The 53,915-nt window shown below is 69.6% G+C and carries 57 protein-coding genes (1 of these 57 running past the window's edge); 32 read left to right on the top strand and 25 right to left on the bottom strand.

Annotated features, from left to right (window positions below):
* Positions 1-1,901, top strand: the 3' portion of a protein-coding gene (locus tag J2X20_RS12850; RefSeq protein WP_310265294.1) for an OPT family oligopeptide transporter. 76 nt of this gene lie to the left of the window's left edge; only the last 1,901 of its 1,977 coding nucleotides appear in the window; the start codon falls outside the window, past its left edge; it ends in the stop codon at positions 1,899-1,901.
* Positions 1,902-1,984: 83 nt separating this feature from the next.
* Here J2X20_RS12850 and J2X20_RS12845 read toward each other — a convergent pair whose 3' ends face one another.
* The gene (locus J2X20_RS12845) at positions 1,985-2,662 is read right to left on the bottom strand and encodes a Bax inhibitor-1/YccA family protein (protein WP_310265292.1); all 678 of its coding nucleotides are present in this window, start codon (positions 2,660-2,662) and stop codon (positions 1,985-1,987) included.
* A 108-nt stretch (positions 2,663-2,770) separates the two neighbouring features.
* Between J2X20_RS12845 and J2X20_RS12840 the strand changes: the two genes are divergently transcribed.
* From J2X20_RS12840 to J2X20_RS12815, 6 genes are all read left to right on the top strand, one after another.
* Positions 2,771-3,655: a LysR family transcriptional regulator gene (locus J2X20_RS12840; RefSeq protein WP_310265290.1), complete on the top strand. Its 885-nt coding sequence runs from the start codon at positions 2,771-2,773 to the stop codon at positions 3,653-3,655.
* 82 nt (positions 3,656-3,737) lie between these two features.
* Positions 3,738-4,916, top strand: coding sequence for an isovaleryl-CoA dehydrogenase (locus J2X20_RS12835; RefSeq protein ID WP_310265288.1), 1,179 nt, complete (start codon positions 3,738-3,740; stop codon positions 4,914-4,916).
* Between the two features lie 23 nt (positions 4,917-4,939).
* Positions 4,940-5,617: a carbonate dehydratase gene (can, locus tag J2X20_RS12830; RefSeq protein ID WP_310265286.1), complete on the top strand. Its 678-nt coding sequence runs from the start codon at positions 4,940-4,942 to the stop codon at positions 5,615-5,617.
* 14 nt (positions 5,618-5,631) lie between these two features.
* Positions 5,632-7,383: a bifunctional isocitrate dehydrogenase kinase/phosphatase gene (aceK, locus tag J2X20_RS12825; RefSeq protein ID WP_310265284.1), complete on the top strand. Its 1,752-nt coding sequence runs from the start codon at positions 5,632-5,634 to the stop codon at positions 7,381-7,383.
* Positions 7,384-7,458: 75 nt separating this feature from the next.
* Positions 7,459-8,043 (top strand): hemerythrin domain-containing protein, encoded by a 585-nt coding sequence (locus J2X20_RS12820; protein WP_310265282.1) that lies wholly within the window; start codon positions 7,459-7,461, stop codon positions 8,041-8,043.
* Positions 8,044-8,157: 114 nt separating this feature from the next.
* The gene (locus J2X20_RS12815) at positions 8,158-8,901 is read left to right on the top strand and encodes a transporter substrate-binding domain-containing protein (protein WP_310267820.1); all 744 of its coding nucleotides are present in this window, start codon (positions 8,158-8,160) and stop codon (positions 8,899-8,901) included.
* 3 nt (positions 8,902-8,904) lie between these two features.
* Here the strand turns inward: J2X20_RS12815 and J2X20_RS12810 are convergent, their stop codons facing one another.
* The 3 genes from J2X20_RS12810 to J2X20_RS12800 form a co-directional block, all read right to left on the bottom strand.
* Complete coding sequence (locus J2X20_RS12810) at positions 8,905-9,273, bottom strand: VOC family protein (RefSeq protein ID WP_310265279.1); 369 nt, start codon at positions 9,271-9,273, stop codon at positions 8,905-8,907.
* A gap of 88 nt (positions 9,274-9,361) precedes the next feature.
* A complete protein-coding gene (locus J2X20_RS12805) occupies positions 9,362-10,795 on the bottom strand; it encodes a M16 family metallopeptidase (protein ID WP_310265278.1) in 1,434 nt (477 codons plus the stop codon).
* 13 nt (positions 10,796-10,808) lie between these two features.
* Positions 10,809-12,242 (bottom strand): M16 family metallopeptidase, encoded by a 1,434-nt coding sequence (locus J2X20_RS12800; protein ID WP_310265276.1) that lies wholly within the window; start codon positions 12,240-12,242, stop codon positions 10,809-10,811.
* 208 nt (positions 12,243-12,450) lie between these two features.
* On the opposite strand from J2X20_RS12800, the gene J2X20_RS12795 reads away from it, so the two are divergent.
* Positions 12,451-13,074, top strand: coding sequence for a hypothetical protein (locus J2X20_RS12795; RefSeq protein WP_310265274.1), 624 nt, complete (start codon positions 12,451-12,453; stop codon positions 13,072-13,074).
* Between the two features lie 36 nt (positions 13,075-13,110).
* On the opposite strand, the gene J2X20_RS12790 is transcribed toward J2X20_RS12795, so the two are convergent.
* From J2X20_RS12790 to J2X20_RS12775, 4 genes are all read right to left on the bottom strand, one after another.
* Complete coding sequence (locus J2X20_RS12790) at positions 13,111-13,284, bottom strand: hypothetical protein (protein ID WP_310265272.1); 174 nt, start codon at positions 13,282-13,284, stop codon at positions 13,111-13,113.
* Between the two features lie 68 nt (positions 13,285-13,352).
* Entirely contained in the window at positions 13,353-13,643 is a 291-nt protein-coding gene (locus J2X20_RS12785; RefSeq protein WP_310265270.1) for a hypothetical protein, read from the bottom strand.
* 11 nt (positions 13,644-13,654) lie between these two features.
* The gene (locus tag J2X20_RS12780; protein ID WP_310265268.1) at positions 13,655-16,192 is read right to left on the bottom strand and encodes a protein kinase domain-containing protein; all 2,538 of its coding nucleotides are present in this window, start codon (positions 16,190-16,192) and stop codon (positions 13,655-13,657) included.
* Entirely contained in the window at positions 16,189-16,725 is a 537-nt protein-coding gene (locus J2X20_RS12775) for an ECF-type sigma factor (RefSeq protein ID WP_310265266.1), read from the bottom strand. Before J2X20_RS12775 ends, J2X20_RS12780 begins: the two co-directional genes overlap by 4 nt.
* Positions 16,726-16,812: 87 nt before the next feature.
* Here J2X20_RS12775 and J2X20_RS12770 point away from each other — a divergent pair, with 87 nt between their 5' ends.
* Positions 16,813-17,058: a DUF3297 family protein gene (locus tag J2X20_RS12770; protein WP_310265263.1), complete on the top strand. Its 246-nt coding sequence runs from the start codon at positions 16,813-16,815 to the stop codon at positions 17,056-17,058.
* On the opposite strand, the gene J2X20_RS12765 is transcribed toward J2X20_RS12770, so the two are convergent.
* Both J2X20_RS12765 and J2X20_RS12760 read right to left on the bottom strand, forming a co-directional pair.
* Positions 17,049-17,435: a hypothetical protein gene (locus J2X20_RS12765; protein WP_310265262.1), complete on the bottom strand. Its 387-nt coding sequence runs from the start codon at positions 17,433-17,435 to the stop codon at positions 17,049-17,051. The two genes, J2X20_RS12770 and J2X20_RS12765, sit on opposite strands and share 10 nt — an antisense overlap.
* Complete coding sequence (locus tag J2X20_RS12760; RefSeq protein ID WP_310265260.1) at positions 17,432-18,784, bottom strand: cytochrome P450; 1,353 nt, start codon at positions 18,782-18,784, stop codon at positions 17,432-17,434. The genes J2X20_RS12765 and J2X20_RS12760 overlap by 4 nt, the downstream gene beginning before the upstream one ends.
* A gap of 59 nt (positions 18,785-18,843) precedes the next feature.
* Here J2X20_RS12760 and J2X20_RS12755 point away from each other — a divergent pair, with 59 nt between their 5' ends.
* The 8 genes from J2X20_RS12755 to J2X20_RS12720 all read left to right on the top strand — a co-directional run bounded on the left by J2X20_RS12755 (position 18,844) and on the right by J2X20_RS12720 (position 25,277).
* Entirely contained in the window at positions 18,844-19,692 is an 849-nt protein-coding gene (locus tag J2X20_RS12755; RefSeq protein ID WP_310265258.1) for a helix-turn-helix domain-containing protein, read from the top strand.
* A 14-nt stretch (positions 19,693-19,706) separates the two neighbouring features.
* A complete protein-coding gene (locus tag J2X20_RS12750; protein WP_310265256.1) occupies positions 19,707-20,510 on the top strand; it encodes a hypothetical protein in 804 nt (267 codons plus the stop codon).
* A 52-nt stretch (positions 20,511-20,562) separates the two neighbouring features.
* Positions 20,563-21,366, top strand: coding sequence for a hypothetical protein (locus tag J2X20_RS12745; RefSeq protein WP_310265254.1), 804 nt, complete (start codon positions 20,563-20,565; stop codon positions 21,364-21,366).
* A gap of 101 nt (positions 21,367-21,467) precedes the next feature.
* On the top strand, positions 21,468-22,655 hold the full coding sequence (locus tag J2X20_RS12740) for an acetyl-CoA C-acyltransferase (RefSeq protein ID WP_310265252.1): 1,188 nt from the start codon (positions 21,468-21,470) through the stop codon (positions 22,653-22,655).
* Between the two features lie 43 nt (positions 22,656-22,698).
* Complete coding sequence (locus tag J2X20_RS12735; RefSeq protein WP_310265251.1) at positions 22,699-23,307, top strand: hypothetical protein; 609 nt, start codon at positions 22,699-22,701, stop codon at positions 23,305-23,307.
* Positions 23,308-23,364: 57 nt separating this feature from the next.
* On the top strand, positions 23,365-23,994 hold the full coding sequence (locus J2X20_RS12730; protein WP_310265249.1) for a LysE family translocator: 630 nt from the start codon (positions 23,365-23,367) through the stop codon (positions 23,992-23,994).
* On the top strand, positions 23,991-24,656 hold the full coding sequence (locus J2X20_RS12725) for an SDR family oxidoreductase (RefSeq protein WP_310265246.1): 666 nt from the start codon (positions 23,991-23,993) through the stop codon (positions 24,654-24,656). Before J2X20_RS12730 ends, J2X20_RS12725 begins: the two co-directional genes overlap by 4 nt.
* Before the next feature lie 150 nt (positions 24,657-24,806).
* Positions 24,807-25,277, top strand: coding sequence for a MaoC family dehydratase (locus tag J2X20_RS12720; RefSeq protein WP_310265243.1), 471 nt, complete (start codon positions 24,807-24,809; stop codon positions 25,275-25,277).
* Here the strand turns inward: J2X20_RS12720 and J2X20_RS12715 are convergent.
* The 3 genes from J2X20_RS12715 to J2X20_RS12705 form a co-directional block, all read right to left on the bottom strand.
* On the bottom strand, positions 25,258-25,626 hold the full coding sequence (locus J2X20_RS12715; protein ID WP_310265240.1) for a response regulator: 369 nt from the start codon (positions 25,624-25,626) through the stop codon (positions 25,258-25,260). The two genes, J2X20_RS12720 and J2X20_RS12715, sit on opposite strands and share 20 nt — an antisense overlap.
* On the bottom strand, positions 25,623-27,434 hold the full coding sequence (locus J2X20_RS12710; protein ID WP_310265238.1) for a sensor histidine kinase: 1,812 nt from the start codon (positions 27,432-27,434) through the stop codon (positions 25,623-25,625). The genes J2X20_RS12715 and J2X20_RS12710 overlap by 4 nt, the downstream gene beginning before the upstream one ends.
* Before the next feature lie 94 nt (positions 27,435-27,528).
* On the bottom strand, positions 27,529-30,600 hold the full coding sequence (locus J2X20_RS12705) for a VIT domain-containing protein (protein ID WP_310265237.1): 3,072 nt from the start codon (positions 30,598-30,600) through the stop codon (positions 27,529-27,531).
* Positions 30,601-30,724: 124 nt separating this feature from the next.
* Here J2X20_RS12705 and J2X20_RS12700 point away from each other — a divergent pair, with 124 nt between their 5' ends.
* The 3 genes from J2X20_RS12700 to J2X20_RS12690 all read left to right on the top strand — a co-directional run bounded on the left by J2X20_RS12700 (position 30,725) and on the right by J2X20_RS12690 (position 34,210).
* On the top strand, positions 30,725-31,855 hold the full coding sequence (locus J2X20_RS12700) for an acyl-CoA dehydrogenase family protein (RefSeq protein WP_310265235.1): 1,131 nt from the start codon (positions 30,725-30,727) through the stop codon (positions 31,853-31,855).
* Positions 31,856-31,984: 129 nt separating this feature from the next.
* Positions 31,985-32,911: an ABC transporter ATP-binding protein gene (locus tag J2X20_RS12695; RefSeq protein WP_310265234.1), complete on the top strand. Its 927-nt coding sequence runs from the start codon at positions 31,985-31,987 to the stop codon at positions 32,909-32,911.
* 3 nt (positions 32,912-32,914) lie between these two features.
* Entirely contained in the window at positions 32,915-34,210 is a 1,296-nt protein-coding gene (locus tag J2X20_RS12690; protein ID WP_310265232.1) for an ABC transporter permease, read from the top strand.
* A gap of 3 nt (positions 34,211-34,213) precedes the next feature.
* Here J2X20_RS12690 and J2X20_RS12685 read toward each other — a convergent pair whose 3' ends face one another.
* Complete coding sequence (locus tag J2X20_RS12685; RefSeq protein ID WP_310265229.1) at positions 34,214-34,546, bottom strand: hypothetical protein; 333 nt, start codon at positions 34,544-34,546, stop codon at positions 34,214-34,216.
* Positions 34,547-34,730: 184 nt separating this feature from the next.
* On the opposite strand from J2X20_RS12685, the gene J2X20_RS12680 reads away from it, so the two are divergent.
* Complete coding sequence (locus J2X20_RS12680; RefSeq protein WP_310265227.1) at positions 34,731-35,711, top strand: NADPH:quinone reductase; 981 nt, start codon at positions 34,731-34,733, stop codon at positions 35,709-35,711.
* Here the strand turns inward: J2X20_RS12680 and lepB are convergent, their stop codons facing one another.
* Positions 35,712-36,398, bottom strand: a complete 687-nt coding sequence (gene lepB, locus J2X20_RS12675; protein ID WP_310265224.1) for a signal peptidase I — start codon at positions 36,396-36,398, stop codon at positions 35,712-35,714.
* A gap of 110 nt (positions 36,399-36,508) precedes the next feature.
* Here lepB and J2X20_RS12670 point away from each other — a divergent pair, with 110 nt between their 5' ends.
* Complete coding sequence (locus J2X20_RS12670) at positions 36,509-37,012, top strand: GNAT family N-acetyltransferase (protein WP_310265222.1); 504 nt, start codon at positions 36,509-36,511, stop codon at positions 37,010-37,012.
* Positions 37,013-37,059: 47 nt separating this feature from the next.
* On the opposite strand, the gene J2X20_RS12665 is transcribed toward J2X20_RS12670, so the two are convergent.
* The 3 genes from J2X20_RS12665 to J2X20_RS12655 form a co-directional block, all read right to left on the bottom strand.
* Positions 37,060-37,233: a hypothetical protein gene (locus J2X20_RS12665; protein WP_310265221.1), complete on the bottom strand. Its 174-nt coding sequence runs from the start codon at positions 37,231-37,233 to the stop codon at positions 37,060-37,062.
* A 124-nt stretch (positions 37,234-37,357) separates the two neighbouring features.
* Complete coding sequence (locus tag J2X20_RS12660; RefSeq protein ID WP_310265220.1) at positions 37,358-37,804, bottom strand: thioesterase family protein; 447 nt, start codon at positions 37,802-37,804, stop codon at positions 37,358-37,360.
* A gap of 3 nt (positions 37,805-37,807) precedes the next feature.
* On the bottom strand, positions 37,808-38,110 hold the full coding sequence (locus J2X20_RS12655; protein ID WP_310265217.1) for a putative quinol monooxygenase: 303 nt from the start codon (positions 38,108-38,110) through the stop codon (positions 37,808-37,810).
* Positions 38,111-38,223: 113 nt separating this feature from the next.
* On the opposite strand from J2X20_RS12655, the gene J2X20_RS12650 reads away from it, so the two are divergent.
* Positions 38,224-39,180, top strand: a complete 957-nt coding sequence (locus J2X20_RS12650; RefSeq protein ID WP_310265215.1) for a GlxA family transcriptional regulator — start codon at positions 38,224-38,226, stop codon at positions 39,178-39,180.
* A gap of 16 nt (positions 39,181-39,196) precedes the next feature.
* Positions 39,197-39,622: an SET domain-containing protein-lysine N-methyltransferase gene (locus tag J2X20_RS12645; RefSeq protein ID WP_310265213.1), complete on the top strand. Its 426-nt coding sequence runs from the start codon at positions 39,197-39,199 to the stop codon at positions 39,620-39,622.
* A 2-nt stretch (positions 39,623-39,624) separates the two neighbouring features.
* On the opposite strand, the gene dacB is transcribed toward J2X20_RS12645, so the two are convergent.
* Positions 39,625-40,968: a D-alanyl-D-alanine carboxypeptidase/D-alanyl-D-alanine endopeptidase gene (dacB, locus tag J2X20_RS12640; RefSeq protein WP_310265210.1), complete on the bottom strand. Its 1,344-nt coding sequence runs from the start codon at positions 40,966-40,968 to the stop codon at positions 39,625-39,627.
* Between the two features lie 65 nt (positions 40,969-41,033).
* Between dacB and tsaB the strand changes: the two genes are divergently transcribed.
* The 7 genes from tsaB (at position 41,034) to J2X20_RS12605 (ending at position 47,925) form a co-directional block, all read left to right on the top strand.
* On the top strand, positions 41,034-41,726 hold the full coding sequence (gene tsaB, locus J2X20_RS12635; RefSeq protein WP_310265206.1) for a tRNA (adenosine(37)-N6)-threonylcarbamoyltransferase complex dimerization subunit type 1 TsaB: 693 nt from the start codon (positions 41,034-41,036) through the stop codon (positions 41,724-41,726).
* Positions 41,723-42,205, top strand: a complete 483-nt coding sequence (rimI, locus tag J2X20_RS12630; RefSeq protein ID WP_310265204.1) for a ribosomal protein S18-alanine N-acetyltransferase — start codon at positions 41,723-41,725, stop codon at positions 42,203-42,205. The genes tsaB and rimI overlap by 4 nt, the downstream gene beginning before the upstream one ends.
* Positions 42,202-42,951: a uracil-DNA glycosylase gene (locus J2X20_RS12625; protein WP_310265201.1), complete on the top strand. Its 750-nt coding sequence runs from the start codon at positions 42,202-42,204 to the stop codon at positions 42,949-42,951. Before rimI ends, J2X20_RS12625 begins: the two co-directional genes overlap by 4 nt.
* Positions 42,948-45,017 (top strand): putative bifunctional diguanylate cyclase/phosphodiesterase, encoded by a 2,070-nt coding sequence (locus J2X20_RS12620; RefSeq protein ID WP_310265198.1) that lies wholly within the window; start codon positions 42,948-42,950, stop codon positions 45,015-45,017. Before J2X20_RS12625 ends, J2X20_RS12620 begins: the two co-directional genes overlap by 4 nt.
* 160 nt (positions 45,018-45,177) lie before the next feature.
* Positions 45,178-46,269 (top strand): class I SAM-dependent methyltransferase, encoded by a 1,092-nt coding sequence (locus tag J2X20_RS12615; RefSeq protein WP_310265196.1) that lies wholly within the window; start codon positions 45,178-45,180, stop codon positions 46,267-46,269.
* Between the two features lie 88 nt (positions 46,270-46,357).
* Complete coding sequence (locus tag J2X20_RS12610) at positions 46,358-46,663, top strand: c-type cytochrome (RefSeq protein WP_310265194.1); 306 nt, start codon at positions 46,358-46,360, stop codon at positions 46,661-46,663.
* Positions 46,660-47,925, top strand: a complete 1,266-nt coding sequence (locus tag J2X20_RS12605; RefSeq protein ID WP_310265191.1) for an NAD(P)/FAD-dependent oxidoreductase — start codon at positions 46,660-46,662, stop codon at positions 47,923-47,925. The genes J2X20_RS12610 and J2X20_RS12605 overlap by 4 nt, the downstream gene beginning before the upstream one ends.
* Here J2X20_RS12605 and J2X20_RS12600 read toward each other — a convergent pair.
* From J2X20_RS12600 to J2X20_RS12585, 4 genes are all read right to left on the bottom strand, one after another.
* Positions 47,914-50,475 (bottom strand): serine/threonine-protein kinase, encoded by a 2,562-nt coding sequence (locus tag J2X20_RS12600; RefSeq protein ID WP_310265188.1) that lies wholly within the window; start codon positions 50,473-50,475, stop codon positions 47,914-47,916. The genes J2X20_RS12605 and J2X20_RS12600 overlap by 12 nt on opposite strands.
* Positions 50,476-50,490: 15 nt before the next feature.
* Positions 50,491-50,910 carry a VOC family protein gene (locus J2X20_RS12595; RefSeq protein ID WP_310265187.1) on the bottom strand — a complete coding sequence of 140 codons (420 nt, stop codon included), beginning with the start codon at positions 50,908-50,910 and terminating at the stop codon, positions 50,491-50,493.
* Positions 50,911-51,545: 635 nt separating this feature from the next.
* On the bottom strand, positions 51,546-51,815 hold the full coding sequence (locus J2X20_RS12590) for a hypothetical protein (RefSeq protein ID WP_310265184.1): 270 nt from the start codon (positions 51,813-51,815) through the stop codon (positions 51,546-51,548).
* On the bottom strand, positions 51,812-52,288 hold the full coding sequence (locus J2X20_RS12585) for a hypothetical protein (RefSeq protein WP_310265182.1): 477 nt from the start codon (positions 52,286-52,288) through the stop codon (positions 51,812-51,814). The genes J2X20_RS12590 and J2X20_RS12585 overlap by 4 nt, the downstream gene beginning before the upstream one ends.
* Before the next feature lie 168 nt (positions 52,289-52,456).
* Between J2X20_RS12585 and J2X20_RS12580 the strand changes: the two genes are divergently transcribed.
* A complete protein-coding gene (locus J2X20_RS12580; RefSeq protein ID WP_310265179.1) occupies positions 52,457-52,813 on the top strand; it encodes a helix-turn-helix domain-containing protein in 357 nt (118 codons plus the stop codon).
* Between the two features lie 296 nt (positions 52,814-53,109).
* On the opposite strand, the gene J2X20_RS12575 is transcribed toward J2X20_RS12580, so the two are convergent.
* On the bottom strand, positions 53,110-53,376 hold the full coding sequence (locus J2X20_RS12575; RefSeq protein WP_310265178.1) for a helix-turn-helix domain-containing protein: 267 nt from the start codon (positions 53,374-53,376) through the stop codon (positions 53,110-53,112).
* A gap of 320 nt (positions 53,377-53,696) precedes the next feature.
* Positions 53,697-53,915, bottom strand: a 219-nt coding sequence (locus J2X20_RS12570) for a hypothetical protein (protein ID WP_310265174.1), incomplete at its 5' end; no start/stop codon positions are given.

Here is a 53,915-nt window from a genome sequence, read left to right as displayed (position 1 = left end):
TCACCCTGGTCTTCACGGCCGCCAACGTCTATTTCGGCCTCAAGGCCGGCCTGACCTTCGCGACCTCCATCCCGGCCGCCGTCATCTCCATGGCCCTGCTGCGCCGCGCGGCGGGCAATTCCATCGGCGAGACCAATATCGTGCAGACCATCGCCTCGTCGGCCGGCACGCTGTCCTCCATCATCTTCGTGCTGCCCGGCCTGGTCATGATCGGCTGGTGGACGGGCTTCCCGTACTGGATGTCGATGACGCTGTGCGCCCTGGGCGGCATCCTGGGCGTCATGTATTCCATCCCGCTGCGCCGGGCCCTGGTGACCAACTCGCCCCTGCCCTATCCGGAAGGCGTGGCCTGCGCCGAGGTGCTCAAGGTCGGCCATGCCGCCGACAGCGGCGAGGCCAACCGCCAGGGCCTCGCGGCCATCATCGCCGGCAGCGTCGTGTCGGCGGGCTTCAGCATCGTCATTGCGACCCAGATCTTTGCCGGCAACCTGGCCCAGTACTTCCGCCTGCCTGGCGGCGAGAAGAGCGGCACGACGGGCTACGACCTCAATTTCAGCTTTGCGCTGCTGGCGGTCGGTCACCTGGTCGGCCTGTGGGTCGGCATCGCCATCCTGGTGGGAGCCTGCATCGCCTGGCTGGGCGGCGTGCCCTATCTGACCTCGGGCGTCGACGGCGCCGCCGAGGCGGTGGCCCTGTTCGCCTGGAGCAAGAAGGTGCGCTTCATCGGCGCCGGCTGCATTGCCGTCGCCGCCATCTGGACGCTGGTCAAGCTGGCAAAACCCGTCGTCGCCGGCCTGCACTCGGCGGCCATGTCGGCGCGCGTGCGCAAGGCCGGCCGGGCCGACACCCTCCCGCGCAACGAGCAGGACATCCCCATCGGCACCGTCGGCCTCATCACGCTGGCCTGCATGCTGCCCATCGGCTTGATGCTGTCCAGCTTCGCCTCGACTGCCGGCCTGGGTGAGCAGCTCGGCCTGCTCGTGGTCGGCGGCGTCGTCTACGTCGTCCTGATGAGCTTCTTCGTCGCGGCCGTCTGCGGCTATATGGCCGGCCTGATCGGCTCGTCCAACAGCCCGCTGTCGGGGGTCGGCATCCTGGTCGTCATCGGCGTGTCGCTGCTGCTGGCCCTGGTCGTCAAACCCATGCTGCCGGCTTCCACGGGCCAGGCCCTGGTCGCCTTCGCGCTGTTCGTCACGGCCGTCGTGTTCGCCGTCGCGACCATCTCCAACGACAACCTGCAGGATCTGAAGACCGGCCAGCTCGTCGACGCCACGCCCTGGCGCCAGCAGGTGGCCCTGATCATCGGCGTCGTCGCCGGCGCCATCGTCATCCCGCCGGTGCTGGACCTGTTGAACCAGGCTTACGGCTTTGCCGGCGCACCGGGCGCCGATGCCAAAAAGGCGCTGGCGGCGCCGCAAGCCGCACTGATCTCGGCGCTGGCCAAGGGCGTCATCCAGGGCGATCTGAACTGGAACCTGATCGGCATCGGCGCGCTGATCGGCGTGGCCACCATCGTCGTGGACGAGGTCCTGAAGCGCGCGACCGGCGGCAAGGCCCACTGCGCACCGCTGGCGGTGGGCCTGGGCATCTATCTGCCCATGAACAGCACGCTGATGATCGTCGTCGGCGCCGTGGCCGGCTGGTGGTTCGAGAAGCGCGCCTCCTACAAGCGCGACCCCGAAGCCACCAAGCAGCTCGGCGTGCTGCTGGCCTCCGGCCTCATCGTCGGCGAGAGCCTGCTGGGCGTCATCCTGGCGGCCATCGTCGTGTTCTCCGGCAACGGCGCGCCGCTGGCCCTGGTGGGCGACAGCTTCGCGACCGCCGGCCAGGTGCTGGGGCTGCTGGCTTTTGCCGGTATCGGTATAGCGTTGTATCGCTGGCTGCTCAGCAAGCAGCCCTGAGCATCCTCATGCCAGCTGCCCTGCATGGCAGCCGGCCTTCGGCAGGCGTCGGACAGCGCGCAGGCGCTGTCCTCGGTCCTGCCTCAGTCATCCGATCCGGCGAAGCCGAACAGGTGCAGCAGGCTCGTGAACAGATTGAAGATGGACACGAACAGGCTGACGGTGGCGAGCACATAGTTGGTCTCGCCGCCGTTCACGATCTGCTGGGTCTCGAACAGGATCAGACCTGCCGACAGCAGGGCCACGACGGCCGAGACCGTCAGGGCCAGGGCCGGGATCTGGAAGAAGATCGCCGCCAGGCCGGCCAGGACGGCGATCACCATGCCGGCGAACAGGAAGCCGCCCAGCCACGACAGGTCGCGCTTGGTCGTCGTCGCATAGGCCGACAGGGCCAGGAAGACGGCGCCGGTGGCGACCAGGGCCAGAGTGACGGCCTGGCCGCCGGCCGGCAGGGCCAGGGTGCGCGTCAGCAGCGGGCCCAGCGTCCAGCCCATGAAACCGGTCAGCGCGAACACGAGGCCGACGGCGGCGCCGCGGTTCTTCAGCTTGTGGATGCCGAACAGCAGGCCGAAATACGCCACCAGCGTCAGGATGATGCCGGGCGCCGGCAGGTTGAAGGCGACGGCGGCGGCGGCGACGGCGGCGCTGAACAGCAGCGTCATCGACAGCAGGGCATAGGTGTTGCGCAGCACGCGATGGGCGGTGCCGCGGTCGACGCTGCCGACATAGGGCATGGCGACAGCAATGGGGCGGGTTTGCATGGCAGACCTCCGGTTGAGAGAAGAACCCCCGCAGGGTAGATAGCCAAGACACCAAATAAAAGCAGAGAATCGCGAAGCATTGCTTCTGGATAACTTGTTCAATCAACCATGAGCCTGAATTACAGCTATCGCCATCTCTACTACTTCTGGGCGGTCGCCAAGGAGGGCGGCCTGACGCGGGCCGCCGAGAAGCTGGGCCTGTCGGTGCAGACGGTGTCGACCCAGGTGCGTGAGTTGGAGCAGGACCTGGGCGCGGCGCTGCTCAAGCCGGCCGGCCGGGGCCTGACGCTGACCGAGGCGGGGCGCGCGGCGCTGGACGTGGCCGACCAGATCTTTTCCCTCGGCGAGACCCTGTCCGAGCGCGTGCGCGAGGCCGTCGACGTGCCGACCGTGCGTCTGGCCGTCGGCATCTCGGACGGCCTGCCCAAGCTCGTTGCCCAGCGCCTGCTCGCGCCCATCCTGGACACGCCGCAGCTGCGCCTGCTCTGCCACGAGGACGAATTCGACGACCTGCTCGGCGACCTGGCCCTGCACCGACTGGACGTCGTGCTGGCCGACCGTCCGGCGCCGCCCAACCCGAATCTGCGCGTCTACAGCCATTCCCTGGGCAGCTCGCCCATCGCCTGGTATGCCCACCCGCGCTGGGCCAAGGCCGCGGCACGCGACTTCCCCGCCTCGCTGGCCGACGTGCCGCTGCTGCTGCCCACCTCGCATGCCGCGCTGCGCCCGCGCCTGGACCAATGGCTGAACGAAGAGGGCGTGCGAGTCCGTGTCACCGGCGAGTTCGAGGACAGCGCCCTGCTCGCCACCTTCGGCAGCGAGGGCCTGGGCGTCTTCCCGGCCGCGACGGCGGTGGACGATGCGCTGACCGGCCGCTACGGCGTCGTCAATGTCGGCCTGGCCGAGGGATTGGCGGAACAGTTCTACGCCGTGGGCACGGACAAGAAGATCAGCCACCCGCTGGTGCGCAAGCTGCTGCCGCAACCGGGCTGAGTCAGGCGCCTTGCTACAGTTGACGTTTACGTCAATCAAGAAGGCTCGGCGGCCTTGAAGCCGGGCCGACAGGAGACTCCCCATGAATCTGCCCGGCCTGAACTTCCAACTCGGCGAAGACATCGACGCGCTGCGCGACGCGGTGCGCGCCTTTGCCGACGAGGAGATCGCCCCGCGCGCGGCCGAGATCGACCACAGTGACCAGTTCCCAATGGATCTGTGGCGCAAGATGGGCGAGCTGGGCGTGCTGGGCATCACCGTGCCCGAGGAGTACGGCGGCGCCAATATGGGCTATCTGGCCCATATGGTGGCCATGGAGGAGATCAGCCGCGCCAGCGCCTCGGTGGGCCTCAGCTACGGCGCGCACAGCAATCTGTGCGTGAACCAGATCAAGCGCAACGGCAACGATGCCCAGCGCAGGAAGTACCTGCCCAAGCTGATCAGCGGCGAGCATGTCGGTGCGCTGGCGATGAGCGAGCCGGGCGCCGGCTCCGACGTCATCAGCATGAAGCTCAAGGCCGAGGACAAGGGCGGTTACTACCTGCTGAACGGCACCAAGATGTGGATCACCAACGGCCCCGACGCCGACACCCTGGTGGTCTATGCCAAGACCGAGCCGGAGCTGGGTGCGCGCGGCGTGACGGCCTTCCTCATCGAGAAGGGCATGAAGGGCTTTTCCATCGCCCAGAAGCTCGACAAGCTCGGCATGCGCGGCTCGCACACCGGCGAACTGGTATTCCAGAACGTCGAGGTGCCGGCCGAGAACGTGCTGGGCGCTGTGAACGGTGGCGCCAAGGTGCTGATGTCGGGCCTGGACTACGAGCGCGCCGTGCTGACGGGTGGGCCGCTCGGGATCATGCAGAGCGTGATGGACAACATCGTCCCCTACATCCACGACCGCAAGCAGTTCGGCCAGAGCATCGGCGAGTTCCAGCTCATCCAGGGCAAGGTCGCCGACATGTACACCGTGCTGCAGGCCGCGCGCAGCTTCGCCTATACGGTGGCCAAGAACCTCGACATGCTGGGCGCCGAGCATGTGCGCCAGGTGCGCAAGGACTGCGCCTCCGTCATCCTGTGGACGGCCGAGAAGGCCACCTGGATGGCCGGCGAAGGCATCCAGATCTTCGGCGGCAATGGCTATATCAACGAGTACCCGCTGGGCCGCCTCTGGCGTGACGCGAAGCTCTACGAAATCGGCGCGGGCACTTCGGAGATTCGCCGCATGCTGATCGGGCGCGAGTTGTTTGCGGAGACGATGTAACTCGCCATTGCGACAATGCCGTCATGACGACGACCACGAACCACGAACTCCAGGACCTGCTCGACAACAACAAGCGCTGGGCCGCCGAGACCGAGGCCCGCGAGCCGGGCTTCTTCTCGCGCCTGCTCAAGCAGCAGGAGCCGCAATACCTGTGGATAGGCTGCGCCGACAGCCGCGTGCCGGCCAATGAGCTGGTCGACCTGCTGCCGGGCGAGCTCTTCGTGCACCGCAACGTCGCCAATGTCGTCGTGCACTCCGACCTGAACTGCCTGTCCGTCATGCAGTTCGCGGTGGATCACCTGAAGGTGCGCCACATCATCGTCGTCGGCCACAGCAACTGCGGCGGCGTGCGCGCGGCGCTGTACGACCTGCGCGTGGGTCTGGTGGAGAACTGGATCCGCCATGTGCAGGACGTGCGGCATATGCACAGCGAATGGCTGAACGGCGTACCCGAGCCCCAGCGCGTCAATGCGCTGTGCGAGCTCAATGTGCTGGAGCAGGCCCGCAACGCCTGCCACACCACCGTCGTGCAGGACGCCTGGGAGCGTGGCCAGGAGGTCGTCGTGCACGGCTGGGTCTATGGCCTGCACAACGGCCTGCTGGAGGACCTGGCGCTGACGGCCGGCCGGCCCGAGGACGTGGACCCGGCCTACCGCCGCGCCCTGGCCAACGTCAAGGCACGCTACGCCACAGCGGCCTGAGTAGAGTCGCGCGGGTGTTCCCCACCCAGCTCACCGACTCCCGTGCCTTCGACATCGCCCAGGCCCTGCTGGGTGGCTTCGACAGGCACTACAAGCTGTTCCGCGCCACGTCCGCCGAGGCCAAGGCGCGCTTCGAGCGCGGCGACTGGGCCGGCCAGCAGCGCGCCCAGGCCCTGCGCATCGAGTTCTACGACACGCGGGTGGCCGAGGCCACGGCCTTGCTCGAGGAGCGCTTCGCGGCGTCCACGCTGCCCATGGAAGTCTGGCAGCAGGTCAAGCTGCACTTCATCGGCCTGCTGACCAACCACCACCAGCCCGAGCTGGCCGAGACCTTCTTCAACTCGGTGTGCACGCGCATCCTGCACCACGCCTATTTCCACAACGACTTCATCTTCGTGCGGCCGGCCATCTCGACCGAGTACATCGAGAACGACGAGCCCGGCGCCCTGCCGACCTACCGCGCCTACTACCCGGCACCCGACAAGCTGCGCGACACCGTCAAGCGCGTCATCACCAACTTCCAGCTGAGCGGCGAGTTCATCGACCTGCAGCGCGACGTCGACTGCGTGCTGGACGCCGTGCTGCAGCGCCTCGGCGAGTTCCGCCGCCGCGCCAACTTCCAGCTGCAGGTGCTGTCCAGCCTGTTCTACCGCAACAAGGGCGCCTATGTGGTCGGCAAGATCATCAACGGCTTCAGCGAGACGCCCTTCGCCCTGCCCATCCTGCGCGATGACGCCAGCGGTCGCTTCTTCATCGACGCGGCCCTGTTCGGCGAGGACGATCTGCTGGTGCTGTTCAGTTTTGCGCGCGCCTATTTCCTCGTCGACATGGAGGTGCCGAGCGCCTATGTGCAGTTTCTGCGCTCCCTGATGCCGCGCAAGCCGCGCTCCGAGATCTATTCGGCCCTCGGCCTGCAGAAGCAAGGCAAGAACCTCTTCTACCGCGACTTCCTCTATCACCTGCGCCATTCATCGGACAGGTTCCGTATCGCTCCCGGCATCAAGGGCATGGTCATGCTGGTGTTCGATCTGCCGAGCTGGCCCTTCGTCTTCAAGGTCATCAAGGACTTCTACCCGCCGGCCAAGGACACGACGCGCGAGCTCATCCAGAGCAAATACCTGCTGGTGAAGAGCCACGACCGTGTCGGCCGCATGGCCGACACGCTGGAGTACACGCGGGTGGCCTTCCCGCGCCACCGCTTCGAGGACGAGCTCATCGCCGAGCTGAAGCACTACTGCGCCAGCCTCATCGAGGAGAGTGGCGACGATCTCGTGCTGAAGCACGTCTATATCGAGCGTCGCATGGTGCCGCTCAACATCTATCTGCAGGACGCCACGCCCGAGCAGGTGGAGCGCGCCGTCATCGAGTACGGCAATGCCATCAAGGACCTCGTGGCTGCCAACATCTTCCCTGGCGACATGCTGTGGAAGAACTTCGGCGTGACCCGCCACGGCAAGGTCGTGTTCTACGACTACGACGAGATCGAATACCTGAGCGACTGCAACTTCCGCCGCGTGCCCGCGCCGCGCAACGAGGAGGAGGAGATGTCAGGCGAGGTCTGGTACGCCGTCGCGCCACGCGACGTCTTCCCCGAGACCTTCGCGCCCTTCCTGCTCGGCAACCCGCAGGTGCGCGAGGTGTTCATGCGGCATCACGCAGACCTGCTGGACGCGGCCTTCTGGCAGAGTCACAAGGAACGCATCCTGGCGGGCCATGTGCATGATGTGTTTCCCTACGACCCGGCCAGGCGCTTCGCCGCGGGTTGAGCCGAAGCGGCTCCGTCCGACAGACGTGTGACGGGCCGGCCACCAACAATGCGTCGGCACACTGGAGGAAGCCAGATGATCTTCGACGCCATCCGCGAAAGCCACGACCTGCAACGCGACCTGTGCCGCAAGCTCACGGCGTCGCGCGGTGACATGGCCACCCGCCAGCTGCTGTTCCTGCAACTGAAGGTCGAGTTGATGGCGCATGCGGCGGCCGAGGAGCGCCATCTCTATGTGCCGCTGCTGATGGAAGACGGGGGTCTTGACGCCTCGCGGCATGCGCTGCACGAGCATCATCAGGTGGACGAACTGCTCGAGGACCTGTCGGTGCGCAACAAGGCCCAGGATGGCTGGATCGCGACCGCGAAGACGCTCAGCTTCAAGGTGCGCCATCACCTCAAGGAAGAAGAATCCAAGTTCTTCCACGTCGCCGGCCGGCTGCTGTCCGAGACGAAAAAGCAGCAGCTCGCCGGCAAATACAAGCGCGAGATCGTGCGCATGCGCAAGCATTACGCGGCCGAGTACCAGACCGTGGCGGTTTCCGTGGCGACCGGCCGGGTCAAACCCGCCCAGCCCGCGGCCGACAAGCCGGCGACGCGCGGCAATGCCGGCGCAGGCGCCCAGTTGCGGGGCAAGGGCAAGCCGCGGCGCACGCGCTGACGCCGCGGCGATCACGGTTGAACCGGGCAAGCCGGGGTAGGCTAGAGCGCCATGAGAACAGCTTCGAACGCCTGGCTGCTGCTGATGCTGGTCTTTCTCACTGCCTGCACCACCATGCCCACACCTTCCGCTGAAGCCATTGCCGATCTGGCCCCCACCGGGCGGTTGCGCGCCGTCATCAATCTGGGCAACCCCATCCTCGCCAACAGCGATGCGGCCACGGCCGAGCCCGTCGGCGTTTCGGTCGACCTGGCGCGCGAACTGGCGCGGGAACTGGGTGTGCAGGCGGACCTGCTGGTCGTGAAGACGGCCGGCGAGGCGGTGGACGCGCTGGCCACGGGGCGCGTGGACGTGGGTTTTTTCGCCATCGATCCCGCGCGGGCCGCCACCACGGCCTATTCGGCGGCCTATGTGCAGATCGAGGGTGCCTACCTCGTGCGCAACGAGTCTCCACTGCAGTCCAACGATGAGGTGGACCGCGCCGGCACCCGCGTCGCCGTCGGTGCCCGCAGCGCCTACGACCTCTACCTCAGCCGCGAACTCAAGGCCGCCACGATAGAGCGTGCGCCGACATCACCCGAGGTCGTGAGCTACTTCCTGGCCCGGCAGCTCGATGTGGCGGCGGGTGTGAAGCAGCAGCTCGAGGCGGACGCGCGAAGCAAGCCCGGCTTGCGCCTGCTGCCGGGGCGCTTCATGGTCATCAACCAAGCCATGGGCATGGCCAAAGGCAAGGTGGCCGGCGCCCAGGCACTGGCGGACTTCGTGGAGCAGGCCAAGGCCTCGGGCTTTGTCGCCCGGGCCCTCGAGCGCCACGGCATTGCGGGCGCCGCGGTGGCGCCGCCAGCCGCGCCGCGCTGAAGCTCAGCCCTGCGTCGGCCGGAACACCCGCACCCGGTGGCCATCCGGATCGGCCGTCACGGCCGTGAAGCCGAAGTCCATGGCCGTGGGCGATTGCAGCACCGGCCAGCCGGAAGCCTTCCAGGCAGCGACGGCAGCATGCACTTCGTTGTCGGTGCCGACCGTGATGCCGATCTCGCTGCCGCCGCCGCGGTGCAGGCCCGCGGGCTGCACGTCGTGGGCGGCCCAGAGGCCGAGCATGGTCTTGTCGTTGAGCATGAACATCGCGAAGTTCGGGCTCTGTTCGACGGGCTCGCGGCCCAGCAGCGAGCGATAGAAGAGCACGCTCTCGGCGGGGCTGTGCACGTAGAGGATGAGGCAGTCGGGTTGCATGGCAGTCTCCCTGGTGATGGAAGACGCCATGCTCGGCGCGGGCGCTGACAGGGGTTGTCAGCAGCCCGCCTCACCCCCTTGCTTGACCCTAGGGCTTGAGGGTCGTGAACTCTCCGAAGCCCTTCAGTTGCTCGGCGATCTTGCCCGGGTCGCCGACGACGACCCAGCTCTGCTCGTCCGGGTTGAAGTACTTCTTGCCCACGGCCTGCACTTCGGCCGCCGTGACCTTCTGCAGGGCCGGCACGAACTTGCCGAGGAAGTCGGCCGGCAGGCCGATCAGCCAGTTGTTGGCCAACTGGCGGCCCAGCGATCCCTGCAGCTGGGTGCTGACGAGATAGCTGCCGGCCATATAGCGCTTGTTCATGGCCAGCTCGTCCTCGGGCACGGCCTCGGCGCCCAGGCGCCGGTACTCCTTGACGTACTCGGTCATGGCCGCCGCCGTCACCTCGTTGCGCACGTCGGCGCCGCCGGTGATGGCCCCGCCCACGCGCGAGGACTGGCCGCCGGCGCGGGCGCCGTAGGTGTAGCCCTTCTCCTCGCGCAGGTTCTGGTTCAGACGGCTGGAGAAGCCCGTGCCGATGACGGTGCTGGCCAGGCGCAGGGCCACCTGTTCGTCACCGCTGGCGGCCATGCCGGGGCGGCCCAGGCGCAGCGTGGCCTGCACGCTGCCGGGACGCTCCAGCAGCAGGCGCTGCACCGGGGCGGTGGCGGCGGGGGCGGGCAGGTCGGGCACGGCCTCGCCGCTGGCCTTCCAGTCGCCGAAGGCCGCCTGCGCCAGCTTCATCGCCTGGGCCGCGTCGATGCGGCCGGTGATGACGAGCAGGGCGCGGTCGGGGCGGAAGCGGCGCAGATGCTCGGCGCGCAGGCCTTCAGCGGTCACGCTCTTGATGGCGGCTTCGGTCTCCTGGGTGCGGCCGTAGGCGTGGTCGCCGTATATGGCGCCGTCCAGGGCCTTGGCGGCGCGAAAGCCCGGCTGGGTGCTGGCAGCCTTCAGGCCCTGCAGCGCGTTGACCTTGGCGAGCTGCACCTCGCCGTCCGGGAAGGACGGCTGGCGGGCCACCTCGGCCAGCAGGCGGGCCATGGCGTCGGCGTGCGAGGTCAGCGCATTGGCGACGAGGCTGATGCCATCGTTGCTGGCCGAGGCGCCGATGGAGCCGCCCATGGCCTGGGCGGCCTCGGCGATCTGCTTGGAGCTGCGCTGGGTGGTGCCTTCGGACAGCAGGCCGGCCAGCAGCTTGGCGCGGCCGGGGGCTTCCGGCCCGTCGGCACCGAAGCCGGCGCCGCGCACCGCCAGCACATAGTCGACGCGCGGGATGCCGTTGCGCGGCACGACCCAGACCTGCAGGCCGTTGGCCAGGGTCTGCTGGCTGATCTTGGGCACGGCCAGCGGCTTGTCCTTGCCGAAGGCCGGCAGTTCGGCGGGCAGTTGGGTGTCGGCGGCCTGGGCCGTACCGGCCAAGGCCAGGGCGGCGGCGATCACGCCGAGGCGGAAGCAGGAGAGGGTGGTGTTCTTCATCATCATCACGACCTCGGCATCAGGGTTGGGAGGCCGGCTTGGCGGCGGACGCTGCGGGCGCGGGCGCGGCCAGCATGGTGGCGGGCTTGCGGTCGATGACCGAGCGGTTGGCCTGGGTCAGATAGGCGGCGGCGACGCGCTGCACGTCGGCGGACGTGACGCCTTCGATCCAGCCCGGTACCTTGTTGACGACATGGGCGTCGCCCCACAGGGCCTGCAGCTTGGCCAGGCGGTCGGCGCGGCGCAGGAACATCTCCAGGTCGTTGTACCAGTCGGCGAGCAGGGCGGTCTTGAGGTTCTTTAGCGTCACCTCGTCCACGCCGTCCTTGACGATGCGGGCGACCTCTTCGTCGATGCCGGCCAGCAGCGCGTCGGCGTTGGTCGTTGGCTTGTAGAGGGCGAAGACGGTGAACAGGCTGGGGCCGTCGTATTCCCAGACGCCGGTCAGGCCGTAAAGCGAGTTCACGTTGAGAGCCAGCTCGCGGCCCTTGACCAGGCCCTGGTAGAGGCGCGAGGCATCGCCGCCGGCCAGCAGCTGGCCCAGCACGGCAAAGGGGGCCTGGTCCTTGCTGCCGCGGTCGGGCAGCTTCCAGGCCGCGGCGATGGCCGGTACCTGGGCCAGCTTGTCGGGTTGGGTCAGGCGGCGCTCGGCGGTGTTCAGGCCTTCGCGGAAATCGCTGGGCTTGGGCGTAGCGCGCGCGGCGATCTTGCCGAAGTACTTCTCGGCCAGCGCAAAACCCTGGGCCGGCGTCACGTCGCCGGCGATGGACAGCACCGCGTTGTTGGGGCCGTAGAAGTCGCGGTGGAAGGCGCGCACGTCGTCCAGGTTGGCGTTCTCCAGGTCGACGAAGCTGCCGTAGCCGTCATGCTTGTTCTCCCACTTGTCGAAAGCGAGAGCGGAGATGTCCAGCCACATGAAGCCGCCATAGGGCTGGTTCTGCACATTGACGCGGATCTCCTCCTTCACGACGTCCTGCTGGTTCTTCAGCGTCGTCGGGTTGAAGTCCAGCGTCGTCATGCGGTCGGCTTCCAGCCACAGCATGGACTCCAGCGCCGAGGACGGCGCGGTCTCGATGTAGTTGGTGAAGTCGGGGCGGGTCGAGCCGTTGTTGTTGCCGCCGCCCGAGGTGATGACCTTGTCGAACACGCCCTTGGGTGCCTTGGGCGTGCCCTGGAACATCAGGTGCTCGAAGAGGTGGGCGAAGCCGGTGCGGTTCTGCGGCTCCAGCCGCATGCCGACCTTGTAGACGACGCTGATGCCCACGGTGGGGCTGCTGGCGTCGGGCGAGACGATGACGGTCAGGCCGTTGGCCAGCTTCTTGGTATGGACGGGGATCTGCCAGCGGTCGGCCTGGGGCCCATCCTTGGGCGCGGCCACGGTCGGGCCGGCGGTGAGTGCAAGTGCCGCGGCGCTGATGGCGCCCAGCACGGCACGGCGGGTGGTCTTCAACATGGGGACTCCTGTGCGGGAACGGCGGGCAGTGTCCACGCCTTTGGCAGGGATGCCGCAGGGCATGTCGGGAAAACCCGGCGGGGACGCTTGGCGGGGTTGGGGCGACGGTAGTTTTCACCCGCTGCCGCGTGATCCCTGGCGGGCCGTGCTTGCGTCCTTGATGGGGAGTGCGGCGTGTTGCTGCGCTTGCAACCCATTGGAGACCATCATGGCCGCATTGCCCGTCACCATCGCCCTGAAGAACATCAAGTGCAAGATCGAGACCGACGAGGTCGGCTCGGACGAGCCCTATGTTCTCGTCACCGCCGTCGACCTGGGCAACCCGCTGCTGCCCAATGCCGAGGTCACGCTTTACGGCCCCTGGAGCGACGTCGACGAGGGCGAGACCCACGGCACCCAGCCGCTGCAACCCGGCATCAACCCGAGCGATATGCCCTTCATCGTCTGGCGCAAGAACGCCTGGGGGCCTTCGGGCAGCGCCAAGGCCATTCCCAACCTGGGCAATGCCGTCATCCTCGTGTCCATGATGGAGCACGACGACGGCAAGCCGGGCACGGCGCGCGAGCTGGTCAAGGGCGCCGTCGTCAGCTCCCTGGCTGCGTCCGCCGGCATGACACGGGCCCAGCGCGTCACCAAGCTGAAGGCCGACATCAATGGGGCGCTGGGCATCCCGACCGGCTTCCCCAACTTCGATGATCGCGTCGGCACCACGCAGGAGCTGGCCCTCAGCGCCAACCTGCTCGACGTGGCCGCCGGCCCCAAGACCAAGACGCTGACCATCGTCGGCGACGGCGGCAAGTACGAGGTCACGTTCGTGGTGACCAAGGGCTGAAAGTGGCGGCGGCTGAGGGCTCAGTCGCCGCGCCTCTCATTTGGGTTTCTTGGGCTTGACCTGCTCCGCCGTGTTGTCACCCGAAGCGACGCCACCACCGAGAGCTTCGGCGAGGGCGGACGTGAGCCCACGTTGAGGTGCGGCGTTTGCCGCAGTCGTGACGAAGGCAATGGCGGCGCAGGCGAGCAGGGCTCTCAAGGACTTGGACATGCGGACTCCATCGACAAGGCGATCCGCATCTTCTGGCTGTCCCTCTTCGCCAGCGAACCCCTACGGCACTATTTACCGACGACCTTCTCGGCCGGGCAGGCGGTAGAGGCCGGATCGGGGCACTTGGGCTTCTTGGGGCCGACCTGCGTGCTCAAGTTGCTGCCGTTGGTGCTGACGCTGCCCCCATTGCCACCGGCCGCAGGCGCTGCGCCGCCGGGCTTGGAGGTGGTGGTCTTCGCGGCCGGCGCGCTGGCAGCGGTCGTGGCGGCGGGTTTGGCGGCCGCGCTGCCTTCGGCGGCTTGCGACGGCATTGCGACGCCCACGAGCGCCAAGGTCAAGGTACACAAAGCGGTTTTCATCAGCGTCTCCTTCAGTAGTCCAGCAAAGCCAGCCCCGGTGGCAGCGGGCTGGAGGGGGGCGTGCGCCACGTCGTCAGACGCGCGCGTATCGCGCTGGCGTCGGCACGTTCGGCCAGCGCATCAGCGTAGTTGGCAAGAGCCGCGAATACGTCGCGGCCTTCGCCCAGTGCGACCAGCGCCCGCAGGCGCGCGAGGTCCGGGTGCCCCGCCGGCAATCCGGCAAGGCCCAGGGCCAGTGCTTCGCGGTAGGCGGTGCTGGCCGGTCCGGCATGCCCTGCGGCTTCGTGGGCCAGCCCCGACAGTGCCAGCGTAAGCCAACGGTCGGCATCCCGTTCCCCCAGCCGCGCGCGCAGGGTCCGGTCGGCCTGCTCCAGCAGCACGAGGGCGCCGGCTGCGTCACCGCGACGCAGCGCAGCTTCGCCCAGCAGCGTGCGCGCGCGCTCCGCAGCCGTGACGTCGCTGGTCTGCAGTTCGGCCAGCAAGGCGCTCAAACGTGTCTGCGCGCCGGCGACATCGCCGCGGCGCAACTGCAACCGTGCCGCCACCAAGCCGATCTGGGCAGCGGCGTCGGCATCGCCGCTGCCTTGAGCAAGTTTCAAGGCGGCCAGGGCTTCGCGCTCGGCTTCATCCGCCAGCCCATGGTGGAAGAGGGCGTTGGCCAGCCAGGTACGGGTGTAGAGCGTGTTGAGGTTGGCAGGCCCCAGCACCTCGCTCAACTCCTTCACGCTGGCCCTGAGCAGCCCAACGGCGACGGCATAGCGCCCCAGCTCCACTTCCATCGTCGCTTGTGCCATGCGGGCCTGCGCACCGACCATCCGCCCCGAGTTGGCGCTGGCCGAGACAACCGCCGCCGTCCAGCGGCGCACATCGTCCCAGCGGCCTTGCGCGCGGGCCAGGCTGGCCTGGGCATCGGCCACTCTGGCGTAGCGTTCGTGTGTAGGGCCGAAGCGCGCACGGGCGCCGCGTTCGGCGCGTTGAAGCATCAGCTGCGCCTCCTCCAGCCGGCCGGCCTCCAGGGCCATTTCGCCGAGCTGCGTCAACGCCGACACGGCGACCGGGTCGTCGTCGTGACCCACCAATAGCGGCGTCAGCAATTGCCGGGCGGTCTCGCCGTGGCCCAGCCGGCGCTGTGCATGGGCCAGTTCCAAGGCGACCGTGCGGCCGTCCTCCCCGCGACCTTGCATTTGCGCGTGAGACAGCGCCAGCGCTTCAGCGGCCAACGTCATGTCACCGCTTTGCGCCAACAGCAACCCCAGCGGCCTCGCCACCTCCGCCAGCAACGCCGGGTCATCTTCCAGCCGCCGCTTCGCCTCAGCCCAGCTGCGCCTGAGCAACTCAATCATCGGCACCGTCGCACTGCCTGAGGCATCGGGGCTCAGCCCGCTCAGCAACTGCGTCAATACGCTCTGCACACGCCGCGTGCGCTCCGCCTCCCTCGTGGCTTCGTGCCATTGCCAGGCTGTGGCGACCATGCCGGCCAGCAGGCTCGCGAGCACCAGGCTGAGCGCGACGAGCTGCAACCGATAGCGCCGCGCGAACTTGGCGCTGCGATAGGCCAGGGAGTCGGGCCTGGCGAGGATGGGGCGGTGCTCGAGATGCCGGCGCACGTCGTCGGCCAGGGCACTGGCGCCGGCATAGCGTTCGTCGGGGCGCTCCTTCAGTGAGCGGCCGACGATCAGCGCCAGATCGCCATGCAACTCAGGACCGGGTTCGCGCTGACGGGTCAACAGCAGGCAGAGCAGGCGGCCGAGGGCAAACACGTCGGTGGCTGTGCTGACCGGCTCGCCCCGCAATTGCTCGGGGGCGGCGTATTCCGGTGTCAGGCCGGCAGGGACTTGAGCCGTCAGCTCCGCGCCGGTGTCGCCCTCCAGCAGCTTGGCAACGCCGAAGTCCAGCAGCTTCACCTGGCCGTCGGCCGTGACGAGGATATTGCCGGGCTTGAGGTCACGGTGCACGACGAGGCGGGCATGCGCATGGGCCACGGCGTCGCAGACTTGCAGGAAGAGCTGCAGGCGTGCGGCCACGTCCAGGTTGCGAACCTCGCACCAGCGATCGATGCGCTCGCCGTCCACCAGCTCCAGCACCAGGTAGCGCGTGCGCGTGGCACCGATCAGCGTTTCGCCAATGTCCAGCAAGCGGGCGATATGCGGATGGGTCAGCCTTGCCAGCAGCTCGCCCTCCCGGCGAAAGCGCGCCTGGGCCGCCTCGCCGCGCCAGGGGCTGTGCAGCAGCTTGATGGCGGCCTCGCCCTGGTGGGCGCCGTCGCTGCGCCTTGCCCGCCAGACCTCGCCCATGCCGCCGCTGCCCAGCGGCGCGACCAGGGTCCAGGCACCGAGCACCTGGCCGGCCAGCTCGGGGGTGTTGGGCAGTGGGGCGGGCTGTTCCAGAAAGCCGCCCGCTTCGGCGGCGCGGTCGGCGTTGATGAGAGCCTCCAGCCGCTCGCGCTGTGCAGGCGGCAGCTCCGACAGCAGGGCCTCGCGCTCCGGTGGGCTGGCGTCCTGCCAGGCGTCAAAGGCGGCCAGCGCGCCGGCCCGATCGGAGGTGTTCACGTTTGCAAGGCGTCGAACAAGAAGGCGCGCGCCTTGCGCCAGTCGCGCTTGATGGTGGGCACCGACACGCCCAGCAGCTCGGCGATCTCTTCGAGCTCCAGCCCGCCGAAGAAGCGCATCTCGACGACCTGGTGGGCGCGGTCGTCGGCGCGCGCCAGCATCTGCATGACGTCGTCGAGCTTGAGCACGTCGGGCGGCGCCAACTGCTCCAGCGCCGTGGTCGACAGCGTCACCTGGGCACCCGCGCCGCGCTTGTCGGCGTGGCGTTCGCGCAGATGGTCGATGATGACGCTGCGCATGACCTTGCTGGCGTGGGCGAAGAACTGGGCGCGGTGCAGGGCCGCTTCGCGGCCGGCGCTCTTCAGCCAGACCTCATGGATCAGCGCCGCCGGCTCCAGCGTCATCGGTGCATGGCCGGCCAGGTGGCTGCGCGCCAGGCGCTTGAGTTCGGGGTAGAGCAGGGTGTAGAGCCTGTCCCTGGCCTCGGCCTGGCCCGAGGCCAGGGCCGTCAGCAGCTGGGTGATCTCCGTCATGGCGCGATGCTGGCCCCAAGCGGCACTGCGCGGAACCCCCAGCTTGGCGCGCGAGAATGCTGGTTTGACCTAGCACCCACCCATTCCATGTCCGAAGCCACCCGCCCCGAACTGCCCGACCACCTCAGCGTCGACCCGCGCAGCCCCCATCACGTCGCTGCCGTCTTCGAACATGACATCGGCATCCGCTTCAACGGCAAGGACCGCCACGATGTCGAGGAATACTGCATCAGCGAAGGCTGGATCAAGGTGCCCGCCGGCAAGACCCTGGACCGCAAGGGCCGGCCGCTGTGCATCAAGCTCAAGGGCCAGGTCGAGGCCTTCTACCGATAGGACATCAGCACCAGCGCTGCTGCCGCCAGCAGCGCAATCCAGGCCGGGTGCCGGCCGCGGTTGCTGAGCAGCACCAGGCCGCTGCTGACCGCCAGCGCCGCCGCGATGGCGGCCTCGACGACACCGCTCGACAGCGCCCGCACGGCCGGCTGGGCCAGCCACAGCAGCACGACCGCCAGCGCCCAGGCCAGGGCCGTCACGACATGCCAGCTCGCCCACAGGATGCGGGTCTGGAATTCGCGCAGACCCGGCTGGCCGCCGCTCGGCACCAGTCCGCCCTTGCGCAGATGGTGGAACACCATGCGCTCGCCGAGCACGGAGTGCACGAGGCCGATGAGGAAGACCAGGGCCGCGGCGGCCACGAGCCAGGGGTTCATGCCCGCCTCCTCAAGTTCAGGCGCAGTCCCCCATCCGGCCGCAGCGTGACGGCCATGCGCGGCTTGGGTGCCGCCTGGCCGACCGGGTTCAACTCGAAGCGCTGCAGCACCAGGGCCGCGATCAGCGTCATCTCCAGCACCGCGAAATGCTGGCCCAGGCAGACCCGTGGCCCCAGGCCGAAGGGGATGTAGGCGCCGCGCGGGATCTCATGCGCAGCCCCGGGCAGGAAACGCTCGGGCTTGAACGCCAGCGGCGCGTCCGGCCACCAGCGCGGGTCGCGGTGCAGCAGCCAGGGCGTCACGCGCACCAGGGTGCGCGCCGGCAGGCGCACGCCGCCCAGCGTGATCTCGCGCGTCAGCCGCCGCGTCAGGATGCCGGCCACCGGTGGATACAGGCGCATGGCCTCCTTCAGCGTCGCCGACAGAAAAGGCAGGGCGCTGGCGTCGTCGGACGTCGGCACGCGGCCGGCCAGCACGGCGTCGACCTCGGCCCTCGCCCGTGCCTGGGCCTCGGGGTGGGCGGCCAGCAGCCAGCTCCACCACAGCAGGGCGGTGGCGCTGGTCTCATGGCCGGCCTGGAAGCTGACCATGCATTGGTCATACACCTCCTGGGCCGACAAAGCCTCGCCGGTGGCTTCGTCACGCAGGGCCATCAGCATGCCGAGCAGGTCGGACTTGTTCTCGCTGGAGGCGCGCCGCGCGTTGACGTGGCTGCCCAGCAGGCCATGCATCAGCTTGTTGGCGCGCCGCTTGGCCGCCTTGCCGGGCAGGGGCAGCCAGTCGGGCAGGGTGAAGGGCCAGAACATCTCGGCCAGCGCCGTTTCGCTGAGCACCTGCACGGCATGGGCGGCTGCGGCGGTGTCGCCGCCTATGGGCGTGCTGAACAGCGTGCGCGAGATGACGTCCATGGTCAGATGGCTGAACAGCTCGTCCATCGCGACCTCGCCATCGCGCACGGCATCCAGGCCCGCCACGGCGGCCTCGGTCATCAGTGCCGCATAGCCGGCGACCCGCTTGGGCGTGAAGGCCTGCATCAGCATGCGGCGCTGGCGCTGCCAGGTCGGCCCTTCGGTGACGAGGACGGACTGCCCCATCAGCTCGGCGAACACCTCGGGCCCGCGCGCCCAGCGGATCAGCGCATCCGCATGGTCCACCATGACGGCGCGCACCAGCTCGGGGTCGAAAACATCGACGCCGCGTTCGCCGAGGATGCGCTGGGCCACCAGGTCGCCCAGGGGCCGCTGGGCGGAGATCACCGCGAGGTAGTCGCGCCGCATCGCCATCAGCACGGGGAAGCCCCACCAGCGGGTGGGGTGGGCAGGGAGATCGTTCCAGGTCAGTGAAGTCATGGGCCGCATGGTGCGCCGGGAGCCGTTCCAGGGTCTTGAACGAATGCGACACTGATCGCATGAACGACGCTGGCACCCGCCTCTGGCTGCCGCCGCTGGCCCTGGCCGGCTGCGTGCGTGGCGTCATGCTGCGCGACACCCGCGGCCGCCAGCTCGATGCGGTGCAGCGCGAAAACTACTTCCCCGCCACGCCGCTGGTGCAGCTGTTCTGGTGGGCCGAGGGCAGCAGCGAATGGCTGGCGACGCCGGGCTTCTCGACACCGCCGCCCGAGCGCCGCCACGCGCCCGCGCTGTTCGGCGGCCCCTTCACGCTGCCCACGCACACGCGCAACCCCGGCGACATGTGGGCTTTCAAGCTGTTGATGCTGCCCGATGCCTTCGCGGCGCTGACCGGCATCGCCTTGGAGCGCCACGTCAACCGTGTCGTTGATGTGCGTGAAGCACTGCCACAAGATTGGCTGGCGTGGGCCCGGCTTATGTCCGACGCCGTGGACGACGAGGCGCGGCTGCGGCTGCTCGAGGAATTCCTGCTGCCGCGCTGGCAGGCCCTGGGCACCCAGCGTCCCGGCCACCGCTACGCGGCCTGGACCGAGGCCCTGGCGGTGCGCGCTGCCACCAGTTCGGCCGGCCGCAGCCTGCGCCAGCTGGAACGCCGCATCAAGGCCTGGGCCGGCCTGCCGATGCGCGAATTGCGCGCGGTCTCGCGGGCCGAGAACGCCTTCTACGCGGTGGCCGCCGCCGAGGGCGGAGGGGGTGTGAACTGGGCCGACATCGCCGCCGACAACGATTACGCCGACCAGAGCCATCTCTGCCGCGAGACGCGCCGCCTGACCGGTTTCAGCCCCGAGGACCTGCGCCGGCGCATCCAGGTCGAGGAAGCGTTCTGGGCCTATCGCCTGTGGCGCTGAGGCAAACTCGCGCGATGCCGCGCCGCCTGCCCGTCCTCTGCGCCGTGGTGCTGGGTGGGCTCGCGTGGCAGGCCGTTGCGGCGACCTGCCCCCAGCCCCTGCGCATAGGCTTCAGCGACGCCGCCTCGCCACCCGGCCTGCTGGGCTCGGGGCCGACGTTTCCCGAACCGCCCGGCTGGGAGGTCGTCGCCGTGCGCGAGGCGCTCAAGCGGCTGGGCTGCCAGGCCGAACTGCTGCGCCTGCCCAACCGGCGCCTGTCGGCCTCCCTGGCCCAGGGCAGCGTCGACATCGGCCTGCTGTTCGGCACCACGCCGGAGCGGCTGCGCAATTTCAGCTTCCCCCTCGACGCCCAGGGCAAGCCCGACCTGACCTGGGCGCCGGTGTTCGGCCACCTGGCCCTGTTCGGGCGGGCCGGCGAGGCTGCCGACCCGGCCTGGGACGGGCAACGCCTGCCCGCGGGCCTGCGCGTTGGCGTGCTGACAGGCTCCGTGCAGGAGACCATCGCCCGCGGCCGTGGCTGGGCCATCGAGTCCATTGGCGCGCTCGACGGCGGGCCGACCATGCTGCAGGCGCGCCGCTTCGACCTGCTGCTGACGACGCGCGAGGTGCTGTCGCCCGAGCAGCGGGCCGAGCTGGTCGAATGGACGCCTGGCGTGGCCAAGCTGCCCTATTTCGCGCCGGCTTCGCCCGCCTTCGTGCAGCGCCACCCCGATTGGACGCGCGCCTTCTGGCGCCAGTTCTGCCAAGCGGTGCGGCGCCAGGAACCGGAGGTCCGGCCGGCCGACTGCGGCAGCGCGCCGGCCAGCGCCTGGCGCTGAACCGCTCGAACCGGGGGCGCGCCGGCGGCGCCGGCTTTCTAAACTCGGGCGCATGTCGCGCTGGTCCTGCGGGCTCTGTGGCGTCGCACTGAGCGGCGGCATGGCCCTGGCCGCGGCCCAGGGCTGCCCCGAAGCGCTGCGCATCGGCTTCACCGATCGCGCCGGCCCACCCGGGCTGCTCGGCCATGGCAGCCAGTTCGCCGATCCGCCGGGCTGGGCCGTCGTCGCGGTGCGCGAGGCGCTGCGCCAGCTGGCCTGCAAGGCCGAACTCGTGCGCCTGCCCGGGCGTCGCCTCAGCGCTGCGCTGGCCCAGGGCGAAGTGCATTTCGGGCTGTTCTATGGTCCTTCGCCGGAGCGGCTGCGCAGCTACAGCTTCCCGCTCGACGCCCATGGCCGTCCCGATGCCGCCTGGGCGCCGGTATTTGGCCATCTGGCCCTGTATGGGCGCGCCGGCACGGCCCCCGATCCCGGCTGGGACGGCAACCATCTGCCGCCGCGCTCGCGCGTCGGCGTGCTGGCCGGATCGGTCCAGGAGGCGCTGGCCGGCGAGCGCGGCTGGGCGACCGAAACCGTGCTGACCTTCGACAGCGAGGTGGCCATGCTGCAGGCGCAACGCTTCGACCTGCTGCTGACCGCCCGCGAGGGCTTGTCGCCCGAGCAGCGCGCCGATCTCGTCGAATGGTCGCCGGTGGTGGCCCGGCAGCCCTATTTCGTGCCTGCCGCGCCGTCCTTCGCCCAGCGCCACGCCGCCTGGACGCGCGCCTTCTGGGCCGAACTCTGCCAGGCCGTGCGGCGCCAGGCGCCCGACGCCCGCCCCGCCGACTGCGGCATCCTGCCGCCGCCGCCCCGGCGCTAGGCCTTGGCCCAGCGAATGACCCAGGCATTTGGTGGTGATTGACGTTAACGTCAATTGATGGCGTCAAAATGGCGCATCTGAGTTACCAACGGAGTACAGCCATGTCCGACCCTATCGTCATCGTTTCCGCTGCGCGCACGCCCATCGGCGGCCTGCTGGGTGATTTCGCCGGCCTTGCCGGCTGGGAGCTGGGCGCCGTCGCCATCAAGGCCGCCGTCGAGCGCGCTGGCGTGCCGGGCGATTCGGTCGACGAAGTGCTGATGGGCAACTGCCTGATGGCCGGCCAGGGCCAGGCCCCCGCCCGCCAAGCCGTGCGCAAGGCCGGCCTGCCGGACTCGGCCGGTGCCGTGACCCTGAGCAAGATGTGCGGCTCGGGCATGCGCACCATGATGTTCGCCCACGACATGCTGGCGGCCGGCTCGGCCGAGGTCATGGTGGCCGGCGGCATGGAGAGCATGACCAATGCGCCCCACCTGATGTTCGCCCGCAAGGGCATCAAGTACGGCGCCAGCGCCGTCTACGACCACATGGCCCTGGACGGCCTGGAAGACGCCTACGAGCGCGGCAAGGCCATGGGCGTGTTCGCCGAACAGTGCGTCGCCAAGTACAGCTTCAGCCGTGAGGCCATGGACCAGTACGCCATCACCTCCACCCAGCGCGCCAAGGCCGCCAACGAAAGCGGCGCCTTCGACTGGGAAATGGCGCCGGTGACGCTGAGCGGCCAGAAGCCTGGTTCTGGCGACACCGTCGTCAAGTTCGACGAGCAGCCCTTCAAGGCCAAGCTCGACAAGATCCCGTCGCTGAAGCCCGCTTTCAAGAAGGACGGCGCCATCACCGCGGCCACCTCGTCCAGCATCTCCGACGGCGCCGCCGCCTTGGTGCTGATGCGCGAGAGCACGGCCAAGGCGCGCGGCCTCAAGCCCATCGCCCGCATCGTCAGCCATGCCGTGCATGCGCAGGCCCCCGAGTGGTTCAGCACCGCCCCGGCCGGCGCCATCCAGAAGGCCCTGGCCAAGGCCGGCTGGCAGGCGGGCCAGGTCGACCTGTGGGAAGTCAATGAAGCCTTCGCCGCCGTGACCATGGCCGCCATGGCCGAGTTCAAGCTGCCTCACGACATCGTCAACGTCAACGGCGGCGCCGTCGCCCTGGGCCACCCCATCGGCGCCAGCGGCGCCCGCATCGTCGTGACGCTGCTGGGCGCACTGAGGGCCCGCGGCTTGAAGCGCGGCATGGCGGCGCTGTGCATTGGTGGTGGCGAGGCCACGGCGCTGGCGGTCGAGATGCTCTGAGTCCGTGGTCGGGCTTAGGTGCTGGGGTTGGTTGCTCTGCCTGGTGCTGGCCCACGAGGCCAGTGCCACCCAGTGCGCCACTCCGCCCATCCATGCGCAACGGCTTGCGCAAGGCAAGCTCGCGGACTCCGTGGCCGTCTGGGTGGGTCGCATCGTCGCGCTCGGTGATCGACTCAGCGCGCCTGCCGTCGACTGGGACCAGCGGCAGATAGTTCGGTTCCAGGTGGAGCGCTGGATCAAGGGCAGCGGGGGCCGTGAAGTAGACGCGGTTCTGCCCCTGGCGAATTTGGGTGGCGTGGGAGCACGGCTGCTGGTGTTCACCCGACCGAACTTGCCTGACGAGCAACTCAAGCAGATGCAGGGGCGGATCGAGGCCCGTCGATGGCGCGCGCAAGAAGCGGGCGCGCAGGCTCTGCAACGCAGTCCTCCCGAAGAGGACAGCCTGACGCCAGATCTCCCCTCGCTTTCTGCGGGTCATCGGTGCGAACAGCGCGTTTTTTACATGCAATCGGACGACGCGGATGTGCGGTCAACTTTCAGCGCCGCACCCCAGGAGCTCAATTACAGCGCTGAAGCGCTGCTTTGGTGGCTGGATGCTGCACCGCCGTCCAATGCCCACCAGCCGCAAGGAGCGGCAAATCCGGGCCGATGAGTTCGCACGGCTGATGTGCATGTCATCATTCCACCGCGCTCTCTGCATCGATTCACCATGCTCGGCACCCACGATCTCCCCCTCTTTGCCGCCACCGTCTTCATCCTGAACGCGACACCCGGCGTCGACATGGCCTATACGGTGGCCAGCACGCTGCGCGGCGGCTGGCGCCAGGGCGTGGCGGCGGCCATCGGCATCATGGGGGGCTGCGTGCTGCATACCCTGGCTGCCGCCTTCGGCCTGGCGGCCCTGCTGGCGGCATCGGCCGAGGCCTTCACCGTCGTCAAGCTCGTCGGCGCGGCCTATCTGCTCTATGTGGCCTGGGGCATGTTCAAGGCCGGGCTGCGTCCAGCTTCGGCACCGGCCGAGGTCAGCGCACCGCCGTCGCTGTGGCGCACCGTGCGCCAGGGCTTCTTCACGAACGCGCTGAATCCCAAGGTGGCGCTGTTCTTCCTGGCGCTGCTGCCGCAGTTCATCGACGCCGCCGCGCCGGACAAGACCCTGGCCTTCCTCTTCCTCGGCGCCTGGTTCATCGCCCAGGGCCTGCTCTTCCTGCTTGCCCTCATCCTGCTCGTGGCGCCGCTGCGCCGCAGCCGGCCGCGGCCCTGGGTGGGACGCAGTCTCAATCTCGGCGGCGCCGGCCTCTTCACCGTCCTCGCCGCCAAGCTGGCTCTCACCAAACCATGAATGTCCTCATCATTGGCGCTTCGCGTGGCCTGGGCCTGGAGTTCGTGCGCCAGTACCGCGCGGCAGGCGCCCGCATCACCGCCACGGCCCGCGACGAGGCGGCGCTGGAGCGCCTGCATGCCCATGGCGCCCGCGCGCTGAAGCTGGACGTGGCCGACACGGCCAGCGTGTCCGGCCTGGCCTGGCTGATCGACGGCGAAGCCTTCGATGTCGTCGTCATCAATGCCGGCGTCTATGGCCCCAGCACCTCGGGCCTGCAGGCGCCCACCGAGGCCGAGTTCGACACCGTCATGCACACCAATGTACTGGCGCCCATGCGGCTGCTGCCGCAGATCGCCGAGGCGCTGGCGCCGGGCGCGCGGGTGGCCATCATTTCGTCCAAGATGGGCTCGATTGGCCTGCGTACCAGCACCGCGGGCTGGCTCTACCGCGCTTCCAAGGCGGCGGTGAATTCGGTCATGAAGGACGCGGCCCTGGCCCTGGCGGGCAAAGCCACCGTCATCAGCTTCCACCCCGGCTGGGTGCGCACCGACATGGGCGGCTCGGGCGCCGACATCGATGCCAGCACCAGCATCGCCGGCATGCGCACCGTGCTGGCCAGCGTGAAGCCGGTCGATACGGGCAGTTTCTTCAACTACGACGGCCAGCGCCTGGACTGGTGAGCGGCGTTTGCCGCTGTAACCAACCCTTACTTCGGACCCCGGTGCGGGCTGAGCTAACGTCTCGATCCTGGCACTCCGATTGCTTGCTTTTGCGCAGGTGGTCCGGGTGGCCGCTGACCCGCCCCGTTCGAGGGCGCCAGGAGGATTGAAATGGACATGCCCCTTGCCGAAGCCGAAACGACCGCCCTGATCCGCGTGGGCGAAACCTGCGAGCGCCACATCCGTTTCACCCGCGAGGACATCGCCGCCTTCGCGCGCCTGACCGGCGACACCAACCCCCTGCACCACGATGTGCAGGCGGCCCAGCGGGCGCGGCACGGCGAGATCATCGCCAGCGGTCAGCAGACGACCGCGCAGATGATCGGCCTGGTGGCCAGCCACTTCTCACGCAGCGACGACGGCGCGGACCGCGAACTGCTGTGCCTGAACTTCAACTTCGCCTTCAAGGCGCCGGTGTTCGCCGAGCAGGAATTGCTGCTGCACTGGCGCGTGGCCAGCGTCGAATGGAATGCCACGCTGGACGGCTGGCTGGCCCATGTCGACGGGCGGGCGACGGTGCGCAACGCCCACCCTTGCGTGGTGGGCCGCGGCACCCTGCTCGTCAAGGCAGCCAGGCCCTGACCTGATCGGCCAGCGTGGCCACGTCGATGGGCTTGCCGATATGGGCGGCGCAGCCGGCCGCCAGCGCGCGGGCGCGCTCCTCGGGCATGGCCTGGGCGCTCATCGCCAGCACGGGCACGTCGCGCAGCGCCGGATCGGCCTTGAAGCGGCGCGTGGCTTCGTAGCCGTCCAGCACCGGCATGCGCAGGTCCATCAGGATGATGTCGGGCCGCTGCGCGGCGGCGGCCTCGAGGGCCAATTGGCCATTGACCGCCCAGTCGACCTCGAAGCCGGCCGCCTCCAGCACATAGCGGGCGAGATAGGCGTTGGTGGCGTTGTCCTCGACCAGCAGCACCCGCGGCAATGTCATGGCAGCGCTTCCATGTCGATGATGAAGCATGAACCGCCCCCCTCGGCGGGCTCGTGGCGGATGCGGCCCTGCATGCCGGCCAGCAGCTGTGCGCTCAGATACAGGCCCAGCCCCGTGCCCTCCTGGGCATGGGCGACGCCGCCTTCGAGCTGACGAAAGGGCTGGAAGAGCAGGGCGCGGTGCTCCTCGGGAATGCCCGGGCCATGGTCCCTGACGCTCAGCAGCAGGCGCCCGGCGTCCTGCCAGGCCCGGATCCGGATGTCGCCCTGCGCGGAGAACTTGATCGCGTTGCCCACCAGGTTGAGCAGCACCTGGGTCAGCTTGCGGCGGTCGCCCCGCCAGGGCAGGGAGGGGGGCGTGTCCAGCTGCAAGGCCAGGCCCTTGGGTTCGGCCAGCGGGCGCAGCTGGCCGGCTACGTCGGCGGCGATCTGGGCGATGTCGATGGGTTCAATGTGCAGATCCATGCGGCCGGACTCGATGCGCGACAGCTCCAGCAGGTCGTTGATGAGGGCCAGCAGATGGCGGCCCGAGCTGGCGACGAAGCCGAGCTGGCGCTTCTGCTCGGCGGTGACCGGGCCGCTGCGGCCGCTGTGCATCAGGTCGGTGAAGCCGAGGATGGCGTTCAGCGGCGTGCGCAGCTCATGGCTCATGCGCGCCAGGAACTCGGACTTGAGCCGGTCGGCCTCCTGCAGCCGCAGATGTTCGGCCGTCGCCCGCTCGGCCGCCTTGCGCTCCGAGATGTCGTGCAGCAGGCCGACGAACAGTGCCTCGCCGTCGAGCTCGAAGCGCGAGAAGCGGATCTCCACCGGCAGCTCGTGGCCGTCGGCATGGCGGGCCAGGGTCTCGACGCCGCGCCAGTTCAGGCGCTTTTCACCGGTTGCCAGGTGGCGGGCCAGGCCGGCGGCATGGGGCGCCTGCAGGCCTTGCGGCTGCAGCGTCGCCAGCGGTCGGCCGGCCAAGCTGCCCGCCTCGTGGCCGAGCAGGGCGTGGACGGCCGGGTTGGCGAAGCGGATGGTGCTGGCGGCGTCGATGATGACGGCGCCGTCGATGCTGGTCTCCCACAGCGAGCGGAACAGCGCCTCGCTGCGCTGCACGGCCTGATGGGCACTCAGATCCTCGCGGGCGCGCCGCATCACGAGGCCGGCGGCGGCCAGGCCGAACAGCAGGGCGCTGATCACCAGCATGCCGATCAGCGCGGCCGCCGTGATGCGCGAGGCCAGCCCGAGGCTGGCCGAGAAGCGCTGCTCCATCGGCGTCAGCCGCGCATCCAGCGCCAACACGCGGGGCAGCAGCGCGGCGCGGGCTGCGGGGGGCAGTTCTCGAGCCTGGCGGGCCAGTGCGGTCAGCTCGGTGATGAGTTCGTCGGCCTCGCGCCAGATGCCGACCGACTCGGCCATATAGGGCAGGCCACGGCAGCAGCGGTACAGGCGGATCATGCCGGGCGCGTCGTCGGCGTGGTTGCGCGAAGCGATGAAGCCCTGGCGGGCCTCGTCGTCGTGATCGCCGCCCCTGTCCATGGCCTCGCGGGCGCGCCTGGCGTTCAGCGGCACGGCGATCTCGCGCTCGAAGGCCTGGTACTGAGCCTCGTCGCCGGATTGCAGATACAGCACCAGGGCCAGGGCCGCACCCTTCTGCGCGCGCGACCACTGGCTCTCGCCGGCGACATAGGCGCGGGCGGCCGACAGTGCCGTGATGGCGAACAGCCCCAGCACGGCCAGCAGGGCCGCCATGGCGATCAGCAGCCAGGCCACGCGGCGCGCGCCGTGCGGCAGCCCGGTAGGCGGAGGAGAAGCGAAGGCGTGGCTCACCGCTTCCCAGTATGCCCAGGCGCTGCCGGCGCGGGAACCTCAGGACGTAGGACGTTCCTTTCGGTCTCGCCCGGGAGTCCAGGCAATCCTGGCGTTACTTCGACGCACCGGCGGCCGGCGCCTCCACCTCGAAACTGCCCACCAGCACCTGGTCGCCGCGGCCGGACAGGCGCAGCACGCTGCGTTCGTCCTTCTGGGCCGCGGTGCCAAAGCCGGTGGACAACCACAGCATCAGCGTCGTGTAGGGTGACACCAGCTGCTGGTTGTGGCCATAGAACTGGGCGCGCACCTCGTAGCGGCCCGGCTTGGCGCGGCGCAGCGAGAACTCCTCGGGGCCGTAGCCGCCGGTGAAGTCGCGCGACATCGCGCCGCCCTGGCGGGTCAGGCGATGGGCGTAATAGGCCTTCTCGCCGTCGGGGTCGGTCACCCAGAGGTCGATGTCGGTGTTGTCGGCATCCCAGGTCAGCACCGCGCGCAGGTCCAGCGGCAGGTTGCGGCGCAGCCGGGCGTCGACGCGGGACAGATTCAGCCGGGGCGTGCGCGCAGCCAGGGCATTGAGTTCGGTCAGCGCGATCAGGTCGATGTCGGCAAAGCGACCGTCCCAGGGCCGGCTGGCCACATCCCACAGCAGGTCCACGGCGCGCTGGGGCTGGGTGGGCGCCAGGGCGAGGGCCAGGTCGCGCGAGGATTGGGGCTCATCTGGGGCGAGTTCGCGCACGCGCTCCAGCAGCGGCACGGCCAGCGCGACCTGGTCGGCCTGCAGCAGGCGATAGGCCAGGATGCGCAGGATGTGGCGGTTCTCCAGCTCCATCTCGGCGAGGTTGGACAGCACGCGCAGAGCCAGCGCCTGCTGGCCCTTGGCGAAGAAGATCTCGGCCGCGTCGATGAAGAAGGCGGTGCTGGACAGATAACCGGGCCTCTCGTCCAGGTAGACGGCATAGCGCTCGCCGTCGCTGGCTTCGCGCAGCCGGCGCACATAGGCGGCGTTGGGCTCCCAGGCGCGCAGGGCGATGCTGGCGGCCGCGGGCGAGGCCGCGGTCCCGGCATCCTCTTCGCGGGCGCGGCGGGATCCGGTCACGGCCACCGATTCGAGCGCCGGTGCCGCCATGCTGGCCATGGCGGGCGCCGGCGCGGGGGGCGCGGCCATGCGCATCTCGGCAGGCGCCGGCGGCGGGGCGATAGGCGCGGGCCGGGCGACATCGGCGGCCGCCTTGGCGGCTTGCGACGGCACCGCGATCGACGGGCGGACCGGTGCAGGGGCCACCGGAGGCAGCGGCGCGGTCGGCCTGGCCTCGGCGACCGGCGGGGCCTCCAGCGGGAAGGTCTTGGCCCACCAGGCCTCGCGCTGCTTGAAGCGCTGCACCAGGCCGTCGACATGGCGTTCGCGGTCGGCCTGGCGGGAGGCGCCACGCTGGGCCAGCATCTGCTGGTAGGTCGCGCGCATGGCGGCCGTCGGCGGCACGATCTCGTAGCGCACATAGTCGGCCAGCTCATCCAGGACGATCAGCGAGGTCTCGGCGCTGAGCAGGCGGAACTGCTCACCCAGGCGGCGGATCTGGGCACGGTTGCGCTGCTGCTCGGCCGACAGCTCGGCCACGCGCAGTTCGGCCCAGCGCCGCGCCGCCAGCGGCAGCGTGGCCTCGTCGGACGCAGGACTCTCGGTCGGTGCCCTGAGCTCGATGCGGCGCTGGCTGCGCCGCCCCTGGCCGTCGGTGAGCGTGACGAGGAGGCGGCCCGTGACCACCGTCAGGCGGGCGGCGATGGCGAGGCGGCCGTTCTCGGGGTGCAGGGATTCGATGACGACGTCCTCGATGCCCTCGACACCATCGCCCTTGACGTCGACCACCTGCAGGCCCGGCCTTGTCAGCGCGGTGAAGGCGGACGCCGTGTCCATGCGGGTCAGGTCCAGCAGGCGTGCGCCGCTGGTCTCGGCGAGGCGGCGCAGCCTTGGCAGGTCGGCCCGGCTGGCGGCATTCACCGTGAACACGGGGCCGGCGGGCGGCTGGCCGCCGAGGTCCGGCCAGGTGGCCAGGCCGTCGCTGAACAGCAGGCTCATCGTGCCGCTGCCGGAGGGCGCGGCGGCCAGGCCGGCATACCAGGTGGCCGGACTGCTGGCGCCGTCATAGGGCAGCTGCTGCAGGGTGCGGCGCAGGGCCTGCCAGTCGCCACCGCGCACGTCGAAGACGCGTTCCTGCTCGGCGGCGTCGCGTGCCACGGTCAGGTGCACGCGCACGTCGCGGGCGGCGGAGAAGAGGGCATCAAGCAGGGCGAGTTCGCGCGCATGGTCCCGCTCAGCGCCGGAGCCCGACGCATCCCAGACGAGGTTGAGCTCACGCGGCAGGCGGGCCGGTCCGCGCGCGCCCTCGGCGGCGGCGAGTTCGGCATAGGCATAGACCTGGCCGAGATGCTCCTGCACGACGACGTTGTCGCCACCACTGCCCGCCCAACTCAGGGCCAGGGCCTCGCGGGGCTGCCAGTCGCGGCGCTGCAGCTGCATCGAGGTCTGGTCGCCGCGCGCAAAGGTCTCCACGCCGGCCAGGGCGCCAGCGGGCAGGATGCGGGTGCCGCCGCGCAGGTCGAAGCGGCCTTCGAACTGGGCCATGGGCTGGCCGAAGTTCAGCGGCAGGCGGTACTGCAGGCGGCCGTGGGCGTTGGGCTGCAAGGTCTCGGCCAGCTGCAGCATGACGCGCCGCTCGCCGTTGGGCGGCACGGGGTAGATGCGCAGCTTGAAGTTGTTGCCGGCGGTGCGCTCCAGCAGGGCCGGGTCGACACGGCGGCGCGAGATGTCGTCGAACACCTGGCGGCCCTTGTCCTTGGGCACGGGCACCGCGGCGACCATCTCGCCGCGGATGTCCAGCGCGAAGCCGACGACGCTCTGGCCCGCGTCCAGCGGGAACTCCAGCGTGGCCTCCAGCTGGCGCGGGTTGGGGTTGCGCACGACCAGCTCGAGGCGCGTCTGCGCCTGGGCGCCGGCCAGCGTGGCCTGCACCTGCACGCGCTGCAGCGTCAGCGGCTGGCCGGCGTCGGGCACGATGAAGCGCGGCATGGGCGGCGCTATCGGCGGTGGCGGCTTGACGGGCGGTGGCGGCGGGCTGAGCGCGAAGGTGGCCGAGGCCGCCAGCGTCAGCAGGGCGAGCAGCGAGCGAAGCGTCGTGGCAGACGGCATGAAGGAACTCCGGGACGAGTGGCTCCTGCTTCTACGGGGGCCGGGGCAAAACAGGGTGAACGCCGCTGCAAACGCCCAAGTCGACAATAGCGCCATCCCCCAACGTTGTCGGAAAGCGCCACCCATGCTCCTCCCCGAAGACCACCTCGCCGTACAGGACGCCATCCGCGCCTTCGTGCAGGCCGAGATCGCCCCCCATGCCGCGGCCTGGGACAAGAACCACCACTTTCCGGCCGAGCAGTTGAAGGGCCTGGCTGCCCTGGGCTGCTACGGCGTCGCCGTGCCCACCGAATGGGACGGCGCCGGCCTGGACTACCTGGCCCTGGCCGTCATCCTGGAAGAGATCGCGGCCGGTGACGGCGGCACCAGCACCGTGGTCAGCGTCAACAACTGCCCGGTCTGCTCCATCCTGATGGGCTTCGCCAACGACGAGCAGAAGGAGCGCTTCCTGAAGCCGCTGGCGCGCGGCGACATGCTGGGCGCTTTCTGCCTCACCGAGCCCCATGTCGGCTCCGAGGCCGGGGGCCTGCGCACGACCGCCATCCGGGATGGCGACGACTATGTGCTCAACGGCGTCAAGCAGTTCATCACCAGCGGCAAGCAGGGCGACGTCGCCATCGTCATGGCGGTGACCGACAAGGCCGCCGGCAAGAAGGGCATCAGCGCCTTCGTCGTGCCGACGAGCGCGCCGGGCTACACCGTCGCGCGCATCGAGGAGAAGATGGGCCAGCACAGCAGCGACACGGCCCAGATCCTGTTCGAGAACTGCCGCGTGCCGGCCGCCAACCGCCTCGGCGAAGAAGGCCAGGGCCTGAAGATCGCGCTGTCGGGCCTGGAGGGCGGGCGCATCGGCATCGCGTCGCAGTCGGTCGGCATGGCGCGTGCGGCCTTCGAGGCGGCGCTGCGCTACAGCAAGGACCGCGTCACCTTCGGCCAGCCCATCTTCAACCACCAGGCCATCCAATTCAAGCTGGCCGAGATGGCCATGCAGATCGAGGCCGCGCGTCAGTTGATCTGGCATGCCGCCAGCCTCAAGGACGCCGGCCGGCCCTGCCTGAAAGAAGCCGCCATGGCCAAGCTGTTCGCCAGCGAGATGGCCGAAAAGGTCTGCTCCGAGGCCATCCAGATCCACGGCGGCTATGGCTATCTCAGCGACTTCCCCGTCGAGCGCATCTACCGCGACGTGCGCGTCACGCAGATCTACGAGGGCACGAGCGAGGTGCAGAAGATCCTGATCGGGCGGGCGCTGGCTTGAGGCCCAGGCCGCCGTTCACGCCCGCTGGTTGCCGTTGGCGATGCGCGCTCGCCATCCGTCGCAATCCCTGAGCCTGCCCGCCGCCCTTCGCCCTAGGATGCCGCCCAACTCATAGCCTGGGAGCGGCGGATGGACGAGGTGCTGGTGGCGAGTGGCCTGCGCAAGGCCTATGGCGACAGGACGGCCGTGCACGAGGTCAGCCTCGCGCTGCGACCGGGCGAGGTGCTGGGACTGCTGGGCCCCAACGGCGCGGGCAAGTCGACCACCGTCGGCATGATCTGCGGCCTGACGGTGCCCGACGCCGGCGCCGTGACCCTGTCGGGCGGCGTCAGCCTGGCCTCGGACGAGGCCGGCTACAAGCGCCGCATCGGCCTGGTGCCCCAGGACATCGCGCTTTACGAAGAGCTGCCGGCGCGCATGAATGTCGAGCTCTTCGGCAATCTCTACGGCATGGCGCCCGAGGTGCTGAAGCGCCGCACGGACGAAGTGCTGGCCATGGTGGGCCTGAGCGACCGTGCCAAGGACAGGCCTTCGACCTTCTCCGGCGGCATGAAGCGGCGCCTGAACATCGCCTGCGCCCTCATCCATGACCCCGAGGTTCTCCTGCTCGACGAGCCGACTGCCGGCGTCGACCCGCAAAGCCGCAACGCCATCTTCGACAACCTGGAGATGCTCAAGGCCGCCGGCAAGGCCCTGATCTACACGACCCACTACATGGAGGAGGCCGAGCGCCTGGCCGACCGCATCGTCGTCATCGACCATGGCCGCGTCGTCGCCAGCGGCACCCAGGCCCAGCTGTTCGCGCTGCTGCCGGCCTCGCAGATCCTGCACATCGAGATCGAAGGCGAACCCGACGATGCGGCGCTGCAGGGTCTGGCCGGCGTGACGCGTGCGGGCCAGCGGCTGGATGCCCGCCTTGCCGACATCGGCCGCGACACCGGCCCCCTGCTCGCGGCATTGGCCCAGCGCGGCGTCGCCGTGCGCGGCCTCGCCTCGGCGCGCGCCACCCTCGAAGACGTTTTCCTGTCTCTCACCGGCCGTCAACTGCGGGACTGATCCATGCAAGCCTTGCTCGCCCTCGTCCGTGCAGAAATCAAGCTGCACTTCTCCAACCGCCGCGCCGTGCTGATGAGCATCGTCGCGCCCATCCTCATCGCCGCCTTCTTCGGCAGCCTGTTCGGCAGCAACAGCAAGATGGCCGGCATCGCCGTCGGTGTCGTCGACCTGGACCACAGCCCGCTGTCTCAGCGTGTCGTCGCGGCCCTGCAGGCCGAGTCCGCCCTGAAGACCACCGTCACCGACGAGGCCGACGCGGTGGCCCAGGTGCGTGCCGGCAAGCTGCGCGCCGTGGCCATCCTGCCGCAGGGCCTGGGCCAGCAGGCCGCGGGTGCGATGTTCGGCGGCGTGCCCAAGCCCGAGATCGTGCTGCACTACGACCCCTCGCAGGCCAGTGCCCTGGCCGTCGTGCGCGGCCTGCTCGCTCAGACCCTGATGCAGGAGGTCAGCCGCACCACCTTCAGCGCCGACAGCCCCGTGTTGGCGGATCTGAAGCAGCAGGTCGAGAAATCGCAGGGCCTGGACGCCGAGCGCCGTGCCGAACTCCTGCGCATGTTCGACAGCATCGGCGCCGTGCAAAAACGCGAAGCCACCCAGCCTCAGGGGGATGCCTCGGCGCCCGCGGCCGCAGGCCTGTCCATGCCCTACACGACGCGTGAGGTCGAGGCCCTGCAGTCCAGCGCCAACGCGGCGCCGGTGGCCTACAACAGCTATGCCCATTCCTTCGCCGGCATGGGCGTGCAGTTCATCCTGATGAGCGGCGTCGAGATGGGCATGGGCCTGCTGCTGATGCGCCGCCTGGGCCTGTGGAAGCGGCTGCGTGCGGCGCCGCTGTCGCGCGCCCAGCTGCTGGGCAGCCGCATCGCGGCCAGCGCGCTGATCTCGCTGATCGTCTTCGCCGTCATCTACGTCGTGGCCATTGCCTTCTTCGGCGTGCGCGTGCTGGGCAGCCCGGCCGGCTTCGCCCTGGTGCTGGCCTGCTTCGCGCTGCTGACGGCCAGCTTTGGCCTGCTCATCGCGGCCCTGGGCCGCACGCCGGAAGCCACGCGCGGCCTGGCCATCCTGGCCACGCTCTTGATGGTCATGCTGGGCGGCGCCTGGGTGCCGGCCTTCATCTTCCCGGAATGGCTGCAGACGGTGTCGCTTGCCGTGCCGACGCGCTGGGCCGTGGATGCGCTGGATGCGATGACCTGGCGCGGCCAGCCCTTCGCCGAGGCCTTGCTGCCGAGCGGCGTGATGCTGGCCTTCAGCGCTGCTTTCGCGCTGATTGCGATCTGGCGCTTCCGCTGGGAGGAGTGAGGCTCAGCCTGCGACGGGCTGACTGCGGCTGGCTCGCCAGCAGGCGATCAGCTCACGGGCCAGGCCCGGCAGCTCGCCGCGGCCGACGCGCTTGGCAAAGCCGAAGCGCTCGCCGGCGTAGATGCGGTCATAGGCCATGCGGGAGACGTGGGCCGGCCAGCCCTGGGCGGCCATCAGTGCGGAAAAGCGCTCCAGCAGCTGCAATTCGGCCTGCACCGGCCGGTCCTCCGGCGTCCAATGCTCGTCGATGACCAGCCGCGTCGAGCCCTCAGCCAGGCTGATGCGGCGCGGGCCGAAGCTGGGCAGTGGCAGGGGGCGGCGGTGGCGGCGTGACATGGCCGTGAAGATAGAACCGACTCGCGGTGGCGGCGTGCCGAAAAACACCGGTTTTTGCAGCCCGCGCGGCGTGCGAATCGACGGCAGGCTCAAAGATGTGGTCTTGATCACGCCCTGCCAGGCGGCGTTGACGCGATGGCCGGCCCGGTTTCATCATCGGCGGCATGCTTTCGCGGAGATGGAGATGCGCGCTGCCTGGTACTCCCGCAATGGCGAGGCTCGCGATGTGTTGATCGTCGGCGAGCTGCCGACGCCCACCCCAGGACCGGGTGAAGTGCGCGTGCGGCTTGCGGTCTCGGGCGTCAATCCGTCGGACGTGAAGTCCCGGCGCGCCCGGCCGCTTGGCGCACCCCTCATCGTGCCGCACAGCGACGGCGCGGGCGTCGTCGACGCGGTGGGCCCTGGCGTCAGCGAGCAGCGTGTCGGCGAGCGCGTCTGGATCTGGAACGGCCAGTGGCAGCGGCCGCTGGGCACGGCGGCGGAGTCCATCGCCTTGCCGCAAGCCCAGGCCGTGGCCTTGCCCGACGGTGTCGACTTCGCTGCCGCTGCCTGCCTGGGCATTCCGGCCATGACGGCCTGGCATGCCGTGCAGCGCCTGGGTGGCTTGCACGGCAGGACGGTGCTCGTCATCGGCGCGGCGTCGGCCGTCGGGCATTACGCGGCCCAGCTGGCCGTGCAGGGCGGTGCCCGCGTGTTGGGGACGGCTGGTTCGCCGCCCAAGGCAGCTCATGCACGGGCTGCGGGCGTCGAGGCCGTGATCGATTACAAGCGCGAGCCGGTCATGCAGCGGGTCAGGGAACTGACAGATGGCCGCGGCGTCGATGCTGTCATCGACATGGACTTCTCGACCACGTCGACCTGGCTGGGCGAAGGGCTGCTCGCCCCGCATGGCGTGCTGGTCAGCTATGGCTCCAATGCCTATGGGGATACATCGCTGCCCTACCGCCCCTTGCTGTTCGGCTCCGTCAGCCTGCTCTTTTTCCTTGTCTACGACCTCAATACGGCCGACCGGCGCGCGGCGATCGAGGGGCTGACGGGCCTGATCGCCGCAGGTCGACTCATGCACACCGTCGCCGGCCGCTGGCCGCTGGACGACATCGCCGCCGCGCATGAAGCCGTGGAGGGCGGTGCGCTGATCGGCAATGTCGTCGTCGATATCGGCTAGCTAGCGGATCGCCGACACCCAGCGCTCCAGCCGCGGCGCCATGCGCCAGCCGTCCTCGCCCAGCCAGTCGGCCGAGACCAGCACATGGTGGGCGCGGCCTATCAGCTTCCCGCGCGGCACCGTGCCGATGAAGCGCGAGTCCTCGCTGTTGTCGCGGTTGTCGCCGAGCAGGAAATACTGGCCCGCGGGCACCGTGATCTCGGCGAAGTCGCGCCGAGCGCGCAGGGCTGGCAGCAGCTGGACGGTGTGCTCGCGGCCGCCCAGGTTCTCGGTGGCGCGGACGGCATCGACGACCCAGCCCGGCGCCACGCTCTCGCCGCGCGTCTGGCGTTCGGTATAGGCCAGCGGCTGGCCGTTCAGGATCAGCACGTCATCGCGCATGGCGACGCGGTCGCCCGGCAGGCCGACGATGCGCTTGATCAGCCGCGTGCCGCCGGCCGGCGAGCTCAGCGTGACAACGTCGCCGCGCTGCGGCTCGCCCAGGGGCAGCAACACGACGTCGGTCAACGGCAGCTTGAGGTCGTAGGCCAGGCGGTTGACGAGGACGACGTCGCCTTCCAGCAGCGTCGGCCGCATCGAGCCCGAGGGGATGGGGTTCCAGTCGGCCACCGCCGTGCGGAACAGGGCGAAGCTGAGCAGGAAGAGGATGAAGCCGCGGTTGTCGCGGAGGCTGCGTCGGATGTCCATGGCCGCCATGCTCGGGCCCAGGCGCCGTCTCGGGGGTGGTGAATGGGCGAACGGCTGGCTGGGCCGGCTGGGTTGCGGCGGCGCCGTGTGAATGGCAGGTACAAAGCGACATGCCCATGGAGTTCACGCCATTGGCCGAAGCCGATCTGCCGATGTTGCACGAGTGGCTGGGCCGTCCCCACGTCGCGCAATGGTGGGGGCCGGCCGATTCGGTCGACGAACTGCGCGAGGACTTTCTGTCCGGAGGCACGACGCGTGCCTTCATCGCCCGCTTGGATGGCGAGGCCATCGGCTTTGTGCAGTGCTATGTGGTCATGGGCTCGGGCGACGGCTGGTGGGAGGACGAAACCGACCCCGGCGCGCGCGGCGTCGACCAGTTCCTGGCCCATCCCGGGCAGCTGAACCGGGGCCTGGGCCGGGCGATGGTGCAGGCCTTTGTCGCGCGCCTGTTCGAAGATTCGACGGTCAGCTTCGTGCAGACCGATCCTTCGCCCGACAACCCGCGCGCCATCCGCTGCTATGCCGCGGCGGGGTTCGAGGCGGTGGGCGAGGTGCTGACGCCCGACGGCCCGGCGCTGCTGATGCGCTGCCGCCGCCGCACCGAGCGGCGCTGAGGCGTGCGTGCCGCGACCGCGCGGCGGTGCACGCTCCAGCGGGTAGTTCAGGCCGGCGGATCCTTGGAGCGTGTGCGCGCCACGGCCATCATGATGCCGACGCCGGCGACGATGAGGCAGGCGATGGCGACATAGGTGGTGGCCAGGCCGGCGGTGATCAATGCCCAGGCGATGCCGCCCAGCAGCACGGCCAAGCCGACGATATAGAGCAGGAATGACATGAGACCTCCTGTCGGTGATGGAGCGGCGCTCCATCTCGTCAAGCCATTCTGGTGAGCCAGCCTGCCGTCAACGGTCGGACGCTGTTGGAGCCGGCCGTAGGTGGCTTCCTACCGTCAGCCTGCTCTAGGTCTTGAGGCTGGACGGCAGCTCGGCAAAGTCCTCGCTGCGCGCCAGCGTCGCCAGGGCCGCGAGCAACTCGGCCGGCGGCGCGACGAGCTTGCGCGTCGCCAGATCCAGCCAGCCGCCGCTGCTGTCGATGCGGGCGCACAGCTTGCCCGTGGGCCCGAGGATGTCGTTGCGCATCAGAAAGCGCGAGCCGTCCGCCGCCAGGCCGGCCAATTGCAGCGTCACCGTGATGGGCTGCAGCAGGCCGATCTCGCGAAAGTAGGTGATCTCGTCCCTGGCGATGACCGGCCCCAGGCGCCGCTCGGCAAACGCCTTCATCTCGAAGCCGCTGTCGGCGAAGAACATCATGCGCACATCCGCCGCCCGGTCCAGGAAGGCGGTGTTGCGCATATGGGCGTTGCTGTCCATGTCGCCCCAGCCGGCGATGAAGGGTTTGCTGTACATCGCTCAGCCCGCGTTCTTCAAGCCGAGGACTTCAATGGGCTCGATGTTGAGCGGGAAGGTGAACAGCTCCTGGCCCTTGCTCATCAGGGCCTGGGCGATGGGGCCGCTGAGGTGGCGCTGGCGGCCGGCCTCGTCGTGGAAAGCGTCGAAGACGCCAAACGTCGTCGGCGACAGCTTGAGCGCGAACCAGATCGGCGTCGTCGCCTCGTCGTTGGCCATGGCGAGGGCAGCGTGCAGGAAGTCCTGGGCCTCAGCGGCCTTGCCGGGCAGGGCTTCGAGGCGGACGAACAGGGCGAGCTTGATCATGAGGAACTCCTTGAGAGCGGTTGATGTCGTGGAATCGACGTTGCGCACTCTAGGCAGGGGCCGTCTCTGGAGCTATCGTCGTGAACGACAACTTTGATATCGTTCGCGCCATCATGAAAATGGACGTCCTGGCCCTGGGCGGTGTCTTCGACACCGGCCTGGCCGCCGTGCTCGACACCCTGGCCACCGCCAATGAACTCGCGGCCGCCCAGGGCTGGCCGGCGCCGCCCTTCGACGTGCGCGTCGTCGGCCTGCGCCGGCGTGTGCAGACGGCCCTGGGCCTGCAGGTGCCCGTGCAGGCGGCCGACGGGCGTGCGGCCGACTGGCTGGTGCTGCCCGCCATCGGCACCAAGATGCCGCCGGCCTTGGTGGCCGCCCTCGCCACCCGCGAGGTGCGCGATGCCGCGGCCCATCTGCGCGATCGCCACGCCGCCTGCACGCGCATCGCGGCGGCCTGCATCGGCGGCTTTGTGCTGGCCGAGTCGGGCCTGCTGGACGGCCATGAGGCCACCGTCTCGTGGTGGCTGGGCCCGCTGTTCCGCGAGCGCTATCCGGCCGTGCGCCTGGACGAGTCGCGCATGCTGGTGGCCTCGGGGGATTTCGTGACGACCGGCGCGGCCATCGCCCATATGGACCTGGCGCTGTGGCTGGTGCGCCAGGCCAGCCCCGAGCTGGCGGCCGTGACGGCCCGCTACCTCATCGTCGATCCGCGGCCCTCGCAGGCGCCCTATGTCATCCCCGACCACCTCGCTCACAGCGACCCGCTGGTGGGCCGTTTCGAGCGCTGGGCGCGCGAGCACCTGGCCCAAGGCTTTTCACTCGCCGCCGCCGCGGATGCGCTCGCGACCAGCCCACGCACCTTGCAGCGGCGCCTGGAAGCCGTGCTCGGCAAGTCGCCGCTCGCCTATGTGCAGGACCTGCGTGTGCAGCACGCCGTCCACCTGCTGCAGACCAGCCGCAGCGACGTTGAGGCGATCGCGGCCCAGGTGGGCTATGCGGATGCGGTGACCCTGAGGGCCTTGCTCAGGCGAAAGCTGGGGCGGGGGGTGAAGGAGCTGAGGGCGAGGTGATGGCGACAATCCGGGCATGACCATCTCCTTCCCCAGCGTCTACATCAAGGACACCGGCACCGCCAAAGGCCGCGGCGCCTATGCCTCGCGCGCCCATGCCAAGGGGGAGACCGTCGAGGCCTGTCCGGTGGTGCTGTTCACCGGCAGCTACGCCTCGGTGCCCGGCGAGGTGCGCAAGCTGCTCTTCAACTGGGGCGTGCTGGCCGGCACCGACACGGCCCATTGCCTGGCCCTGGGCTATGGCAGTCTCTACAACCACGAGAACCCGGCCAATATGCGCTATGAGGCCGATGCCGAGTCGCGGCTGCTGCGCTTTGTCGCCATCCGCGACATTGCTGCCGATGAGGAGCTGACCGTCAACTACAACGCCGTCGGCGGCGGCCATGAGTCGGACCAGAACACCTGGTTCACCGGCATGGGCGTCGAGGTCTACAACGGCTGAACTCAGCGCGCCGAGGTGGCCGGCGGCGCATCCTGCGCCACCCACCTCAACAAGGCCTCCAGCACACCCCGCCCGGCCTGGGCCTGCGGGTGGTTGACCATCGCCACCAGCACCCAGCGCTTGCCCGAGGGCGCATCGACGATGCCGGCGAGCGCCACCACATCTCTCAGCGACCCTGTCTTCAAATGCGCCCGCCCGGCCGCCGCACCAAAGCGCCCGGGCTGGCGTGACAGCGTGCCGTCCAGCCCGGCCACCGGCAGCGAGGCCAGCAGCTCGGGCATCCAGGGCTGGACCCAGGCCCAATGCAGCAGCGTGGCCAACTGGGTCGGGCTGATGCGCGTCTCGCGCGCCAGGCCCGAGCCGTTGACGACGCGGCTCGGCGGCGTCGTGCCCACATGGGCGTCCAGCCAGGCCTGCAGCCAGATGGCCGCCGTGTCGGGCGAAGGTGCGGGCACGCCGGCCGCGCGGGCCGTGCTGAGCAGGACCTGCTGGGCCATCAGATTGCTGCTGGCCTTGTTCATGTCGCGCAGGGCCTCGGCCAGCGTCGGGCCAGGCCAGAGCAGGGTCGGCGCGGCGGCGGGCGCGGTGGCCTCGACGATGGCCTCGCCCCGCCAGGCGATGCCGGCCTCGCGCAGCATCAGGGCCAGCAGCCTTGCGGGGTAGGTCGCGGGTTCGGGATCGGCCAGGGTCCAGGTCTGTTCGCCGCAGGCCGCTGGGTAGCTGCCGGTGAAGCGTGGGCGCTGGCCCGGGGCCCATTGCAGCTTCAACGCGCTGCGCCAGTCGCCGCAGGCGCCGGCCGCCATGGGCACGAGGACGGGCGGGTCCAGCGGCGGGTCGGCCGTGACGCGGACCGTCTGGCCGTCGACGCGAAAGGTGTAGCTCACCGCCTTGGCATTCAGCAGCAGGGCCTCGGGCTGGGCATTGCCGACGCGCCAGGGTTCGCGGTCGAAGTCGCCGGGCTCGGCCGTGCCGGGCGTGAAGGCGCTGCGGTCCAGGCGCAGCGGACCGCGCAGTTCGGCCACGCCCAGGTGCTTCAGCCCGGCCCAGAGTCTCTCGGTGGACAGGCGCGGGTCGCCGCTGCCCTGGATGGCCAGGCCGCCGTCCTCGGTCAGCCAGACCGGCGTCTGCCATTGCCAGGCCGGCCCCAGGGTGTCCAGGGCTGCCATGCTGGTGATGAGCTTGGTCAGCGAGGCGGGGTTCTGCGGCAGATCGGCCTGCCAGGCCAGGCGGGGCCTGGCCTCGTCCAGGGCCTGGACGACGACGCCCAGGGCCGTCGCCGGCAGCTGGGCCTGGCGCAGCGCCACCTGGACGGAAAGCGGCAGGGGCTCGGCGGCCTGGCCTCCCACGATCCACCCCGCCAAAAGCAGTCCCGCCAGCCGTTTGCGCATGACCCGAAAGTTACACTGGTCCGATGCCCTCTCTCCTGGCTCTCGACAGCTCGACCGACACGATGGCCCTGGCCCTCGTGGCCCAGGGGCAGACCCGGGTTTTCGAGGCCCAGGGCGGCGCCCAGGCCTCGGCCCGCATGCTGCCCGAGGTCAAGGCCCTGCTGGCCGGCGCCGGCGTGGCGATGGCCGATCTGGACGCCATCGCCTTCGGCCAGGGGCCCGGCGCCTTCACCGGCCTGCGCACGGCCTGTGCCGTCGCCCAGGGCCTGGCCTTCGGCCTGGACAAGCCGGTGCTGGCCATCGACAGCCTGATGCTGGTGGCCGAGGACGCCCACGCCCAGGGGGCCGGTGACGACATCTGGGTGGCCATGGACGCCCGCATCGGCGAGATCTATGCGGCCCGCTACCGCTGGGCCGACGCGGCCTGGCAGGTCGTCGAGGCCCCGGCCCTCTATGCGCCCGAGGTGCTGGCGGCCCACTGGGGCCAGCCGGCCTGCGTGGCCGGCACGGCCTTGACCGAATACGCGGCCGCCCTGGGCACGCTGCCCGGTGCCTGGCCGCAGCCCCGCTCGCGCGCTGCCGCGCTGGCTGCCCTGGCTCTGGCCGCCTGGCAGCGCGGCGAGACGCGCGACGCGGCCGAGGCCCTGCCGGTCTATGTCCGCGACAAGGTCGCGCTGACGACCGCCGAGCGCGAGCAGAAGGCCGCAGCGTCATGAGCGCCCAGCTGGACAACAGCCAGCCGCCCTGGGAGGCGGCCGCGATGCGGGTGCCCGACCTGACCGAGGTCATCGCCATCGAGCGCCAGGCCTATCCGGTGCCGTGGTCGCATGGCAATTTCGTCGATTCCCTGGCTGCGGGCTATCCGGCTGAGGTGCTGCGTGGGCCGCGTGCCGAACTGCTGGGTTATTGGCTCGCCATGCCGGGCGTGGACGAGCTGCACCTGCTCAACATCACCGTCGCGCCGGTCTGGCAAGGGCGCGGCCTGGCCGTCGTCATGCTGGACCGCATCGTGGCTGAATGCCGTCAGCGCGGCCTGACCCAGCTGTGGCTGGAGGTGCGCGTCAGCAACGAGCGCGCCCGCGAGGTTTACCGCCGCTACGGCTTTGCCGAGGTCGGCAGGCGCCGCGCCTACTACCCGGTGCAGCAGGGGCCGCGCGAGGACGCCATCCTGATGAGCCTGTCGGTGGCGCCATGAGCTGGGACGAGCGCCAACGGGCCATGCTGGCCGAGATGGGGTATCGGCTGCCCGCGGTGAGCGCGGCCGCCGAGGCCGTTGAAGTCGCCGAGGCCGAACCCGAACCCATCGAAGTGGCCGCACCACCGCCGCCCGTGATGCGCGTGGCGGCAGCGCCTTCGGTGCAGCCGTCCAACTTCAGCGGCCTGGACCTGGCGGCCCTGCGCGAAGCCGTGGCCGGCTGCCGCGCCTGTGGCCTGTGCGAGCAGCGCCGCAACGCCGTCTTCGGCGCGGGCGCGCTGCAGCAGGCGCAATGGCTGGTCGTCACCGACCCGCCCGACGAAGCCGACGACGCCAGCGGCGAGGCCATGAGCGCGGACGCCGGCCGCTTGCTGGACCGCATGCTGAGCGCCGCCGGCCAGCGCCGTGGCGGCGACGACGCGACCGCCTTCGTGACGCCCATCGTCAAGTGTCGCCCGCCGCGCGGCCGCCCGCCCCAGCCGGCCGAGCTGGTCGCCTGCGAGGCCGTACTGGCGCGCCAGGCCGAATTGCTGCGCCCCCGCCTCGTGCTGGCCATGGGCCTGCAGGCGGCGCGCCGGCTGACCGGCCTGGCCGAGCCCCTGGGCAAGCTGCGTGGCCGCGTGCATTCATGGCGCGACGTGCCGGTGGTCGTCACCTACCATCCGGCCTACCTCTTGCGTTCGCCGGCCGACAAGGCCGGTGCCTGGGACGATCTGTGTCTGGCCCGCATGACCTCCAAAGCATGACCTCGGCCGGGAGCGACTCCGCCCTGGAGAACGAGGCCGCGCGCTTCAAGCTGCTGGCCGACTATCTGCCGGCCTGGATCGCCCTCTACGACGCCAAGACCGAGCTCTGCCTGTTCGCCAACCGCGGCTATGCCGAGGCCTTCGGCCTGACCGAGCAGAGCATTCTCGGCAAGACCTTCGGCGAGATCATCGGCCCCGAGGCGCTGAAGGTCATCCAGCCGGCGGTGGACCGCGTGCTGTCCGAGCGCATCGCCGTCAGCTACGAGCGCGAACTGCCCGAGGCCGACGGCACGCCGCGCTGGATCGAGGTCCACCTCATCCCTCAGCTGGGCGAGGACGGCGTGCCGGTGGCGAGCTGCGTCCTCATCAACGACATCACCAAATTCCGCCTGGCCGAACGCCAGGTGCGCGAGTCCGAGGCGCGGCTGGACAAGTTCATGCAGGCGACGGTCGAGGGCATCCTCTTCCACAAGGACGGCATCACCACCGACGTGAACCCGCCCTGCTGCGAGCTGGTCGGCTACACGCTGGCGGAGATGGTCGGCCGCCATGTGCTGTCCTTCATCGCTGAGGACGAGCTGAACAAGGTCAAGGAGGTCATGCGCCTGGGCAAGGAGGTGCGCTACGAGACTGCCGTCACGCACAAGGACGGCACGCGCATCCCGGTCGAATTCATCGTGCGCACCATCGAGCGCGACGGCGAGAAGCTGCGCATGACCATCGTGCGCGACATCCGCGACCGTATCGAGAGCGAGGCGCGCATCCAGCACCTGGCCCACCACGACGCGCTGACCGGCCTGCTCAACCGCGCCGCCTTCATGGACCGCATGGCCCTGCTGATGAAGCGCGCCGAGCGCAAGGGCGAGATGCTGGCCCTGCTCTTCATCGACCTGGACAACTTCAAGCGCGTCAACGACTCCCTGGGTCATCTCGAAGGCGACCAGGTGCTGACGACGGTGTCCGAGCGCTTGGTCGGCGCCCTGCGCGGCAGCGACCTCGTCGGCCGCTTCGGTGGCGATGAATTCGTCGTGCTGCTGACCGACCTGAACAGCCGCGCCGACATCAAGGTGGTGCTGGACGCGCTGCTGTCGGTCGTCGAGGTGCCGGTCAAGGCCGACGGCCGCGCGCTGTCCGTCACGCCCTCCATCGGCGTGGCCGTCTATCCCGACGACGGCCGCCAGCCCGAGGACCTCATCCAGCATGCCGACACGGCCATGTACCGCGCCAAGGCGCGCGGCCGCGCCACCTACCAGTTCTTCGAGCCGGCCCTGGCCGAGACCGCCTATGCCGACCTGGTGCTGGAGGCCGAGCTGGCCCAGGGCCTGACGCGCAACGAGTTCGAACTCTTCTTCCAGCCCCAGGTCGAGGCGACGACGGGCCAGCTGTCCGGTGCCGAGGCCCTGCTGCGCTGGCGCCATCCGCAGCGCGGCCTGTTGAGCCCGGACGCCTTCATCTTCGTCGCCGAGCGCCACCGCCTGATGCTCAACCTCGGCGAGTGGGTGCTGCGCGAAGCGGCCGTGACGGCACGCCGCTGGCGCGAGAAGGGCCTGACCCAGGGCCACGGCCCCATGCGCATCGCCGTCAACCTGTCGCGCATCCAGTTCCATCTCGATGGCTTTGCCGACACCGTCAAGCGCGTGCTGCAGGAGTGCCATGCCGAAGGCCAGTGGCTGGAGCTGGAGCTGACCGAGCGCATGCTGATCGACGACATCGAGCATGCGCCGGCGACGCTGGCCCAGCTGCGCGCCCTGGGCCTGACCGTGTCGGTCGACGACTTCGGCACCGGCTACACCTCGCTGGCCCATTTGACCGAGCTGCCGCTGGACAAGCTCAAGATCGACCAGGGCTTCGTCGCCCGCCTGCCTGACGACGTCGGCGCCCAGGCCATCACGCGGGCCATCGTGCAGATGGCGGTCGGTCTGGGGCTGACCGTCACGGCCGAGGGCGTGCGCAGCGCCGCGCAGTGGCAGTTGCTGGCCGGCTGGGGCTGCCAGCAGTTCCAGGGCGAGTTGGTCGGCGCACCGATGCCGGCGGCCGAGTTCGAGGCCTGGGTCAAAGCCCGATGAAGTGTGAGCCCCTCGCCCGGTCTTGCCGCGCTGAACGCGGGCCAGCCCAGTCGGTCCCCCGAGGGGACGCAGCCGCCCGCGGCGTGGAGCCGCGCGCAACTGCCGGCGGGCCGGCTTGGGGCGGCCCGGCGCTCGGCCCGGAATACGGCAACCTTCTGCCATGACGCTTGACGAAAAGATCCATGCCGAGATCGCCGCAGCCGGTGGCTGGCTGCCGTTCGACCGCTTCATGGCCCTGGCCCTGTACGAGCCCGGCCTGGGCTATTACGCCGGCGGCCGGCGCAAATTCGGCCAGATGCCCAGCGAGGGCTCGGACTTCGTCACCGCCCCCGAGATGTCGCCCCTGTTCGGCCGCGCGCTGGCGCGCCAGCTGGCCCAGGCCATGGACGCCAGCGGCTGCCGCGACGTCGTCGAGTTCGGTGCCGGCTCGGGCGCGCTGGCGGCGCAGTTGATCGCCGAACTGGATGCCCTGGGCGCTGGCCTGGCGCGCTACGCAATAGTCGAGCTGTCGGCCGAGCTGCGCGAGCGCCAGCGCGAACGGCTTGCGCATTGGGGCGAGCGTGTCGACTGGCTGGACGCCCTGCCCGAGGAGCTGGAGGCCGTCGTCGTCGGCAACGAGGTGCTGGATGCCATGCCGGTGCAGCTCATCGCCTTCGACGGCCAGGCCTGGCGCGAACGCGGCGTGGTCTCGGCCGGCGAGGGCTTTGCCTTCGAGGATCGCGACAGCCGGCTGCGCCCGCCGCTCCAGGATCCGGGGCATGGCGGCTTCGTGCCCGGCACCGTCACCGAGATCCATCCCCAGGGCGAGGCCTTCATCGCCACGCTGGGCCGCACGCTCAAGCGCGGCGCGGCCTTCTTCATCGACTACGGCTTCCCCGAGGCCGAGTACTACCACCCGCAGCGCCGCGGCGGCACGCTGATGTGCCACCAGGGCCATCTGGCCGACCCCGACCCCCTCTTGGCCGTGGGCGACAAGGACATCACGGCCCACGTCAACTTCACCGGCGTGGCGCTGGCGGGCCAGGACGCCGGCCTCGTCGTGCTGGGCTACACCAGCCAGGCCAACTTTCTGCTCAACTGCGGTATCGCCGATCTGCTGGCCGGCACGTCCCTGGGTGAGCGCGCCATGGCCCACCGCCTGCTGGCCGAGCATGAGATGGGCGAGCTGTTCAAGGTGATTGGCTTTGCGCCGCTGAGCGCGCCTTTTGACGCTTTGGGGTTTGAGCGCGGAGACCGTTCCCACAAGCTCTGAGACCGGACCGAGGACAGCGCCTGCGCGCTGTGCGACGCCTGACGAAGGACTTGCCGCCTGCAAGCGGCAAGGCATGAAAGGGGTTGTGATGAAGGCTTGGCTGTTGTCGTTGATGCCTCTGCTGTTGCTCTGCGCCCCGGCGCTGGCACAGGATCTCAATGCCGGCCGCAATCTTGCGGCCACCTGCGCCAACTGCCATGGCACGCATGGCCGGCCGCGCGGCCAGGTGCTGCCGCCGCTGGCCGGCATGAAGGCCGAGCTGATGCTGGAACTGCTGGCCGACTTCCGCAGCGGCCGCCAGGGCGGCACCGTCATGCCGCAGATCGTCAAGGGCTATAGCGAGGAACAGCTGCGCCTGGTCGCGGCCTACTTCGCCGCCCAGGCCAAGCCATGATCGCGCGGCGCCAGCTGATCACGGCGGGCGGCCTGGCCCTGGCGGGCTGCGCAAGCCTCTCGGCCAAGGCCGGCCTCGGCCATGTCGTCGTCGTGGGCGGCGGCTTTGGCGGCGCGACGGCGGCCCGCTATCTGAAGCTCTGGGGCGGCGCGGCGGTCGACGTGACGCTGGTGGAGCGCAGCGAGGGCTTCATCTCCTGCCCCATGTCCAACCTCGTCATCGCCGGGGTGCGCGACCCCATCAGCATCGCCCATGGCTATGGCGGCCTGGAGGCGTTGGGCGTGAAGCGCCAGCGCGCCGAGGTCGTCGGCATCGACCCGGCGGCCAAGACCCTGCGCCTGGCCGACCGCGGCACGCTGTCCTGGGACCGGCTGGTGCTCGCTCCCGGCATCGACTTCATGCTCGACGGCATTCCCGGCCTTGCCGATGCGTTCGACAGCGGCCGCGCCGTGCATGCCTGGAAGGCCGGCATGCAGACCATGACCCTGCGCCGCCAGCTCGAGGCCCTGCCCGATGGCGGCGTCGTGCTGATGAGCATTCCCAAGGCCCCCTACCGCTGCCCGCCCGGTCCCTATGAACGGGCCTGCCTGATCGCGGCCTACCTGAAGCGCGCCAAGCCGCGCGCCAAGCTGCTGGTGCTGGACGCCAACCCCGAGGTACAGAGCAAGAAGGCGCTGTTCGAACGCGCTTTTGCCGAGCACCATGCCGGCGTGCTGGAGTACCGGCCCAATGCCGAGCTCAAGGAGGTGCTGGCCGACGGCACGGCGCGCTTCGAGTTCGAGGACGTCCAGGCCGATGTGCTCAACCTGATCCCGCCGCAGCGGGCCGGCGATCTGGCCCGGGACTTTGCCAATGTGAACCGCCGCTGGGTGGGCATCGACTGGCTGAGCATGCAGGCCCAGGCCGCGCCGGGCGTGCATGTCGTCGGCGACGCCATCCTGTCGGCCCCGGCCATGCCCAAGTCGGGCCACCTGGCCAACCAGCAGGCCAAGCTGGCGGCGGCCGCCGTGCTGCAGTTGCTCCAGGGCGAGGCGGTGAACCCGGCGCCCGTCGTCATGAACACCTGCTACAGCTTCGTCACGCCCACCGAGGCCATGCATGTGGCCTCCGTCCACCAATACGACGCGGCGGACAAGACCATGAAGGCCGTGCCCGGTGCGGGCGGCGTGTCGCCCACGGCCAGCCCGCGCGAAGGCGGCTTCGCGCTGGCCTGGGCCGAGAACATCTGGGCCGACAGCCTAGCCCTGGGCCTAGGGAAGTAGGCCGCCCAGGCTGCCCAGCGTGGGGGCCGCGGCACCGGGGCCGCGTGCCGCTGCCAAGGCCGCCCAGGCCGCGCGCACGGCCGGGTCGTCATCGCGGCCGGCCTGCAGGCGGGTCTGCAGCCAGGCCGTGACACTGTCCAGCGGATGGCCGAGCGGCAGCTTGGCGGGTCGTGCCTGGCGCGCGGCTGCCAGGCGCTCGGCCGCGTCGGGTGCCCGCAGCAGCAGGGCCGTCAGGGCGATGTCCAGGCGCACGACCCAGAGCTGGATGACGCCGGTGTCCTTCACGCCGGCCAGCAGTTCGGCGCTGCGCGCCAGCTCGCCACGGGCGCGGGCCAGCCGCCCTTCGATCTGGTCGAGCCGGCTGCCGCGCAGCGCCAGGGCGGAGGGCAGAGGGCGCTCGCGCAGGCGCTGCAGCGCCGCGCCGGCCAGTGCAGTTTCACCGGCGCCGAGCGCGGCGTCGGCCAGCAGCAGCAGGCTGCGGCTGCGGCGGTCGCCGCCGTTCAGGGCCGCCGCCTGCGCCAGCAGTCGCCGCATGGCGTCCCCGTCGGGCCGGCCGTTGCGCGACAGGGCGCCCAGCAGCTCGGCCTGGAAAACCAGCAGGGCGTCGGCCGCGAGGCCATCGGCGCGGGCGTCCTCCAGCAGGGTCTGGCGGGTCTTCAGCTCATCCGCGTGGCGGCCCTGCCATTGCTGGGTGGCGGCCCAGGTGCTGGCGCTCTGCAGGGCGAATTGATTGCCCGGCCCGAGGGTGCTGCGCGCGGCGGCCACCAGCGAGCGGGCCCGCACGTCGATGCCGTCGAACTGGGCCGTCAGGCCCATCAGCGAGATCTCGTGGCGGCGCAGCACCAGCACCGGCAGGGCCAGGCGCGGGTCGGGGTGGGTCCACAGCGGCCGGGTCTGGCGCACCACCTCGAGGGACTCGTCCAGCCGGCCCTGCAGGCGGCGCAGCACGTCGAGGTTGAGCAGGTAGTCGGCGCGCTCGTAGACATCGTCGGGGCGCAGTTTTTCGGTCAGCACCCGCACGCGCTCCAGCGCCCGCTCGGAGTCGGCCAGACGGCCGCTGTGCATGTAGTCGGCGGCGAGGATGAACTGCTGCTGGCGCACCTCCTCGCTGTCCGGCCCGAAGCGCCGCGCCAGTGCCGGGGCCATGGGCTCCAGCAATTCGATGGCGGCATCGTGGTTGCCCATGATCTGCTGCACCTGGCCGAGGCTGAGCCTGGCCTGCAGCACCGGCGCCGAGTCCTCGTCATGCTGGCTGCGCGCCAGGGCCAGCCATTGCTCGCCCAGCGGCAGCGCATGGTCGAAGCGGTTCAGGGCCATATAGGTGCGCGACAGCACCTCCAGCAGCCGCGCGCGCGTGGCGGGGTCGTCGCTGAACCGGGCCGCCAGCTTCTCGCGGCCGTCGTCCAGCAGCTCCAGCACCGTGGGCGAGTGGCCCTGTCCGGGCCGGCCGCCGTCGGACAGCAGCTCGGTGAGGAAGTGCGTCACCGTGTCGCTGCGCTGCCGGGCGGCCTCGGCTTCGCGCCATTGCCAGGTGCTGGCGACAATGCCGGCCGTCAGGCTGAGCAGCAGCAGGGCGCCGAGGGCGATGGGCAGGGCCTGGCGGCGCAGCAGCAGGACGGTGCGGTGGCGCCAGCCGCGGTCGCGCCGGGCCGCGACGGGGCGCTGCTGCTGCCAGCGGCGCAGGTCTTCGATGAGGGCGTGCACACCGACATAGCGCTCGGCGGGCCGCTTGCTCATGGCCTTGGCGGCGATGGCTTCGAGGTCGCCGCGGGCACGCCGCGCATCGCGGGGGCGGCCGGGGCCGGCCTCGTCCTCGGGCAGGTCGAGCAGGGCCGCGATGCGGTGCGGCGCCAGGTGCAGCACGGCATGCTCCAGGGCCGCGGGGCTGTCGCCGCGGCGGCCGAAGGGCAGGTGGCCGGTCAGCAACTCGAACAGCATGACGCCGAGGGCGAAGACATCGACGCCGGTGCCGGCGTCGTCGCTCTCGATGAGCTCGGGTGCCGCGTAGGCGGGCGTCAGGCCGGCGCGGGCATCGCCGGCCTGCTGGCCGGGCGAGGCGGCCAGGCCGAAGTCCAGCAGCTTGGGCACGCCCTGCGGCGTGACCATGACGTTGCCGGGCTTGAGGTCGCGGTGCACGACGAGGCGGGCGTGGGCGTACTCCACCGCTTCGGCCAGGCGCAGGAGCAGGGCGACGCGGTCGGCCAGCGTCGGGCAATGGGCGCGGGCATGCTCGGCCAGAGGCAGGCCCTCGACGAGTTCGATGACGAGATAGGCATGGGCGTCCTGCACGCCGGCGTCGAGCAGGGCGGCGATGCTGGTGTGGGTGAGCAGGCCCAGGGCCGCACGCTCGCGCCGGAAGCGCCGCGCGACTGCCGGCGTGGTGCCGTCGCCGTGCAGCAGCTTGATGGCGGCGCGGGCCTGGTAGAGGCCGTCGTCGCGCTCGGCTTCCCAGACGTCACCCAGGCCGCCGCCGCCGATGCGCCGCCACAGCACCCAGGCGCCCAGCCTGAGCCCTGCCAGCGCGGTGGCGTCGCCCGCTTCTGCCTGCATGCTGCCCAGGCGGGCTTACCAGCTGCCGGTGTTGGGCATGGAGGCCCAGGGCTCGGCCGGCGCCTGCGCGGGGCCGGCTTGCAGCAGTTCCACCGAGATGCCGTCGGGCGAGCGAACAAAGGCCATGCGGCCGTCGCGCGGCGGGCGGTTGATGGTCACGCCGTGGTCCATCAGCTTCTGGCAGGCGGCGTAGATGTCGGGCACGGCGTAGGCGAGGTGGCCGAAGTTGCGGCCGCCACCATAGCCCTTCTCGTCCCAGTTGTAGGTCAGCTCGACCTGGGCTTCGTCATCGCCCGGCGCGGCCAGGAAGACGAGGGTGAAGCGGCCGGCCTCATGCTCGCTGCGGCGCAGTTCGCGCAGGCCGAGGGCGTCGCAATAGAACTTCAGCGAGGCGTCGAGGTCGCTGACGCGGACCATGGTGTGCAGGTATTTCATATTAGCCTGTTTCGCTCTTTTGTTCGTGATTGGCATGTTTCAATGATGGACACATGCTCAGCTCACGCGCCACCCAACATCGTGCCTCAGTCTATGTACTCCCGATCGCGCGCTTTACAACCGTCAGCGACGTTCCTGGAGAGGGCTTCTTGCCGGTTGACCATTGCATCAACGGCGGCAGGGTCAGTTATTGGCGGTCGGCCAAATCGGCTAAGGACCTCAAAGGAAAGACATTCGCCAAGCTGCCGATCGTGCTGAATGCCGACGGCAGCCCATGGATACCTGCTGCCCTTTGGATGATGGACATCGCCAGGCATCTCCCTCGTGAAGGTTGGTCGCAACGAAATAGAAGCCGGCGTCATCGAGGATCGAAACCATCTGCTCTCGTGTGAAATGGATCCTCCAGATGCTGCTTATGACGTACCTAAGACCGGGTGATCGCCTATGGGCGACGGCAAGTGCGTTCCTTGCTATCGGTGAAAAAACCGCGGCAAGCTCGGAATTGGGCAGATCTCCGCGATTGATCGCGTCGGCTAGTTTCAGGCACGCCTCGGGCTGACGAAGGCAAATGACTTCATCAATGTCGAGAAAGACGATGGGGCGAGCCATTGCAACGCGCTTCTAGCGAGCCTGCCTCATGCGCAGACGCCGTTGACGATGCGGCGCAGCTGGTCAACCAGCAGGTCGACGCCGCCTCGCCGTGCGGCGATATCCAAGGGGCGTGCCCCCATACCGAAAGCAGGCGCCATTAGCCAGTCCACGAGCCACGGCTCCGGGTCGCGCGTGGCGAAGGTGCGAACTTCGTCGAGGAGCCGCTCGTAGGCTGGGCTGCAGGCAAATCTCTCAAGCTCGTCGAGCTCGGCGCGCTTGCGGGCGAGGATCTCGACGATGAAGCTGCTGCTCATCGCGCTGGCGGGGCACGACGCCGGGCCTTGTCCGTTGCGGCTGACCGCTTGCGCCGCGTGCGGGGATTGCCCGAGGGAAGTTGCAGTAGCAAATCGCCCGCGCAGCCCGCCTTTGGAGGGGCGCCGCGAATGCCAGCGTCGAATTGTTTTCCGGCGCAGTCTGTCAGGGTCACCGACGTGCCCTGATCGTCTGTGCGGAGCCAGACTTCCGTGATCTGGCGCGACGACCACTGCCCCGTCGGCGAGGCCCAAGCCGGCATCATGGCCACGAGACCCCTGACATGGCTGGCTCCGATAGTCTTAATCACGTCTGCCAGATCCGTCTCCCAGGCAATGCACAGGGTGTAGTTCGTCGCCAAATCCCTGCCTTCCAGGTCAACGTGCTCCAGCGTCAGCAAGAACCAGGGCACGTGCAGCGTCATCTCCATGGCCCGCCAGTGCTTGCTGCCTGGCTCAGCCAGCCCCTCAGGCATCGGGAACTCGTACTGGGGAAGCGAAAGGAACATTGATGTGACGCCGAGAACACCAGGGCGTTCGAGGGGCGGATTGTTGACGTGCAGGCAATTCTTGGCCGACCGCGTCCGTATGCAAATTCTTGATATGGAGCCGGCTGCGATAGGGTGCGAGGCTGCGAGAAATTCATGGTCAAGACCTTGCACAGCCGTCAGAACAAGATCTATCTGGACAAGCTTCGCCAGCTCCGGGAGGCACGCAACCTGCGTCAGGCTGACCTGGCGTTGCTGCTGGGCCGCACCCAAAGCGCGGTCAGCCACGTCGAGAGTGGCCATACCCGGCTAGACATCATTGGCCTGCGGGACTGGCTGGAGGCGCTGAACTACGGCTTCCTGCGCTTCCTGAAGGAACTCAATGCTGAGCTACGACGAGCTGACGCCCTGCCACTGCGTAGCAAGCCGCTCCGAAAGCGCAAACGTGCTCCGCAACTGGGCCACCTCGGGGCCAGCCGCATCACGCGCGCCGGGCGCGCGCTCGACAAATGATCACGGCGGACGACCGCAGACGCTATGTGATCCTGCGGAGGCGAGGTTCTCAACGAGTTTTGCCGGGACGCCGGCTGGAAGGCTTACCTTCGAGATTCAGCCATCGAGCTGCCGATCGTCTACCGACGCTGGGCTTCTTGCGCCACTTCGACGCCACCTAGAGCAGCTACAGAAACTCGCCTACTTCTTCGGCGCGACGCTGAGCTTGTTTGAACACATCCAGGCAAACCGCGCCACGTCAGAGCAGCGGCGCCAGCCTGTAGGGCGTGCTCAGGTACTCGAGTTCGTGATGCCGGCTACAGCAGGCCGGGAAGTTGGTGGCGCTGGATGCGCTCGTCGAGGTTCCTGACGAACTCCTCTAACGTCACGCCACATGCGTGCGTCCACAAAGCGAGCTCGAAGACATCCACGCGTCGGCGGCCAGACTCGCAGCGGCTGATGATGTCCTGGCCAATGCCCATCCGGTCAGCCAGCTCCATCTGACTGATCTCCGCTTTATCCCTGAGAAGGTTCAACTCCTCTAGGAACAATTTGTACTTTTCGTGGTGGAGCGGGTATCTCATCCTGCGACGGTTGCGAATGCAACCGAACAGGATCAGAGGGAAGGCAAATTATGGGAAAACGCCATAATTTCTGCGCCAGTCGAGGCGAGAGGCGCGACGGTGCTTGCCAACAGGCCATCTCGATTTGGCTGGAACAGGGCCGCATCGAGGAAATGACGCAGAGGCCTAACGTCTGATTGCTGACTCGCTTTCAGCTCACTGGTGCCCCGCCCTCAAAAGCTTGCCTGACTCGCGCACGAAGGTGAAGAGGTTGGACTTGGAATGGCGTCGAACGCCATGCCCACCTCCACCTAGCCGCCAAAGCCGAGGCGGATATGGGCCTAGTGAAAATTCCGGCTCTTCGTCTTCAGCGCACCCAGCATGTCGGTGCGGTCTTCCAAGTAGCCGGCGATAAGGTTGCACACGCCATCGGCGCGCTGCCAACGTCCCTTCACACCCATCAGGCGCGCGCCCATCATGGTCTGGCGGTACTTCTCCCAGATCGCACGGTGGCAGATGACCTGGACGTCGCCATGCTCGTCTTCAAGGCTGATGAAGAC

Origin of the sequence: Roseateles saccharophilus (assembly GCF_031458095.1) — a bacterium.
Lineage (GTDB): Bacteria > Pseudomonadota > Gammaproteobacteria > Burkholderiales > Burkholderiaceae_C > Pelomonas > Pelomonas saccharophila_A.
Note: the sequence above shows the minus strand (reverse complement) of the source record. Positions and strands in the feature narration are given on the sequence as shown.

Bases quoted from the DNA above. Each gene is read 5' to 3' on its own strand.
- J2X20_RS12845 (WP_310265292.1), bottom strand. From the start codon at position 2,662: ATGCAAACCCGCCCCATTGCTGTCGCCATGCCCTATGTCGGCAGCGTC.
- J2X20_RS12840 (WP_310265290.1), top strand. From the start codon at position 2,771: ATGAGCCTGAATTACAGCTATCGCCATCTCTACTACTTCTGGGCGGTC.
- J2X20_RS12835 (WP_310265288.1), top strand. From the start codon at position 3,738: ATGAATCTGCCCGGCCTGAACTTCCAACTCGGCGAAGACATCGACGCG.
- can (WP_310265286.1), top strand. From the start codon at position 4,940: ATGACGACGACCACGAACCACGAACTCCAGGACCTGCTCGACAACAAC.
- J2X20_RS12820 (WP_310265282.1), top strand. From the start codon at position 7,459: ATGATCTTCGACGCCATCCGCGAAAGCCACGACCTGCAACGCGACCTG.
- J2X20_RS12815 (WP_310267820.1), top strand. From the start codon at position 8,158: ATGCCCACACCTTCCGCTGAAGCCATTGCCGATCTGGCCCCCACCGGG.
- J2X20_RS12810 (WP_310265279.1), bottom strand. From the start codon at position 9,273: ATGCAACCCGACTGCCTCATCCTCTACGTGCACAGCCCCGCCGAGAGC.
- J2X20_RS12805 (WP_310265278.1), bottom strand. From the start codon at position 10,795: ATGATGATGAAGAACACCACCCTCTCCTGCTTCCGCCTCGGCGTGATC.
- J2X20_RS12800 (WP_310265276.1), bottom strand. From the start codon at position 12,242: ATGTTGAAGACCACCCGCCGTGCCGTGCTGGGCGCCATCAGCGCCGCG.
- J2X20_RS12795 (WP_310265274.1), top strand. From the start codon at position 12,451: ATGGCCGCATTGCCCGTCACCATCGCCCTGAAGAACATCAAGTGCAAG.
- J2X20_RS12790 (WP_310265272.1), bottom strand. From the start codon at position 13,284: ATGTCCAAGTCCTTGAGAGCCCTGCTCGCCTGCGCCGCCATTGCCTTC.
- J2X20_RS12785 (WP_310265270.1), bottom strand. From the start codon at position 13,643: ATGAAAACCGCTTTGTGTACCTTGACCTTGGCGCTCGTGGGCGTCGCA.
- J2X20_RS12775 (WP_310265266.1), bottom strand. From the start codon at position 16,725: ATGACGGAGATCACCCAGCTGCTGACGGCCCTGGCCTCGGGCCAGGCC.
- J2X20_RS12770 (WP_310265263.1), top strand. From the start codon at position 16,813: ATGTCCGAAGCCACCCGCCCCGAACTGCCCGACCACCTCAGCGTCGAC.
- J2X20_RS12765 (WP_310265262.1), bottom strand. From the start codon at position 17,435: ATGAACCCCTGGCTCGTGGCCGCCGCGGCCCTGGTCTTCCTCATCGGC.
- J2X20_RS12760 (WP_310265260.1), bottom strand. From the start codon at position 18,784: ATGACTTCACTGACCTGGAACGATCTCCCTGCCCACCCCACCCGCTGG.
- J2X20_RS12755 (WP_310265258.1), top strand. From the start codon at position 18,844: ATGAACGACGCTGGCACCCGCCTCTGGCTGCCGCCGCTGGCCCTGGCC.
- J2X20_RS12750 (WP_310265256.1), top strand. From the start codon at position 19,707: ATGCCGCGCCGCCTGCCCGTCCTCTGCGCCGTGGTGCTGGGTGGGCTC.
- J2X20_RS12745 (WP_310265254.1), top strand. From the start codon at position 20,563: ATGTCGCGCTGGTCCTGCGGGCTCTGTGGCGTCGCACTGAGCGGCGGC.
- J2X20_RS12740 (WP_310265252.1), top strand. From the start codon at position 21,468: ATGTCCGACCCTATCGTCATCGTTTCCGCTGCGCGCACGCCCATCGGC.
- J2X20_RS12730 (WP_310265249.1), top strand. From the start codon at position 23,365: ATGCTCGGCACCCACGATCTCCCCCTCTTTGCCGCCACCGTCTTCATC.
- J2X20_RS12725 (WP_310265246.1), top strand. From the start codon at position 23,991: ATGAATGTCCTCATCATTGGCGCTTCGCGTGGCCTGGGCCTGGAGTTC.
- J2X20_RS12720 (WP_310265243.1), top strand. From the start codon at position 24,807: ATGGACATGCCCCTTGCCGAAGCCGAAACGACCGCCCTGATCCGCGTG.
- J2X20_RS12715 (WP_310265240.1), bottom strand. From the start codon at position 25,626: ATGACATTGCCGCGGGTGCTGCTGGTCGAGGACAACGCCACCAACGCC.
- J2X20_RS12705 (WP_310265237.1), bottom strand. From the start codon at position 30,600: ATGCCGTCTGCCACGACGCTTCGCTCGCTGCTCGCCCTGCTGACGCTG.
- J2X20_RS12700 (WP_310265235.1), top strand. From the start codon at position 30,725: ATGCTCCTCCCCGAAGACCACCTCGCCGTACAGGACGCCATCCGCGCC.
- J2X20_RS12695 (WP_310265234.1), top strand. From the start codon at position 31,985: ATGGACGAGGTGCTGGTGGCGAGTGGCCTGCGCAAGGCCTATGGCGAC.
- J2X20_RS12690 (WP_310265232.1), top strand. From the start codon at position 32,915: ATGCAAGCCTTGCTCGCCCTCGTCCGTGCAGAAATCAAGCTGCACTTC.
- J2X20_RS12685 (WP_310265229.1), bottom strand. From the start codon at position 34,546: ATGTCACGCCGCCACCGCCGCCCCCTGCCACTGCCCAGCTTCGGCCCG.
- J2X20_RS12680 (WP_310265227.1), top strand. From the start codon at position 34,731: ATGCGCGCTGCCTGGTACTCCCGCAATGGCGAGGCTCGCGATGTGTTG.
- lepB (WP_310265224.1), bottom strand. From the start codon at position 36,398: ATGGACATCCGACGCAGCCTCCGCGACAACCGCGGCTTCATCCTCTTC.
- J2X20_RS12670 (WP_310265222.1), top strand. From the start codon at position 36,509: ATGCCCATGGAGTTCACGCCATTGGCCGAAGCCGATCTGCCGATGTTG.
- J2X20_RS12665 (WP_310265221.1), bottom strand. From the start codon at position 37,233: ATGTCATTCCTGCTCTATATCGTCGGCTTGGCCGTGCTGCTGGGCGGC.
- J2X20_RS12660 (WP_310265220.1), bottom strand. From the start codon at position 37,804: ATGTACAGCAAACCCTTCATCGCCGGCTGGGGCGACATGGACAGCAAC.
- J2X20_RS12655 (WP_310265217.1), bottom strand. From the start codon at position 38,110: ATGATCAAGCTCGCCCTGTTCGTCCGCCTCGAAGCCCTGCCCGGCAAG.
- J2X20_RS12650 (WP_310265215.1), top strand. From the start codon at position 38,224: ATGAAAATGGACGTCCTGGCCCTGGGCGGTGTCTTCGACACCGGCCTG.
- J2X20_RS12645 (WP_310265213.1), top strand. From the start codon at position 39,197: ATGACCATCTCCTTCCCCAGCGTCTACATCAAGGACACCGGCACCGCC.
- tsaB (WP_310265206.1), top strand. From the start codon at position 41,034: ATGCCCTCTCTCCTGGCTCTCGACAGCTCGACCGACACGATGGCCCTG.
- rimI (WP_310265204.1), top strand. From the start codon at position 41,723: ATGAGCGCCCAGCTGGACAACAGCCAGCCGCCCTGGGAGGCGGCCGCG.
- J2X20_RS12625 (WP_310265201.1), top strand. From the start codon at position 42,202: ATGAGCTGGGACGAGCGCCAACGGGCCATGCTGGCCGAGATGGGGTAT.
- J2X20_RS12620 (WP_310265198.1), top strand. From the start codon at position 42,948: ATGACCTCGGCCGGGAGCGACTCCGCCCTGGAGAACGAGGCCGCGCGC.
- J2X20_RS12615 (WP_310265196.1), top strand. From the start codon at position 45,178: ATGACGCTTGACGAAAAGATCCATGCCGAGATCGCCGCAGCCGGTGGC.
- J2X20_RS12610 (WP_310265194.1), top strand. From the start codon at position 46,358: ATGAAGGCTTGGCTGTTGTCGTTGATGCCTCTGCTGTTGCTCTGCGCC.
- J2X20_RS12605 (WP_310265191.1), top strand. From the start codon at position 46,660: ATGATCGCGCGGCGCCAGCTGATCACGGCGGGCGGCCTGGCCCTGGCG.
- J2X20_RS12600 (WP_310265188.1), bottom strand. From the start codon at position 50,475: ATGCAGGCAGAAGCGGGCGACGCCACCGCGCTGGCAGGGCTCAGGCTG.
- J2X20_RS12595 (WP_310265187.1), bottom strand. From the start codon at position 50,910: ATGAAATACCTGCACACCATGGTCCGCGTCAGCGACCTCGACGCCTCG.
- J2X20_RS12590 (WP_310265184.1), bottom strand. From the start codon at position 51,815: ATGAGCAGCAGCTTCATCGTCGAGATCCTCGCCCGCAAGCGCGCCGAG.
- J2X20_RS12585 (WP_310265182.1), bottom strand. From the start codon at position 52,288: ATGCCTGAGGGGCTGGCTGAGCCAGGCAGCAAGCACTGGCGGGCCATG.
- J2X20_RS12580 (WP_310265179.1), top strand. From the start codon at position 52,457: ATGGTCAAGACCTTGCACAGCCGTCAGAACAAGATCTATCTGGACAAG.
- J2X20_RS12575 (WP_310265178.1), bottom strand. From the start codon at position 53,376: ATGAGATACCCGCTCCACCACGAAAAGTACAAATTGTTCCTAGAGGAG.